General features: G+C 58.9%; 48 protein-coding genes, 1 tRNA gene and 1 riboswitch (1 of these 50 running past the window's edge). Of the genes, 24 read left to right on the top strand and 25 right to left on the bottom strand.

Annotation, left to right across the window (positions count from 1 at the left end):
- From flgK to mgtE, 3 genes are all read left to right on the top strand, one after another.
- Nucleotides 1-1,181 carry the 3' portion of a flagellar hook-associated protein FlgK gene (gene flgK, locus AB5Y67_RS01125; RefSeq protein WP_047437647.1) on the top strand. The gene continues 823 nt to the left of window position 1, outside the view, so the window shows 1,181 of its 2,004 coding nt (coding positions 824-2,004); its start codon lies beyond the left edge, outside the window; it ends in the stop codon at nt 1,179-1,181.
- 4 nt (nt 1,182-1,185) lie between these two features.
- Nucleotides 1,186-2,394, top strand: coding sequence for a flagellar hook-associated protein FlgL (flgL, locus tag AB5Y67_RS01120; RefSeq protein WP_199428055.1), 1,209 nt, complete (start codon nt 1,186-1,188; stop codon nt 2,392-2,394).
- A 182-nt stretch (nt 2,395-2,576) separates the two neighbouring features.
- Nucleotides 2,577-2,746: riboswitch (M-box (ykoK) riboswitch) on the top strand.
- A 122-nt stretch (nt 2,747-2,868) separates the two neighbouring features.
- Complete coding sequence (gene mgtE / locus AB5Y67_RS01115) at nt 2,869-4,212, top strand: magnesium transporter (protein WP_043823337.1); 1,344 nt, start codon at nt 2,869-2,871, stop codon at nt 4,210-4,212.
- 276 nt (nt 4,213-4,488) lie between these two features.
- On the opposite strand, the gene ppx is transcribed toward mgtE, so the two are convergent.
- From ppx to AB5Y67_RS01100, 3 genes are all read right to left on the bottom strand, one after another.
- Nucleotides 4,489-5,979 (bottom strand): exopolyphosphatase, encoded by a 1,491-nt coding sequence (gene ppx, locus AB5Y67_RS01110; protein WP_150388824.1) that lies wholly within the window; start codon nt 5,977-5,979, stop codon nt 4,489-4,491.
- Nucleotides 5,969-8,038 carry a polyphosphate kinase 1 gene (ppk1, locus tag AB5Y67_RS01105; protein ID WP_005350671.1) on the bottom strand — a complete coding sequence of 690 codons (2,070 nt, stop codon included), beginning with the start codon at nt 8,036-8,038 and terminating at the stop codon, nt 5,969-5,971. The genes ppx and ppk1 overlap by 11 nt, the downstream gene beginning before the upstream one ends.
- 74 nt (nt 8,039-8,112) lie before the next feature.
- The gene (locus AB5Y67_RS01100) at nt 8,113-8,628 is read right to left on the bottom strand and encodes a glycine cleavage system protein R (RefSeq protein WP_139494531.1); all 516 of its coding nucleotides are present in this window, start codon (nt 8,626-8,628) and stop codon (nt 8,113-8,115) included.
- A gap of 196 nt (nt 8,629-8,824) precedes the next feature.
- On the opposite strand from AB5Y67_RS01100, the gene AB5Y67_RS01095 reads away from it, so the two are divergent.
- From AB5Y67_RS01095 to AB5Y67_RS01075, 5 genes are all read left to right on the top strand, one after another.
- A complete protein-coding gene (locus AB5Y67_RS01095; protein ID WP_139494532.1) occupies nt 8,825-9,703 on the top strand; it encodes a DUF2726 domain-containing protein in 879 nt (292 codons plus the stop codon).
- Nucleotides 9,704-9,971: 268 nt separating this feature from the next.
- Nucleotides 9,972-11,393, top strand: a complete 1,422-nt coding sequence (locus AB5Y67_RS01090; protein WP_005350678.1) for a sigma-54 dependent transcriptional regulator — start codon at nt 9,972-9,974, stop codon at nt 11,391-11,393.
- A gap of 106 nt (nt 11,394-11,499) precedes the next feature.
- Nucleotides 11,500-12,534, top strand: a complete 1,035-nt coding sequence (locus tag AB5Y67_RS01085; RefSeq protein ID WP_005334126.1) for a PAS domain-containing sensor histidine kinase — start codon at nt 11,500-11,502, stop codon at nt 12,532-12,534.
- Nucleotides 12,531-13,874 (top strand): sigma-54 dependent transcriptional regulator, encoded by a 1,344-nt coding sequence (locus tag AB5Y67_RS01080; protein WP_021231049.1) that lies wholly within the window; start codon nt 12,531-12,533, stop codon nt 13,872-13,874. The genes AB5Y67_RS01085 and AB5Y67_RS01080 overlap by 4 nt, the downstream gene beginning before the upstream one ends.
- 141 nt (nt 13,875-14,015) lie before the next feature.
- Nucleotides 14,016-14,777, top strand: a complete 762-nt coding sequence (locus AB5Y67_RS01075) for a Nif3-like dinuclear metal center hexameric protein (protein ID WP_106843152.1) — start codon at nt 14,016-14,018, stop codon at nt 14,775-14,777.
- A 117-nt stretch (nt 14,778-14,894) separates the two neighbouring features.
- Here AB5Y67_RS01075 and purN read toward each other — a convergent pair whose 3' ends face one another.
- Together purN and purM are read right to left on the bottom strand one after the other, a co-directional pair.
- A complete protein-coding gene (purN, locus tag AB5Y67_RS01070; protein ID WP_144712512.1) occupies nt 14,895-15,533 on the bottom strand; it encodes a phosphoribosylglycinamide formyltransferase in 639 nt (212 codons plus the stop codon).
- Nucleotides 15,530-16,567 carry a phosphoribosylformylglycinamidine cyclo-ligase gene (gene purM, locus AB5Y67_RS01065; RefSeq protein ID WP_042080181.1) on the bottom strand — a complete coding sequence of 346 codons (1,038 nt, stop codon included), beginning with the start codon at nt 16,565-16,567 and terminating at the stop codon, nt 15,530-15,532. Before purM ends, purN begins: the two co-directional genes overlap by 4 nt.
- A 176-nt stretch (nt 16,568-16,743) precedes the next feature.
- Between purM and upp the strand changes: the two genes are divergently transcribed.
- From upp to hda, 3 genes are all read left to right on the top strand, one after another.
- On the top strand, nt 16,744-17,370 hold the full coding sequence (gene upp, locus AB5Y67_RS01060) for a uracil phosphoribosyltransferase (RefSeq protein ID WP_005334115.1): 627 nt from the start codon (nt 16,744-16,746) through the stop codon (nt 17,368-17,370).
- A gap of 150 nt (nt 17,371-17,520) precedes the next feature.
- The gene (locus AB5Y67_RS01055) at nt 17,521-18,540 is read left to right on the top strand and encodes a DUF2066 domain-containing protein (protein ID WP_199428056.1); all 1,020 of its coding nucleotides are present in this window, start codon (nt 17,521-17,523) and stop codon (nt 18,538-18,540) included.
- Nucleotides 18,541-18,642: 102 nt separating this feature from the next.
- Nucleotides 18,643-19,344, top strand: a complete 702-nt coding sequence (gene hda, locus AB5Y67_RS01050) for a DnaA inactivator Hda (protein ID WP_013723920.1) — start codon at nt 18,643-18,645, stop codon at nt 19,342-19,344.
- A 107-nt stretch (nt 19,345-19,451) separates the two neighbouring features.
- Here hda and aceA read toward each other — a convergent pair whose 3' ends face one another.
- From aceA to AB5Y67_RS01030, 4 genes are all read right to left on the bottom strand, one after another.
- Nucleotides 19,452-20,765, bottom strand: coding sequence for an isocitrate lyase (gene aceA / locus AB5Y67_RS01045; protein WP_088869417.1), 1,314 nt, complete (start codon nt 20,763-20,765; stop codon nt 19,452-19,454).
- A 73-nt stretch (nt 20,766-20,838) separates the two neighbouring features.
- A complete protein-coding gene (gene aceB, locus AB5Y67_RS01040) occupies nt 20,839-22,446 on the bottom strand; it encodes a malate synthase A (RefSeq protein WP_199428057.1) in 1,608 nt (535 codons plus the stop codon).
- Between the two features lie 687 nt (nt 22,447-23,133).
- Complete coding sequence (locus AB5Y67_RS01035; RefSeq protein ID WP_005334106.1) at nt 23,134-23,274, bottom strand: hypothetical protein; 141 nt, start codon at nt 23,272-23,274, stop codon at nt 23,134-23,136.
- Between the two features lie 223 nt (nt 23,275-23,497).
- A tRNA-Pro gene (locus AB5Y67_RS01030) sits at nt 23,498-23,574 on the bottom strand.
- Between the two features lie 255 nt (nt 23,575-23,829).
- On the opposite strand from AB5Y67_RS01030, the gene tadA reads away from it, so the two are divergent.
- From tadA to AB5Y67_RS00985, 9 genes are all read left to right on the top strand, one after another.
- A complete protein-coding gene (gene tadA, locus AB5Y67_RS01025; protein ID WP_103250562.1) occupies nt 23,830-24,369 on the top strand; it encodes a tRNA adenosine(34) deaminase TadA in 540 nt (179 codons plus the stop codon).
- A 204-nt stretch (nt 24,370-24,573) separates the two neighbouring features.
- Nucleotides 24,574-26,811 carry an ABC transporter permease subunit gene (locus AB5Y67_RS01020; RefSeq protein WP_201906323.1) on the top strand — a complete coding sequence of 746 codons (2,238 nt, stop codon included), beginning with the start codon at nt 24,574-24,576 and terminating at the stop codon, nt 26,809-26,811.
- Between the two features lie 32 nt (nt 26,812-26,843).
- Entirely contained in the window at nt 26,844-28,493 is a 1,650-nt protein-coding gene (gene pstA, locus AB5Y67_RS01015; RefSeq protein ID WP_019446688.1) for a phosphate ABC transporter permease PstA, read from the top strand.
- 133 nt (nt 28,494-28,626) lie between these two features.
- Entirely contained in the window at nt 28,627-29,445 is an 819-nt protein-coding gene (pstB, locus tag AB5Y67_RS01010) for a phosphate ABC transporter ATP-binding protein PstB (protein ID WP_005334102.1), read from the top strand.
- 85 nt (nt 29,446-29,530) lie between these two features.
- The gene (gene phoU, locus AB5Y67_RS01005; protein WP_005334097.1) at nt 29,531-30,241 is read left to right on the top strand and encodes a phosphate signaling complex protein PhoU; all 711 of its coding nucleotides are present in this window, start codon (nt 29,531-29,533) and stop codon (nt 30,239-30,241) included.
- 190 nt (nt 30,242-30,431) lie between these two features.
- A complete protein-coding gene (locus AB5Y67_RS01000; protein ID WP_005334094.1) occupies nt 30,432-31,751 on the top strand; it encodes a hemolysin family protein in 1,320 nt (439 codons plus the stop codon).
- 19 nt (nt 31,752-31,770) lie between these two features.
- Nucleotides 31,771-32,316 carry a hypothetical protein gene (locus tag AB5Y67_RS00995; RefSeq protein WP_064338280.1) on the top strand — a complete coding sequence of 182 codons (546 nt, stop codon included), beginning with the start codon at nt 31,771-31,773 and terminating at the stop codon, nt 32,314-32,316.
- A gap of 293 nt (nt 32,317-32,609) precedes the next feature.
- Nucleotides 32,610-33,512: a homocysteine S-methyltransferase family protein gene (locus tag AB5Y67_RS00990; RefSeq protein ID WP_199428059.1), complete on the top strand. Its 903-nt coding sequence runs from the start codon at nt 32,610-32,612 to the stop codon at nt 33,510-33,512.
- Between the two features lie 9 nt (nt 33,513-33,521).
- Entirely contained in the window at nt 33,522-34,937 is a 1,416-nt protein-coding gene (locus AB5Y67_RS00985) for a basic amino acid/polyamine antiporter (RefSeq protein WP_199428060.1), read from the top strand.
- Between the two features lie 111 nt (nt 34,938-35,048).
- Here AB5Y67_RS00985 and AB5Y67_RS00980 read toward each other — a convergent pair whose 3' ends face one another.
- Entirely contained in the window at nt 35,049-35,888 is an 840-nt protein-coding gene (locus AB5Y67_RS00980) for a sterol desaturase family protein (RefSeq protein WP_199428061.1), read from the bottom strand.
- A 168-nt stretch (nt 35,889-36,056) separates the two neighbouring features.
- Here AB5Y67_RS00980 and AB5Y67_RS00975 point away from each other — a divergent pair, with 168 nt between their 5' ends.
- Nucleotides 36,057-36,848, top strand: a complete 792-nt coding sequence (locus AB5Y67_RS00975; RefSeq protein ID WP_199428062.1) for an ABC transporter substrate-binding protein — start codon at nt 36,057-36,059, stop codon at nt 36,846-36,848.
- 107 nt (nt 36,849-36,955) lie between these two features.
- On the opposite strand, the gene AB5Y67_RS00970 is transcribed toward AB5Y67_RS00975, so the two are convergent.
- The 4 genes from AB5Y67_RS00970 to AB5Y67_RS00955 form a co-directional block, all read right to left on the bottom strand.
- Nucleotides 36,956-37,699 carry an amino acid ABC transporter ATP-binding protein gene (locus tag AB5Y67_RS00970; RefSeq protein WP_150388834.1) on the bottom strand — a complete coding sequence of 248 codons (744 nt, stop codon included), beginning with the start codon at nt 37,697-37,699 and terminating at the stop codon, nt 36,956-36,958.
- Nucleotides 37,683-37,805 carry a hypothetical protein gene (locus tag AB5Y67_RS00965; protein WP_005350727.1) on the bottom strand — a complete coding sequence of 41 codons (123 nt, stop codon included), beginning with the start codon at nt 37,803-37,805 and terminating at the stop codon, nt 37,683-37,685. The genes AB5Y67_RS00970 and AB5Y67_RS00965 overlap by 17 nt, the downstream gene beginning before the upstream one ends.
- Nucleotides 37,789-38,748 carry an amino acid ABC transporter permease gene (locus AB5Y67_RS00960; protein WP_139432183.1) on the bottom strand — a complete coding sequence of 320 codons (960 nt, stop codon included), beginning with the start codon at nt 38,746-38,748 and terminating at the stop codon, nt 37,789-37,791. The genes AB5Y67_RS00965 and AB5Y67_RS00960 overlap by 17 nt, the downstream gene beginning before the upstream one ends.
- Nucleotides 38,749-38,847: 99 nt before the next feature.
- Nucleotides 38,848-39,648: a transporter substrate-binding domain-containing protein gene (locus AB5Y67_RS00955; protein WP_005334079.1), complete on the bottom strand. Its 801-nt coding sequence runs from the start codon at nt 39,646-39,648 to the stop codon at nt 38,848-38,850.
- Nucleotides 39,649-40,168: 520 nt separating this feature from the next.
- On the opposite strand from AB5Y67_RS00955, the gene AB5Y67_RS00950 reads away from it, so the two are divergent.
- A complete protein-coding gene (locus AB5Y67_RS00950) occupies nt 40,169-41,302 on the top strand; it encodes a GGDEF domain-containing protein (protein ID WP_150388835.1) in 1,134 nt (377 codons plus the stop codon).
- Nucleotides 41,303-41,394: 92 nt separating this feature from the next.
- Here the strand turns inward: AB5Y67_RS00950 and AB5Y67_RS00945 are convergent, their stop codons facing one another.
- The 8 genes from AB5Y67_RS00945 to AB5Y67_RS00910 all read right to left on the bottom strand — a co-directional run bounded on the left by AB5Y67_RS00945 (nt 41,395) and on the right by AB5Y67_RS00910 (nt 50,072).
- Entirely contained in the window at nt 41,395-42,729 is a 1,335-nt protein-coding gene (locus AB5Y67_RS00945; RefSeq protein ID WP_005359569.1) for an MFS transporter, read from the bottom strand.
- Between the two features lie 21 nt (nt 42,730-42,750).
- A complete protein-coding gene (gene uhpB, locus AB5Y67_RS00940) occupies nt 42,751-44,271 on the bottom strand; it encodes a signal transduction histidine-protein kinase/phosphatase UhpB (protein WP_005334072.1) in 1,521 nt (506 codons plus the stop codon).
- Nucleotides 44,268-44,858 (bottom strand): transcriptional regulator UhpA, encoded by a 591-nt coding sequence (gene uhpA, locus AB5Y67_RS00935; protein WP_005334071.1) that lies wholly within the window; start codon nt 44,856-44,858, stop codon nt 44,268-44,270. Before uhpA ends, uhpB begins: the two co-directional genes overlap by 4 nt.
- Nucleotides 44,859-45,051: 193 nt before the next feature.
- Nucleotides 45,052-45,447 (bottom strand): nucleoside diphosphate kinase regulator, encoded by a 396-nt coding sequence (gene rnk, locus AB5Y67_RS00930; RefSeq protein WP_005334070.1) that lies wholly within the window; start codon nt 45,445-45,447, stop codon nt 45,052-45,054.
- A gap of 245 nt (nt 45,448-45,692) precedes the next feature.
- Entirely contained in the window at nt 45,693-46,430 is a 738-nt protein-coding gene (locus tag AB5Y67_RS00925; protein WP_042080164.1) for an ABC transporter substrate-binding protein, read from the bottom strand.
- 82 nt (nt 46,431-46,512) lie between these two features.
- Entirely contained in the window at nt 46,513-47,199 is a 687-nt protein-coding gene (locus AB5Y67_RS00920; RefSeq protein ID WP_199416695.1) for a hypothetical protein, read from the bottom strand.
- Nucleotides 47,200-47,271: 72 nt separating this feature from the next.
- Complete coding sequence (locus AB5Y67_RS00915) at nt 47,272-48,663, bottom strand: alkaline phosphatase (RefSeq protein WP_139732383.1); 1,392 nt, start codon at nt 48,661-48,663, stop codon at nt 47,272-47,274.
- 11 nt (nt 48,664-48,674) lie between these two features.
- Complete coding sequence (locus AB5Y67_RS00910) at nt 48,675-50,072, bottom strand: alkaline phosphatase (RefSeq protein ID WP_005334065.1); 1,398 nt, start codon at nt 50,070-50,072, stop codon at nt 48,675-48,677.
- A gap of 323 nt (nt 50,073-50,395) precedes the next feature.
- Here AB5Y67_RS00910 and ylqF point away from each other — a divergent pair, with 323 nt between their 5' ends.
- Nucleotides 50,396-51,346: a ribosome biogenesis GTPase YlqF gene (ylqF, locus tag AB5Y67_RS00905; protein WP_199428690.1), complete on the top strand. Its 951-nt coding sequence runs from the start codon at nt 50,396-50,398 to the stop codon at nt 51,344-51,346.
- A 156-nt stretch (nt 51,347-51,502) separates the two neighbouring features.
- Here the strand turns inward: ylqF and AB5Y67_RS00900 are convergent, their stop codons facing one another.
- From AB5Y67_RS00900 to dinG, 3 genes are all read right to left on the bottom strand, one after another.
- Complete coding sequence (locus AB5Y67_RS00900) at nt 51,503-52,399, bottom strand: histone deacetylase (RefSeq protein ID WP_150388838.1); 897 nt, start codon at nt 52,397-52,399, stop codon at nt 51,503-51,505.
- Between the two features lie 181 nt (nt 52,400-52,580).
- Complete coding sequence (locus tag AB5Y67_RS00895; protein ID WP_058056075.1) at nt 52,581-53,240, bottom strand: DUF2057 domain-containing protein; 660 nt, start codon at nt 53,238-53,240, stop codon at nt 52,581-52,583.
- A 142-nt stretch (nt 53,241-53,382) separates the two neighbouring features.
- A complete protein-coding gene (gene dinG / locus AB5Y67_RS00890; protein WP_199428689.1) occupies nt 53,383-55,455 on the bottom strand; it encodes an ATP-dependent DNA helicase DinG in 2,073 nt (690 codons plus the stop codon).
- Nucleotides 55,456-55,850: 395 nt separating this feature from the next.
- Between dinG and AB5Y67_RS00885 the strand changes: the two genes are divergently transcribed.
- The gene (locus tag AB5Y67_RS00885) at nt 55,851-56,888 is read left to right on the top strand and encodes a porin (RefSeq protein WP_021231018.1); all 1,038 of its coding nucleotides are present in this window, start codon (nt 55,851-55,853) and stop codon (nt 56,886-56,888) included.
- Nucleotides 56,889-57,164 lie beyond the last annotated feature (276 nt).

The raw sequence follows: 57,164 nt of genomic DNA, 5'->3' as shown, positions 1-57,164 counted from the left end.
CGCGTACCGACCTTGAGCCGACCAAGCGTGAACTGGGGCAGCTGGCCGTGGCGATGGCGGATGCGATGAACCAGCAGAACCGCCTCGGGATGGATCTGGATAACGAGATTGGCGGCGATATTTTCACCCTGCCTACCAGCAAGGGCTTACCCTACGGCAATAACACCGGGACGGTCGGGGCGAATGTCAGCTTCGTGCCGGGCAAGGGGACATCAGTGACCCCGTTTGATTACGAAGTGCAATTTAGCAGTGCCACTGGTTATGAGGTGTTTTCGCTGGACAAGTCTGGCAATCGTACCTTGATCACTGCGGGGGCTACCCCACCAACAACCTTTGAGCTGACCGGGCACGGGATCTCGATCGATCTCACCGGCACGCCAGCTGCGGGTGACAGACTGTTGCTGCAACCGACCAAAAGTGCGGCAGCCGGTCTGGGTCAGCTGATCACCCGACCGGAAGATTTGGCCCTGGCCTCTCCGCTTAAAGCGGAAAAGACCACCAATAATGGCGGCGGGGCTGATATCAAACTGGGTGGAGTATTCAATACAGGTGCGGGGTCAGGTTTTGGTACCAATAGTCTGAGCCCGACAGCGCCTCAGGTGGTCAAAATCGATGCTAGTGGTAACTATCAGGTGTTTCAAGCCGATGGTACTACTCTGATAGGTACGGCCCCTGCGAGCAGCAAGGGGCAGAATTTGATGGCTGCTTTGCAACTGCCACCCCCCACTGGTGGACCAGCTTATCCAAACCCGAAACAGGCGCCCGGCTACGAGTTCAGCATCACTGGAACGGTGGATGCCGGTGACAGCTTCAAGCTCAGTTACAACAGCAATGGCTTTGCCGATAACAGCAATGGCCTGGTTCTGGCCGAGCTGCAAAACAAGGATCTGGTGCGCAAGAGCACCAATGGTGGGACGACCAACGACAAGATGACCTTCAATCAGGCCTATTCCGGGTTGGTGATGGAAGTGGGTAACAATACCAGTCAGGCAAAAACGCTGCTCAAGGCCAATGAGTCCAAGCTTATCCAGAGCACCGGCATTTTTGAAAGCGTGTCTGGGGTCAATCTGGAGGAGGAGGCGGCCAATCTGATCCGCTTCCAGCAATCCTATGCGGCATCGGCGCAAATCGTCAGCACGGCCAAAACCATTTTCGATACACTGCTCTCTTCCGTGAGGTAACGTCATGCGCATCACCACCAACATGATCTACGACCGGAATATCTATTCCCTCAACAGTGCCAACGAGCGGTTGAATACTGCCTACCAACAGCTGCAAACCGGTAATAAATTTCAGACTGCCGGCGAAGATCCTGCGGGGATGAGTCAGAAGATGGCACTGACCAAGGAGATTGACCTGTTCAAGCAGTACAGTGTCAATGGCAGCTTGCTGGAAAACAGCCTGGGGCATGAGGAGACGGTATTAACGTCGATTAACAATGCGATGCTTAGTGCCCAGACCCTGATCCAGAAGTCAAATAATGGCGCTATCAGCATGGATGATCGCAAGGCCATCGCCAGCGAGCTGGAAGGGTTGCAGCAGCAGATGTTTGACCTGATGAATAGCAAAAACTCCTCGGGTGAATTTATATTTGGCGGTAATCAGAGCAAGACCCAGCCATATATCAAAGACGCTAACGGAAAATATATTTATCAGGGTGACCCTGGTCAGCGAAATATTCAGGTCTCACCCACAGTACAAATTGCTGCCAATGATTCCGGGCAGGATCTGTTTGAAATCGTGGCGACCAGAAGAACTGCCAGTGCAACCACCGCAAATATCACGGTCGGAGTCGGCGATCAGGGCAACTTTGATAATTTCTATAAGTCCAATTATAACTCTGCACTGCCCAGCAACACCTATACCGTATCAACTACCATAGGCCCGCCTGATACCTATGATATCAAGGATGCCGGTGGTACTACCCTGCAAACAGGTAACTACACTGCTGGCACCAAGATCCCCTTCAATGGTCTGGAGTTGACCCTTGATTTGCCTGCAGGTGGTGCGCCTCAGCAGTTTGACCTTAATCCACCAAAAAATGACAACGTGCTGAACGGGATGTCGGATTTTATTACCGCTTTGCGTGATCCCGCTATTACCGCTGACAACTTTGCGCTGGAAGTAGCCGATGCTACCGTCCATATGAAGAATGCTCGCCTGAATATCGATCATGGATTGGGGGAGTTGGGTGGCAGGATGAACAGTCTCGAGGCAGTCATGGATTCTAACGAGGGGTTGAGTACCCTCAACGCCGAGGCGAGAGCCAAGGTATCGGAAGCGGACCTCTATGAAGTGATTTCCGCGCTGTCAAAAGAGGATGCGGCATTGAGTGCCTCGCAACTCTCGTTCAGCAAAATAAGCCGTCTGACACTGTTTGACTATATTCGCTAATAAATAAGGGGCCCTTTGGGGCCTTTTCTTTTGTCCAGACTATGAAAATTGGTTTCGTGTCATCTCCTGCCAATTGTAACAAGCTGTTGCCGTTGCCAATTTAATGGTGGTTGCGGGGTTGACCTCCCAGCGGGATTGGATAATCATGCCGCCCGCACAACAGAGGGTTGTGCGAATTATTTGCAGCATCTCGTTAGGCGAGGCTCCTGTATAAACACAGGCCACTGATCTCACGACGTCCAGAGACGCCCAAGATCAGGACAGTTTTCATCGGATTAAGGTGTAAACCCAAGTGGCTTCCGGCATGCCGGATACGTTATACAGTGCTAAAGCTGGTACGTGGGGATGATGACACGCCGAACGGCGTCATTTCCTGCCTATTACTCGTCAATCAAATTGCTGTTTTCTTGTCGTTGCATCCGGCTATTTCCGGAGGCATTCAGGCTCGCCTGAAATCACATGAGGATATCTGTGATGAAGAAAACACATACCATTCTTAATCGTCACCAACTGCTCGATCTGGCCGCCCTGCAGGGTTGGCTGGAACATAATCTGGATCCGGTTCAGCGCGCCGATCAACTGCTGACCCTGCGTCCGGAAGAGCTCAACTGCATCTTTGATACCCTGCCAATCCCGCAAGGGGCCGAACTGCTTGGTTCACTCTCGGCCGAGAGTGCCGGGCGCCTGTTGCAGCGGCTCCATGGCAGCATTGTCAGCGTGTTGCAGGAGGCCATTCCCCGCCGTGATATGGTCGCCATCCTGCGCAAACTGAGTCGTCAGGATCGCACCATGTTGCTGGCTCGCTTCCCGACCCAGGCGCAGGCCATGTATTACTCCCTGCTGGATTGGCCCACCGAGTCGGTGGGGGCCAACATGCGCCACGAATATCTGGCGGTGCGGGAGGAGGACACGGTCGGTCACGCCAAACAGCTGATCCACGATGCTTGGGACAATGCCCAGCTGTTTCGCCATATCTATGTGGTCAACGGGGATGGTCGTCTGCAAGGGAGCCTCTCCCTCAAGACCTTGCTGATCGCTGACCCGCTGGCCAACGTCGCGACCCTGATGGATCGGGAGACGGTGCGGATCAACGCCCGTGCGGATCAGGAGTTGGCAGCGCGCCTGCTGATCGACCGCGACCTGTCGGTATTGCCTGTCGAGGATCAGGGGCGACTGGTCGGTATTTTCCACGTCGATGATGCGGCGGATATTCTGGAGCTCGAATCTACCGAGGATGCCGAGATGCAGGGGGGCTCATCACCGCTCGATACCCCTTACTTGCAGGCGACGCCCTGGCAGCTGTGGCGCAAACGGGTGGGCTGGCTGCTTATCCTGTTTGTGGCGGAAGCCTACACCGGCACCGTGCTGCGGGCATTCGAGGAGCAGCTGGAAGCCGCCATCGCGCTGGCCTTCTTCATTCCGCTCCTGATCGGTACTGGCGGTAACAGCGGCACCCAGATCACCACCACCATAGTACGTGCCATGGCGGTCGGGGAGGTGAGCCTGCGCAATCTCGGCACAGTGCTGAAAAAGGAGCTCTCCACCGGTCTGCTCATCTCGGGTGCCATTGCCATGGCGGCCTGGGTACGGGCATGGAGTCTCGGCGTCGGTCCCCAGATTGGCATGGTGGTGACCTTTACCATCATCGCCATCGTGCTCTGGAGTGCTACGGTCGCGTCCATTATTCCCATGGTGCTGCGCCGTTTCCGCATCGATCCGGCGGTGGTCTCTGCGCCATTCATCGCGACACTGGTGGATGGCACCGGCCTTATCATCTACTTCGAGATGGCCAAGTGGTTGTTGCCCGAGTTGCAGTAACCGGGAGATTGAGATGAAAAAGGCAGCCAGTGGGCTAATGCAAGTCAGTTAAGAGAATTTGAGTCCCAACCCGCAGGGGATAAGGGCTAAAGAGTGAGGGAGGCATGATGCCTCCCTCTTTTTATTGCATGCCAGTCAGGGCAAGGGTTGGAGCCAAATTGACTCTTTAACTATGGAATAGTTTTTGACATTCAACATTTTGAATATTTAGTCATAAAAATGCTTAACTGACTGGCATTAAGCCAGTGGGCTGCCTTTTGCATTTATCTTTCCGGTTTAGCCGAGCTGGAACAACAGTGGCCAGCCCTGCTCCTGGCAATAACGATGCTCCTTCTCCAGATTCTGCATCAGGAGACGGTTCTCTTCGCACCAGTCGATCGGCAGGGTCACGACCAACTGCTCCCCTTGTACCGCGACTTTCCACTCGGGCAGCAGGTCGTCCTGGCGCTTGTGGTGAGCGGCGACTGCGAGGCGCAGGATGCGGATGCAGCGCAGCACCGTCTGCATGTCGTGGTTGGGTAGGGGCGGCAGCTCGGAGAGCTTGAGCCCCTTGCGCTGAAATCGTACTAGCGCGGCCAGCAGTGCCTGATCGTCCTGGTTGAAGCCAGGCAGGTCGGTGTGTTGCAGGATATAGGCGGAGTGGCGGTGAATGCCGCTGTAGTTGATGGCAAGGCCAATTTCGTGCAGCCGGGCCGCCCAGCCGAGGATAGCGCGATAGGGCTCTATCTCCATCTGCCAGGGCTCTTGCAAGGCATCAAACAGCGTCAGCACGCTCTGCTCCACCCGGGCGGCTTGTTTGCGGTCCATCCGGTAGTGGGTACCGAGCGCCTGTGCGGTACGCTCGCGAATATCGTGGTGCTGCAAGCGCTCCTCGAACTCATACAGCAATCCTTCGCGCAGGGCGCCATCGGAGTAGTCGAGCCGCTCGATGGGCAGCGAGGTAAACAGCCCGAGCAGGATGGCGACCGCAGCGGCAAACACCTCCTGACGCTCCTCGGTAAGCCCGACCAGTTTGAGGTTATCCACTCGCTTGCGCTCAATCATCAGCGCCTTGAGCCGCTCCAGCCCCTCCAGCGTGATGCTGCCATCGGTCAGCCCCTCACCTTGCAGCACATCGCGCACGGTGCGAATCGAACCTGAGCTGCCAAGGCAGCTCTGCCAGCCCAGCTTGCGGTACTGGTTGACGATGGGGGCGAGCTGGTGCTGCGCCTCCAGCACGGCATTGGTGAAGTGCTTGTCGCTCAGCTTGCCGCTGGCGAAGAAGCTTTGGGTAAAGCTGACGCAGCCCATCTTACGACTGGTGAGGGCCTTGTGTTCAAACCCTTCACCGATGATGAGTTCGGTGCTGCCGCCGCCGATATCGATCACCAGTACCTGACCCTCGATATGCTGGGTATGGGCAACCCCCTGATAGATGAGCCGTGCTTCTTCCTGCCCGCTTATGATCTCGATGGGGTGGTTGAGCACCTTGGCTGCTTCACTCACAAATTCGCGGGCGTTGCTGGCGCGGCGCAGGGTATAGGTACCTGCGATGCGGATCTGATCCGGCTTGATATTGGTGAGGCGCTCGGCAAACAGCGACAGGCAGGCGAGGCCGCGTTCCATCGCCTCCGGGCTCATCCGTTTCTGCTCATCCATCCCTTCCGCCAGCCGCACTCGCTCCTTGATGCGATCGACGATGCGAAAACGCCCTTCGCTCAGATGGGCGATCACCATATGAAAACTGTTGGAGCCGAGATCCACGGCGGCATAGAGACTATTGTCCATTGTTTGACTCGATACGTTTGAGATAGTCGTAAATCGCCACCTGAGAGCGGATCTTGCGGCGGTTGCCCCGCTTCACATATTCGTTCTGCTGGTCGGCATCAATGACCCGCGCCTTGCAGGTATCACTCAGTTGTAGTTCGAGAATGTCCATGATGCGCTGCTTGAGGCGCTCGTCATAAATGGGGGTGCCCACCTCGATCCGGCCGTCGATATTGCGGCTCATCCAGTCGGCGCTTGAGATATAGAGCTGGGGGTTGCCCTTGTTGTGGAACACCATCACCCGCGGATGCTCGAGGAAGCGGTCGATGATGCTGATCACCTTGATATTGTCACTGAGGCCCGGCACACCTGGACGCAGGGCGCACATGCCACGGATGATCATCTGGATCGGCACCCCGGCCTGCCCGGCGGCATAGAGCCGGTTGATGAGATCCTTGTCCACCAGATTGTTGATCTTGAGGATGATGCCGCTCGGCTGGCCCGCCTTGGCGTTGGAGAGCTCGTTGTCGATGAGACGGTAGAGCTGACGGCGGCTGTTGATGGGGGAGACCAGCAGGTGGTTGAATTTGTAACGCTTATAGGGGTACTCGATGTATTCAAACACCCCTTCCACTTCGGCGGTGATATCCGGATTGCGGGTGAGCAGCGAGAAGTCGGTGTAGATCTTGGCGGTCTTCTCGTTGAAGTTGCCGGTACCGATATGGGCGTAGCGCACCGCCTCGCCATTTTCGTGGCGGGTGATGAGGCAGAGCTTGGAGTGGATCTTGAGGCTCGGCACCCCGAACACCACCTTGACCCCGGCATCGGTGAGAATATTGGCCCAGTCGATGTTGGCCGCTTCGTCGAAACGGGCGCGCAGCTCGACCACCACGGTCACCTTCTTGCCGTTGTTGGCGGCATCAATGAGGGAGTGGATGATGCGCGATTTTTTGGCCACCCGGTAGATATTGATGCGAATGGCGCTCACCGCCGGATCGAACGCCGCCTGGCGCACCAACTCGGTGAAGTGGTGGAACTTGTGATACGGGTAGTAGAGCAGGATATCCTGCTTGGTAATCGCATCGAAGGCGTTGACGAAGCCGTCAAAATCGCGGCAATCGAGGGCCGGCAGCTTGGGGTTTTCCAGATAGTCACGACCCACGTTGGGGAAGCCGATGAAATCCTTGAAGTTATGGTAACGCCCACCCGGCATGATGGCATCGTAGGAGCTGATCTGCAGCTTGAGCTTGAGGAAGCTAATCATGGCAGCGGGCATCTCCCGCTCGTAGACGAAGCGCACCGGCATGGCGGTGAGGCGCTGCTTCAAGCCGTCACTCATCTTGTCCACCAGGCTCAAGTCCAGCTGGTCGGAGAGATCGTATTCGGCATCCCGGGTCAGCTTCACCGCATAGGCGGCAATCTCGTCGTAGTCGAAGAAGCCCTTGAAGATCTCGTCGAGGCAGAAGCGGATGACGTTATCCAGAATGATGATCTGCTTCTTGCGGCGGGTCCCTTCCGGCGGCAGCTGGAAGAAGCGGGGCAGGTCGTCGGTCGGCACTTCCACCAGGGCGTACTGGATCACCTGACCGTTCTTCTTCATCTCGATGGCCAGATAGGTATACTCATCCTTGAGGAATTTGACCGGATTGACCTCCTTGTTGAGCAGGATCGGGATGATGTGACGCAGCACCTTCTCCTTGAAGAAGACCCGCAGCCACTTCTGAATGGCATCGGAGAGCTGATTCTCGTTGACCAGAAAGATGTTGTGGCGGGCCAGCGCAATCAACAGCTCTTTATAGGTGTTGTCGAACGCTTCACCGAGCGCCATCACTTTTTGCTGGATGGCGCGCAGCAGCACTTTCGCTTCATCGTCGCCACCATGTACTTCATTGATGAGGATGCGACGCTTGACGTCCGATACCCGTACCTTGAAGAACTCATCCTGGTTGGAGGAGAAGATCCCCAGAAAACGAACCCGCTCGATGAGGGGCACCGTCTTGTCCATTGCCTCTTGCAACACCCGTTCATTGAATGAGAGCCAGCTCAGCTCTTTCTCTTCATACTGCTTGTCGGTGCTCATCTTGTGCCTCTGTTTCAGGTCGCGTCTGCGCGGCAGTTATGGCGTTAATATATGACAAATAAATGACAGTATTGTTACTGCTCGCTGAACGCTTCGTCGATGTCGACCACCAGATCGTCGGAGAGGGATTCCAGTGCGGTGATCAGCGCATCCATCGCGAGCCCGTCGGGCAGGGCAACCAGCGCATGGGCATAGAAGAGCGGGGCGCCGGAGTGGGGAGCCGGTTCACAGCCAGTGGTGAGATCGGCCACGTTGATCTCGAGCTGGCGCAGGATGCTGGCTACTTCATGGACGATGCCGGGGCGGTCGTTGCCGGTCACCGTCATCATGACTTGATGGGCTGGCTCGGCGGTCGGTGTCCCTTCGGCAAAGCTGATGGTCAGACCCGGTAGCAGGGCCAGTGCTTCGCACAGGCTGCGATAGTGCTCATCGGGGACAGAGACATGGAGGATACCGGCAAACTGGCCCGCCAGTTCGCTCATGGCGCTGCCCAGCCAGTTGCCCTGCTCGCGGCTGATGACAGCTGCCAGACTTTCGACGATCCCGGGTTTGTCTGCACCGATCACGGTGACCACCAATTGCTTTTGCATCCTGCTCTCCTTGAAATGGGATTTCTTGCTCTATCCCTATTGTGCCTGCTGGGACTGGTCATATGAACCCCCGCCTGCTGACAAATAGATAAAAAGACGGGACTTTTCACTTTCTATACACGGGTCTGCTGCCTTGCTCCGTGGCGGCTGTGGTAAAGTAATTCCCCTTTCGTGTCGTGAACTGGATCGTGCTCTCATGAATACCCTTGTCCTATCGGGATTGTTGTTGCTGGCGCTGCTTGTGCTGGCGATCTTCTGGAGTAGAGGCAGACAGCAAAAGCGCCTGCCCTATGATATGCAGGAGACCCTGTTCAGTCCCGCCGAGCGATCCTTCCTCGGGGTGCTGGATCTGGCGGTGGGTGACAAGGCCCGGGTCCTTGCCAAGGTGCGGGTGGCCGATGTGCTGACGCCGCAGGCCGGGATCGGCAAAAGCAAATGGCAGCAGTACTTCAACAAGATCAGCGCCAAGCATTTCGACTATCTGCTTTGCCACCCCGCGGATCTCTCCTTTATCTGTGCCATCGAACTCGATGACAGCTCCCATCGTCACCAGAAGCGCAAGGCGCGGGATCTCTTTCTGAAAACCGCCTGCGACAGCGCCGGTCTGCCGTTGCTGCAGATCCCGGCAAGTGCCAGCTATCTGGTGGAAGAGCTGCGCGAACAGATCCTGCCGCTGCTGGTCAAAACCAGCGAACCATTGATCGACGATCTGCCGCACGGGGCGCGCCGTGAGCCGACGTTCAACCCTCTGCTGCTGGACGGCGTGGATGTCGGTGCCGGGATGCGTGGCCGCACTGCCCATGCCGAGGCCATCTCGCCTGCGTCGCTCCACGAGCCCGCCATTCAGGCCAAGGGGATGGTGGAGGCGCCACAGAGTGAGGGGGAGCTGGTCGATGGCTTGTTCGCCGATGTAGAGGATGATGAAGAGCACGAGGTGCACCACTGCCCTCGTTGTGATGCGCCGCTGGTGGAGCGGGAGGCGAAAAAAGGCCCCCACGCCGGTCGACTCTTTCTGGCTTGCAGCCGTTTCCCCGAGTGTCGTTACGCGGCGCCGCACCACCATAATCGCCACTGAGTGCTCTTCACCGTGTCCCATGCTGCCCTCTGAAGAGGGCAGTTTTCTTTCCGCCATTGGCGGCGTTTGTTAACGGCGCCAATGCAGAAAATTCCTCGGCAAAATTTATCTAATCTCCCGTTTCTGTCGATACACTTAGCCTGAATACGACAATTTTTGACAATGTGTCGGAATTTTGGCACTTTGTGTGCCAGCAAAAAGACAGTCGGTAGCTGTTTTATCATTAAATAAAACAATAAGTTAGTTCAGGACATCGCGAGGAATGGATATGGTGGAGATGGGCGTGTTGATTGTTGATGCCGATGCGCAGCGGCGCCAACAGTTGGGAACCGTGCTCTCGTTTATGGGGATCCCGTGGCAGGAGGTGGCACAAAGCGATCTGGATGTGGCCATCGAATCCTCCGGTCCGCTGCAAGGGGTGCTGGTGGGTGAGCTGACCGACCGTCCCTTGTCAGAGCTGCTGGCTGCCTTCCCCCGTACCCCCTTCCTCTCGCTGGTTGAGGCCGATCTGCCCAACAGCAACTTTATCGGGGTCGCGCTCTCGCCTTTTACCTATGAATCCCTCACCCGTCATCTGCACTTCTGTCAGGCGTTCGTCTCCTTGCATCCCCGTCAGCAGACCCATGACAAGGGGCAGGCCCTGCTGCGCTTGCTGGTGGGTAAAGGGAAGGGGATCCAGGAGGTACGCCGCCTCATCAGCCAGGTGGCCGAGACCGATGCCAACGTGCTGATCCTTGGGGAGTCCGGCACTGGTAAAGAGGTGGTGGCTCGCGCCATCCACGAACTCTCTTCCCGCAGCAGTGGCCCCTTCGTGCCCATCAACTGCGGCGCTATTCCGGCCGAATTGCTGGAGAGCGAACTGTTTGGCCACGAGAAGGGGGCGTTTACCGGCGCCATCGCGGCTCGTCGCGGTCGCTTCGAGCTGGCGCAGGGGGGCACCCTGTTCCTCGACGAGATCGGCGATATGCCGATGCCGATGCAGGTCAAACTGCTGCGGGTGTTGCAGGAGCGGTTGTTCGACAGGGTTGGTGGCGGCAAGCCCATTCAGGCCGATGTGCGCATCATAGCGGCGACCCACCGGGATCTGGAGGCGATGATCCGCACTCAGGGTTTCCGCGAAGATCTCTACTACCGCCTCAACGTTTTCCCCATAGAGACGCCGCCGCTGCGGGATCGCATCGATGACATCCCGCTGCTGCTGCAGGAGCTGCTCAACCGCCATGCCGAGCAGCACCACGGCTTTATCCGGCTGACCCAGCGGGCGCTGGAGTCGCTGATGCAGTACCCCTGGCCCGGCAACGTGCGCGAGCTCTCTAACCTGCTGGAGCGACTGCTGATCCTCTACCCGCACCAGATCGTCGATGTGGCCGATCTGCCGAGCCGTTATCGTCTGCTGCCGAGCGAGCCGCGGGATGAGCGGCTGACCGAGATGGATGAGCGGGATGCACTGGCGGCGGTGTTTCAGGATCCGCCCGAGCTGGATCACTCCCTCGCCTCTGCCCGTACCATGCAGTTGCCGGAGGAGGGGGTCAACCTCAAAGAGATGCTGGCCGACCTCGAAGTGGAGCTGATCCGTCAGGCGCTGGAGTCTCAGGACGGGGTGGTGGCCCGCGCCGCCGATCTGCTCGGTATGCGCCGTACCACTTTGGTGGAGAAGATGAAAAAGTACGGGATGAGCAAGGACGTCTGAGGGTCAAAGCCTTGACGCTAATGCGCAATTCATTGTTTTAATTCATATAATTTAGTGGCATGGAAATTGAATAACCTGACCCAATAGCCAGTTTGAGGTCAGGTTTATGACAATCCAGCAGCAGGACATGCCACTCCAGTCCCACGAAGTGAGCCAGCTCTATGCCATCTTCAAGGCGCTCCCCACCGGGGTGTTGCTGCTTGACGGGGCAGGGGTGGTCACCCGCGCGAATCCGGCGGCCATCTCCCTGCTGGGGGAGCCGCTGGAAGGGGAGCTCTGGCGCCACATCATTGCCCGCTGCTTTGAGCCGCGGGAGGATGATGGCCACGAGATCTCCTTGCGCGACGGGCGCCGGGTCCAGCTCTCGACCCAACCGCTGCCGGATCAGCCCGGTCAGCTGGTCTTTATCAATGACCTGACCGAAACCCGTAAACTGCAAGACCGCATCAACCACATGAAGCGACTGTCGGCGCTGGGCAATATGGCGGCCTCGCTTGCCCACCAGATCCGCACGCCGCTCTCCGCTGCCATGCTCTATGCCGCCAACCTGGCCAACCGCACCCTCAAGCCGGAATCTCGCACTCAGTTTCAGCAAAAGCTGATGGCCCGTTTGCAGGATCTGGAGAAGCAGATCAACGACATCCTGCTGTTCGCCCGCAATGGCGACAATCAGGTGGTCACCCCCATCTCGGTACAAGGGCTGCTGGCCGAAGTGCAGGCCGGAGCCGAGGCTTTTTGCCAGCAGCAGGGCTGCGAGCTGCACATGGAGGCGCCGGAGCCCGATCTCTGTCTGCTGGCCAACAGCAGTGCGCTGGCGGGGGCCATCAACAACCTGATTGCCAATGCCCAGCAGGCAGGGGCCACGTCACTCTTGGTCAGCGCGGTGCGCAGCGGTGCCCGGGTGGAGATGCGGGTCATCGATAATGGCAAGGGGATCCCTTCCCATCAGCTCGGTCAGGTATTCGAACCCTTCTTTACCACTCGCTCCCAGGGCACAGGTCTCGGTCTTGCGGTGGTGCAATCTGTAGTGCGTGCCCATCAGGGGGAGGTCGGTGTGGCCTCGGTTCCCGGTGAAGGCACCTGCTTTACTCTGTCGTTCCCCCTGCACCAGCAACCGGTGCAGCTTGGAGGTGTAGCATGACACAGGCCAGGATCCTGGTAGTTGAAGATGACAATGGCCTGCGCGAAGCGCTGGTGGATACCCTGTTGCTCGGCGGTTATGAGTGCCGTGAAGCGGACAGCGGCGAGCGGGCTCTGCTGGCCCTCTCCCGTCAGCCGTTTGACATGGTGATCTCCGATATCCAGATGGGGGGGATGGACGGTCTCACCTTGCTGGCCACCATCCGCCAGCAATATCCGCAGATCCCTGTGCTGCTGATGACCGCCTACGCCAACATCGACGGCGCGGTGCGCGCCATGCGTGAAGGGGCCATCGACTATCTGGCCAAGCCATTTTCGCCGGAGGTGCTGCTCAATCAGGTCAGCCGCTATGTGCCCGCCCAAAAGGTGGAGAAGCGCGCCGTGGTCTACGGGGATCCCAAAACTGCCGAGCTGTTCCAGCTGGCGACCCGGGTGGCCAGAAGTGAAGCGACCGTGATGGTGACCGGCCCGAGCGGAACGGGTAAAGAGGTGCTGGCCCGTTACATTCACGACAATTCCAGCCGCGCCGAGCAGCCTTTCGTCGCCATCAACTGCGCCGCCATTCCGGAAAACATGTTGGAGGCGACCCTGTTTGGCTACGAGAAGGGGGCTTTCACCGGTGCGGTGCAGGGGTGCCCGGGCAAGTTCGAGCAGGCGCAGGGGGGCACCCTGCTGCTCGACGAGATCACCGAGATGGATCAGGGGCTGCAAGCCAAATTGCTGCGGGTGTTGCAGGAGAAAGAGGTGGAGCGGCTCGGCAGTCGCAAGATGATCCCGCTGGATGTGCGGGTCATCGCCACCAGCAACCGGGATTTGAAAAAAGCGGTGCAGGATGGCCTGTTTCGCGAAGATCTCTACTATCGCCTCAATGTCTTCCCGCTGCGCTGGTCTGCCCTGTGCGAGCGGCCCGGCGACATTCTGCCGCTGGCGGAACATCTGCTGGCGCTTCATGCCAGTCAGCAGGGGCTGCCGACACCACAGTTGACGGATGCCTCGCGGGAACGGCTGCTGGCTCACCCCTGGCCCGGCAACGTGCGGGAGCTGGACAACGTGGTACAGCGTGCCCTGATCCTCAGCCCCGACGGGGTCATTGATTGTGACCACCTCATTCTGGAGGAGCTGGACGAGCAGGAGATGGAGTTTGTCAGCGTGGAGCGCAGCTATGGTGGCGATCGCCTCGGCAGCGAGCTCAAGCAGCAGGAGCACCAGATCATTCTCGACACCCTGCAAGATTGTAACGGCAGCCGCAAGGCGGTGGCCGATCGGCTCGGCATCAGCCCGCGCACCCTGCGCTACAAGCTGGCCCAGATGCGGGAGGCGGGGATCGATCTGCCAGCCTGAGGCCGGGAGGGAAACCGCACTGTGTGGGGGCTGTCATGGTCTTGACGGCCCGGCTCGATTATCATGGGGTCCTTGGCGCTTTGAGCCTGGGCCCTGTTTTTATTGGTAAAGCAGGGGACCGAGCCTTAATAAGGGACCCCTATGATCTCTCATCGAAAACTCGAAACCGTACTGAACCATCTGCTCGAACCGCACGCCATCAAGGATTACTGCCCTAACGGCCTGCAAGTGGAGGGTCGCGAGCGCATTCGCAAGGTAGTGACCGGTGTCACCGCCAGTCAGGCGCTTATCGACGCCGCCGTGGCTGCCGAGGCCGATGCCATTCTGGTCCATCACGGCTACTTCTGGAGCGGTGAACCGGCCCAGATCACCGGCATGAAGCAGCGTCGGCTCAAGACCCTGCTGACCCACGATATCAACCTGTTTGCCTACCATTTGCCGCTGGATGTCCATCCTGAGGTGGGTAACAACGCCCAGCTTGCCAAGCTGCTCGACATCAAGGTGCGTCGCGGTCTGGAGCCGTGGAACAGCAAGAGCGTCGCCATGGTGGGCAAGCTGGAAGAGCCGATGAGCGGCCGCGATTTTGCCAAGCTGATTGCCGAGCGCCTTGGTCGCGAACCACTCTATTGTGGCGACAGCGGCCCCGAGCTTATCCGTTCCGTGGCCTGGTGCACCGGCGGCGGTCAGAGCTACATCAATCTGGCGGCGGAGCAGGGCATCGATGCCTTTATCTCCGGCGAAGCCTCCGAGCAGACCATTCACACCGCTCGCGAGATGGGGATGCACTTCTACGCCGCGGGCCATCACGCCACCGAGCGTTACGGCGTCAAGGCGCTGGGGGAGTGGCTGGCGACCGTGCACGGGCTGGATGTGACCTTTATTGATATCGACAATCCGGTGTAGGGTCGCTTGGCCGCGTAGCGGCGTCATCGGACCTGACCTAAGCCATCGTGTGGTAGATAGAAATGACAAGGGAGGCCTAAGCCTCCCTTGTTTTTTCTGACATGCAGTTGTCAGCGATTACTCGCAGGCGTAACCAGCGGGGCCCAGCAGGGCGCCATCCAGTTGCACGGCGCCGTCTACCATTTGCAGCCTGCCTTCGCAGAACCAGCGCACCACCAGCGGGTAGATGCTGTGCTCCTGCGCCTGTACCCGTGCCGCTACCTCGTCCGCCGTGTCCCCTTCAAAGATGGGCACGCGGGCCTGCAGGATCACCGGGCCACCGTCCAGCTCTTCGGTGACGAAGTGGACGCTGGCGCCGTGTTCACTGTCACCGGCATCTATGGCGCGCTGGTGGGTGTGCAGGCCCTGATACTTGGGCAGCAGGGAGGGGTGGATATTGATCATCCTGCCGGCGAAATGGCGCACCAGATCGCCGCTCAATATCCGCATAAACCCGGCCAGCACCACCAGATCCGGCTGATAGTCTGCCATCAGCGCCAGCAGGGCGGCGTCATACTCCTCCCGGCTGGCGAACTGCTGCTGGGCCAGAATGGAGGTCGCCACGTCTGCTTCTTTGGCGCGAACCAGACCATAGGCATCGGCCTTGTTGCTGATAACGCCGACCACTTCACCGGCAATCTTGCCGCTGGCGCAGTGGTCGAGGATCGCCTGCAGGTTGCTGCCGCTGCCAGAGATTAGGACGAGGATCCGCATCATTTGATGACGACCTGCTCCTCACCGTCTGCTGCCTTGGCGATATGACCGATGTGCCATGCGTTCTCGCCTTCCGCCTTTAGCAGGGTCAGCGCCTTCTCCAGCTGGTTGGCGGGCAGGGCGATGATCATGCCGACACCGCAGTTGAAGGTGCGATACATCTCGTGACGGGTGACGTTGCCAGCCTGCTGCAGCCAGCTGAACACCGCCGGCCACTGCCAGCTCTGCTCGTCGATCACCGCTTGAGTATTGGCAGGCAATACGCGGGGGATGTTCTCCCAGAAGCCGCCACCTGTGATGTGGGACAGGGCGTGGATCTCGCACTCCTTGATGAGCTTGAGCACAGGTTTCACATAGATGCGGGTCGGCTCCAGCAAGGCATCTGCGAGGGTGCGGTCACCCAGCGGCTGATGCACGTCGGCTTTGGAGACTTCCAGAATTTTACGGATCAGGGAGAAGCCGTTGGAGTGAGGGCCGCTGGCGGCCAGGGCGATCAGGGCATCCCCTTCACCGACCTTGCTGCCGTCGATGATTTCGCTCTTCTCCACCACACCGACGCAGAAACCGGCGATGTCGTAGTCTTCCCCTTCATACATACCCGGCATCTCGGCGGTCTCGCCGCCCACCAGGGCACAGCCTGATTGCTCGCAACCGGCACCGATCCCGGTGACTACCGCGGCCGCGGTGTCCACGTCCAGCTTGCCGGTCGCATAGTAGTCGAGGAAGAACAGCGGCTCGGCGCCCTGTACGATCAGGTCATTGACGCACATGGCCACCAAATCGATGCCCACGGTGTCGTGCTTCTTCAGGTCGATGGCCAGCCGCAGCTTGGTGCCCACACCATCGGTACCGGAGACCAGTACCGGCTCCTTGTAGCCCGCAGGGATTTGACACAAGGCCCCAAAGCCGCCAAGACCACCAAGGACTTCAGGACGACGAGTGCGCTTTGACACGCCCTTGATACGTTCAACCAGTGCATTGCCGGCATCGATATCTACGCCAGCATCCTTGTAGCTCAGTGAGGTTTTGTCAGTCACGAGTATTCCCCGTCATGTAAAGAAGTGGAGGGTAAAATTCGGGGCGTATTCTAACAGTGGCGGTGAAAAACCAGAAAGGAAATCGTTTGCGCGTTTTTGCGCGGAAATGCTCTACAAGCGGTGGCTTTTGTTGTATGATTCCGCGATTTTTTTGCGGCAGGTTAGAGGAGATAATAATGAAAGTCGTTGAAGTCAAACACCCCCTGGTCAAACACAAGATCGGTCTGATGCGTGAAGGCGATATCAGCACCAAGCGTTTCCGTGAACTGGCCAAAGAAGTGGGCAGTTTGTTGACCTATGAAGCGACCTCTGACTTCGAAACCGAGAAGGTTATCATCGATGGCTGGAATGGGCCAGTAGAAGTTGACCAGATCAAAGGCAAGAAGGTAACCGTCGTACCTATCCTGCGTGCCGGCCTTGGCATGATGGATGGTGTGCTGGAGCACATGCCGAGCGCCCGCGTCAGCGTGGTCGGTATCTACCGTGATGAAGAGACCCTGCAACCGGTTCCCTATTTCGAAAAGATCGTCAGCAACATCGAAGAGCGTCTGGCGCTGGTCATCGATCCGATGCTGGCCACCGGTGGTTCCATGATCGCCACTATCGATCTGCTGAAGAAGAAAGGCTGCCAATCCATCAAGGTGCTGGTACTGGTTGCCGCGCCGGAAGGGATCAAGGCGCTGGAAGCCGCTCACCCTGACGTAGAGCTCTATTGCGCTTCTGTCGACCAGGGGCTGAACGAGAAAGGCTACATCGTGCCGGGTCTGGGCGATGCAGGCGACAAGATCTTCGGTACCAAATAAGTTAATGCCTTGACCCGCTTCCCATGTGGAAGGGGTGATCGGAGCCGGCGCATCGCCGGCTCTGCTGTTTGTGGCCGCTTGTGCCAGCCTTGCCGCAGGATGCGCCTTGCCGCTACCATAAGCACACTCTCCCATTTCGAGACTCTGTTCATGTTCAAAAGTGTTGTGACCGCCCTCTGCTGCGGCTTGTCATTCATGGCCTCGGCCGCTCAGGTGACCGACCTCTATCAGGGCAAGGCCCCGACCAGTGGTGACATGGTGGCCGCTCAGGGGCAGGCACTGGGTCAGGTGCTGATCAAGGTGACCGGCAAGCGTGACATCCTCACCCAGCCGGTGGTGGTCAAGGCGCTGGCGGCCCCGGGCGACTATGTCAAAAGCTATGGTTATCAGGATCAGGACTCCGTCAAGTATCTGAAAGCCGAGTTCAAGAGTGACAAGGTCAACAGCCTGGTTTCCGAGAGCCAGTTTGCCCTGCTTGGCCCGGCTCGTCCCCAAATGGCCATCTGGCTGGTGGTGGATCAGGGGGAGCGTCGCCTGCTGGCGGATCAATCCAGCGATGGTTGGGCGCAAGCCTTGCGCGAGCAGGCCCAGACGCTGGGGCTACCCATCAGCATTCCGCTGATGGATCTCGATGACAACATGGCTGTCAGTGCCACCGACGTCTGGGGACGCTTTGCCGACCCGATTTTGCAGGCAAGCCAGCGCTATGGCGCCGAGATGGTGGTGCTGGGCAAACTGACTCCTGAAGGTGACAAGTGGAGCATCGATTGGGGACTCTACGGCCCCAAAGCGGCCGGTGAAGTGACCGAGCTGACCCGTGGCAATAGCACCGGCTCTCAGGCCGAAGTGGCGCAAGGGTTTGCCGATACCCTGGCGGCCTGGCTGGTGAAAAACTATGGTGCCCGCATTTCGGGTCCGGCAACCAGCCAGACCCTGGTGGTGGATGGCCTCTCCGAAGTGGACAGCATGATCGCCGTGCAGAAGATGCTGCAGGGGATGGCCAACGTCAGCAAGGTGGCGATCGGCAAGCTGGAGGGGGACCAGGTCACCTTCAACTTTACCCTGCAAGGGGATCAGGCCGAACTGGTGCGGGCACTGCAGCTTGAGAGTCGTTTGCGCAAGGTTGACGATAATGGCAGCGGTTTGCGTTACCAATGGTCGCAGCCCTGATTTTATAAGGCTTTTGTAGACCGCCCGGCTTGTCCGGGCGGTTCTCTATCTGCCTTTGCGATGATACACTTAGCCACAAATGTCACAGTCAAAGCCCAACGAGTGAAGCAACCGGCCCAACTGTCTTTAGCCGTACAACTACCGGATGATGAAACCTTCGTCAGTTTTTATCCCGGCAACAATGCTCATCTGATCACCGCCCTCAAAAACGCGGCCATCGGTCAGGGATCGCCTTTCCTCTATTTCTGGGGAGCCAAGGGATCCGGACGCTCTCATCTGCTCCACGCCACTTGTGCCGAGGTCAACGCCCGCGATGCGGCGGCGGCCTATCTCTCCCTCGATCAGTTCGAACAGCTCGATCCCAGCATGCTCGATGCCCTCGAAAGCCTGCCACTGGTCTGTCTCGACAGTCTCGAAGCCATCGCCGGCAATGCCGTGTGGGAGCGGGCCCTGTTCGACTTTTACAATCGCTGGCAGGAGAAGGGCGAGGGGACGCTGGTGGTCACTGGCTGCAGCGCGCCGCGCAAACTGGGGCTGCAACTGCCGGATCTCGCCTCGCGCCTTGACTGGGGGGTGAGTTTCCATCTCGAAGAGCTGGATGACGAAGGCAAGCTCAGTGCCCTGCAGCTGCGTGCCGAGCTGCGGGGCTTCAAACTGCCCATCGATGTGGGCCGCTTCCTGCTCAACCGACTCTCCCGCGATATGCGCACCCTGCTCACCACCCTCAATCAGCTCGACAACGCCTCATTTCGCGCCAAGCGCAAGCTGACCATTCCCTTTGTCAAAGAGATCCTCGAGCTCTGAGCCTCTCGACTGTGTGCGGTTGTGCGCCTGACTTTCGTTTGAATTACAGATAAAAAGAAACCCCGGCATCAGGCCGGGGTTTTGCTATCTCAAGGGGGCTCTGTCTATCAGTGGAACTGATCTTCTTCGGTAGAGCCGGTCAGTGCGGTCACCGAGGATTGGCCACCCTGAATCACGGTGGTCACCTTGTCAAAGTAACCGGTACCGACCTCCTGCTGGTGGGCCACGAAGGTGTAGCCACGGCTGGCGGCGGCAAATTCTGGCTCCTGCACCATCTCGACGTAGTGCTTCATCCCTTCGCCACGGGCGTACTGGTAGGCCAGCTCGTACATGTGGAACCACATGTTGTGGATACCCGCGAGGGTGATGAACTGGTACTTGTAGCCCATATCGGAGAGCGCCTGCTGGAAGCGGGCGATGGTGGCATCGTCCAGATTTTTCTTCCAGTTGAAGCTCGGGGAGCAGTTGTAGGCCAGGATGCGATCCGGGAACTTGGCCTTGATCGCTTCGGCAAATTTACGCGCTTCGTCCAGATCCGGCTTGGCGGTTTCACACCACACCATGTCGGCGTAGGGGGCGTAAGCCAGACCGCGAGCGATGGCCTGATCGATACCGGCACGCACCTTGTAGAACCCTTCAGCTGTGCGCTCGCCAGTCAGGAAGTCTGCATCGTACGGGTCGGCGTCGGTGGTCAACAGGTCAGCGGCGTTGGCGTCGGTACGGGCGATCACCAGGGTGGTGGTGCCGCACACATCGGCTGCCAGACGGGCAGCAACCAGCTTCTGCACTGCTTCCTGAGTCGGTACCAGCACCTTGCCGCCCATATGACCGCACTTCTTGACTGATGCCAGCTGATCTTCGAAGTGCACGCCGGCGGCGCCCGCTTCAATCATCCCCTTCATCAGTTCGAAGGCGTTCAGCACACCGCCGAAACCGGCTTCAGCATCGGCCACGATCGGCAGGAAGTAGTCGATAAAGCCCTCATCCTGCGGCCCAACCTTGTTGGCCCACTGGATCTGGTCGGCACGGGCGAAGGAGTTGTTGATGCGCTCCACCACGGACGGTACCGAGTTGGCCGGGTAGAGGGACTGATCCGGATACATGGTGGAGGACAAGTTGTTGTCCGCCGCCACCTGCCAGCCGGAGAGGTAGATCGCCTCGATCCCCGCCTTGGCCTGCTGTACTGCCTGACCACCGGTCAGGGCGCCGAGGCAGTTGACATAGCCTTTCTTGGCGTCGCCGTGGATCAGACCCCACAGCTTGTCGGCTCCACGCTGGGCCAGGGTGTGCACCGGCTGCAAGCTGCCGCGCAGATTCACCACATCTTCGGCGCTGTAGCCGCGCTTGATCCCTTTCCAGCGGGGGTTTTCCGCCCAGTCTTTCTCGATAGCCTGGATCTGTTGCTCACGGGTCAGTGCCATATCAGTTCCCTCTTTCATTGATTTCACGTTTCCATTGACTTGTTATTGGCGAGCCCCGCTGGGGGCCCGTGATTCAGAGCCGCTCGTAACCGGGCAGCGTCAGAAAATCGATCAGGGTATCGGCGCAGGTGATCTCTTCCATCAGTTCGCTTGCCTCGGCAAAGCGTCCTGCCTGCCAGCGTGCGGCGCCCACCTCGGCTTTGACCACCTCCAGCTCCTCGGCCAGCATCTGGCGGAACAGCTCCTTGGTCACCACCTTGCCATTCGACAGGCTCTTGCCGTGGCGGATCCACTGCCAGATGGAGGTACGGGAGATCTCGGCGGTGGCGGCATCTTCCATCAGACCGTAGATGGGCACGCAGCCGTTGCCGTTGATCCAGGCCTCCAGATATTGCAGGGCAACCCGGATATTGGTGCGCATCCCTGCTTCGGTCCGCTCGCCCTCACAGGGGGCCAGCAGGTCGGCGGCGGTGATGGGGGCATCCTGCTCGCGCAGCACGCCGATCTGGTTCTTGGCGCCAGCCGCAATGGTGGCGTTGAACACCGCCATGGCGGTATCAGCGAGGCCAGGGTGGGCGACCCAGGTACCGTCGTGGCCGTTGTTGGCTTCGCGCTCCTTGTCGGCCTTGACCTTGGCGAAGACCTGCTCGTTGACGGCCGCGTCCTTGGCCGGAATAAAGGCGGCCATGCCACCCATCGCCAGCGCACCGCGCTTGTGGCAGGTCTTGATCAGCAGCCGCGAGTAGGCGGAAAGGAACGGCTTGTCCATGGTCACCACCTGACGGTCGGGCAGGACGCGATCCGGATGGTTCTTCAAGGTTTTGATGTAGCTGAAGATGTAGTCCCAGCGGCCGCAGTTGAGGGCGACGATGTGATCCTTCATTTGATAGAGCAGCTCATCCATCTCGAATACGGCTGGCAGGGTTTCAATCAGCACGGTGGCCTTGATGGTGCCGCGGGGCAGGCCGAACTTGTCCTCGGTCCAGGCGAATACCTCGCTCCACCAGCGCCCTTCCAGATGGCTCTGCAACTTGGGCACGTAGAAGTAGGGGCCCGAGCCTTTGGCCAGCAGCGCCTGATAGTTGTGCAGGAAGTAGAGAGCAAAATCGAACAGGCCGCCGGGGATGGGCTCGCCATCGAAGGTGACATGTTTTTCCGGCAGGTGCAGACCGCGTACCCGGCAGATGAGGACGGCCGGATTGGGGGTCAGGGTATAAGCCTTTCCTTCCGGACTGGTGTAAGAAATGGTCTCGTTGACCGCATCGCGCAGGTTGATTTGACCCTCGATCACCTTATTCCAGGCGGGGGCCAGTGAATCCTCGAAATCCGCCATGAACACCTTGACGTTGGCGTTGAGGGCGTTGATCACCATCTTGCGCTCGACCGGGCCTGTGATCTCCACACGGCGGTCTTGCAGGTCGGCGGGAATGCCGCGAATGGTCCAGTCACCTTCACGGATGTGGGCGGTTTCCGGCAGGAAGTCCGGCAGCTCGCCGCCATCGATACGGGCCTGGCGTGCCACACGTTGTTTCAGCAATTCCCCTCTTTGGGGAGCAAAACGTTCCACCAGTTCGGAGACCAGAGCTACCGCGTCCGGCGTCAGAATTTGCGCGTATTCGGGTAGCATCTCGCCCTGGATGCGAAGGCGGGCGCTGCAGTGGGTCTGAGCCGGTGCCGACATAAGGTTCACTCCTTTGAGAATTACATTTTGAACTTACTAACTACGACTAAAGTCGAATCCCTGTTCCTGAAACGTTCCCGCAACAACGGGGTAACACGATTGATAAGGTGCGAAATATTGTTGAATACGTCAACAGTTTTTTTTAAACGCCTGTTTTTTCGATATGGTTAAGTTGATGTTTTTTATTGTTTTATTGGATTGGTATAAAAGCTCTACGCAGATGGTTATGCTCCTGCTTTTTCCCATCGGACAACGGCTAATTTGGGCCGTTACCCTGCCCCTTATTTTGTAACTTATTACGTAATAAAATTACAAATGCAAAAACAAATCCCGACCTAACTCCAGGCTTTGCCAAAACAGCCGTATAAAGCGCGTTTGAATGTGGCAATGAATGTTTTGCTAATGCTAGACCTGATTGGTGAACGTGCGTTTTAAACTTGGCGTGGTGATGCAGGCTCTGTTGGCACCAGCGGTTGCAGCGATGGAAAGTGAAGTGCAATAACGTAGGTTTGTATCAGTTGTCGGGGGGAATGCCGGGGAGGAAAGGGGGAGATACATCAGTCAATAATACTGCCATCCTTGATAGAACTAGCAGTTTGTCTTTTTTTGCAGATTTCTCGCCAAGGGCCTGAAACGGAGAGCGTTGAACAGGCGATGTGCTGGTGATGAGCGGCCATCTGGCCGAGCTCAATAGTCATCATCCGGTTCGGCCAGATCGATCACATCCAGCTGGATGACCTGTTCATTTTCGCTTTCGGTGTGGCAAGGGGTGTCGTGAGGAACGGAATAAAGCGTAATGGCGGGTGCGAAATCGGTGTTCTGGTTCATGCCTGGTCCTGTGTTGCACGCAAGCCGGACAGTGATCCCTTCACTCGTGTTTCCACCTCCCTGTGTTGTCTACCGGCGGAAAGTTGCGCATCTTAATGAGTTCGGCAAAAAGATTCAAGTGGTTCTGAGTGTTTTTTGTGCTTGATAGGTAGGCATCGTCAGGAGGATAAATCGGAGGCAAAAAAATAGCCCAGTCGTTTGACTGGGCTATTCTCGGGGAAAATGGTCGGTGTGAGAGGATTCGAACCTCCGACCCTCTACACCCCATGCAGATGCGCTACCTGGCTGCGCTACACACCGACGGAGTCAGACTCGGCTGACGGGGAGGAAGTCTAATAGCATGGCCAAACGGGTGCAACTCCTTTTTTATCATAGAGATGCCGATTGCTTCTTTATTGCTCAGTCGGGATGTGGCTTGGGTCTGACGTGCAGATTTGGCATAATCGCCGCCCTGTCACCGCGAGCTATCATGCCAGCTATCTATGGAATTATCTGACAGTTATGGATAGCTGGAATGCAAACTGCACAATTGAACAATATAAAGAGGGGATGGGCGTGAAACCATCAGAGGTCCCAGAGACACCGAGTCAGACCGAGCAGGACGAACAGTGGATGCGCCATGCCATGGCATTGGCTGCCCGGGCCGAAGGGATTGGCGAGATCCCGGTCGGTGCCGTACTGGTGCTGGATGGTCAGGTGGTGGGCGAGGGGTGGAACCGCTCCATCAGCGAACACGACGCTTGTGCTCATGCCGAGGTGATGGCAATCCGGGCGGCGGGCAAGCAGCTGGCGAACTACCGGCTGCTCGACACCACTCTTTATGTGACGCTGGAGCCCTGCTGTATGTGTGCCGGTGCGCTGATCCATAGCCGGGTCAAGCGGGTGGTTTACGGCGCCCGAGACCTCAAGACCGGTGCCGCGGGATCGGTGTTCGAGATCTTGCAGGACCCGCGCCACAATCACAGCGTCGAGCTGACCGGCGGTGTGCTGGCCGATGCCTGCTCGGCCCAGTTGTCGGCCTTCTTCAAGCGCCGTCGCGCCGAGAAAAAGGCGGCCAAACTGGCGCTGCAACAATCAAACGATACCCTTTCCTGAATCATTCGGGGGCAGCGCAGGCTGCCCTTGCTGATTATCAGCATAAATATCCCTTTATAAACAATATATTACGCTCGCCCGCCTTCGAAGGGATCCCCGCCCATTTTTCCGCTAACAACCTCTGTTAAAGCGTTCTCGATGTAACAAAACTGTCATGCAACCGCCATATAATGCCGCGAAGCCTAGCTTACATTGAGGTCTTGCATGTCATCGGAATCGTTAAACCTGGTCATGGCGGGCAGTAGAAAACGCCGGATCAAGGATAAATTGGCCAAATATGGCGTCACCACAGGCGGAGCCCTGGTACTGGTGGCGCTGCTGCTTATCTTCTTTTATCTGCTCTATGTGGTGAAACCCATCTTCAATGGCGCCTCCATGGAGCCGACCGCCTCGTTTACCCTGCCTGCCGCAGGGAAGACCGCCTGGCTCGGCGTGGAAGAGCAGAACGAGATCGGCTATCGCTTCAGCGATAAAGGGCAGGTCAACTTCTTTGCGGTGCAGGGAGATGACAAGATCAAGGTCGGCCAGTCACTGGGTCAGGCCCAGGTTGCTGGTGACATCACCACGGTAGCGACCCCGGCACCTGGCCAGCGGCTGATCGCCTACGGCTTTGCCGATGGCAAGGCGCAGGTCGTCCAGCCAGCGTTCAAGGTTTCCTATCCCAACGATGTGCGGGTGATTGAGCCCAGCCTGCAATATCCCTTCGGCGAAGAGCCTGTGGTGATCGACCCGCAAGGGAAGGCACTGCAACTGATGGTGTTCGAAGCCACCAAGGACAAGATGGCGACCGCCGCCGTGACCGAAGATGGTCGTGGTGTGATGACGGTGATGAGCGGTGAGGAGAATTTCATCTCCGGGGAGATTGAGTGGAGCAGTGAAAACTATACGATTCCCTCCCTGCCGCGCCATGTGGATCAGATGTTGCTGACCCCCAATCTGCGGATCCTGTTCGTGCGCGAGGGCAATCGCCTCTCCGTCTATGACATTCATAACCTGAGCGAAATATCCCTGCGCAACGTGCTGGAGATCAATGCCCCCAACGCCAATGTGACCCGGGTTCAGCTGCTCTCCGGCGCCTCTTCACTGCTGGTGGGTAATGACAACGGTGTGATTTCCCAGTGGTTCGAAGTGGCGAAGGATGGCAAACGCCAGTTCACCCAAATTCGTGACTTCAAGGGTGATGGCGCGGTAGATCTGCTGACTCCCGAGCACTTTCGCAAAGGCTTCATCAGTGCCGACAAGGACGGCATCATCAGCTTCTTCCACGCCACCGGCGAGACCAAGCTGTTGACCGAGACGGTGGAAGGGGGCGAACTCTCTGCTCTGGCCATCTCCCCCCGTCACAACCTGTTGCTGATGCAGCAAGGGAATACCTTCAAGCTCTTCTCGGTGGAGAACGAGCACCCCGAAGTGACCTGGTCTGCCCTATGGCAACAGGTGTGGTACGAAGGGTATCCGGAGCCCCAGTATGTGTGGCAATCCACCTCCGCCAGCAACGACTTTGAAGCCAAGCTGAGTTTGGTGCCGCTGGTCTTCGGTACTCTGAAAGCCTCTTTCTACGCCATGGTGTTTGCTGTGCCGCTCGGCGTGGCCGGTGCCATCTATACCGCCTACTTCATGTCGGCGGGGCTGCGCAAATACGTCAAGCCGACGGTCGAGATCATGGCGGCGCTGCCGACTGTTATCTTGGGCTTCCTGGCGGGTCTGTGGCTGGCGCCGATCATCGAGGGTGCGTTGCCCGGGGTGATCCTGCTGCTGATATTGCTGCCGATGGGGATGTTGCTGACTGCATTGCTCTGGAACTATCTGCCGGAGCGCGGCAAGTCCTTGCTGCCGGAGGGGTGGCACGCCATCCTGCTGATCCCGGTGCTGCTGCTGATTGGCTGGGGGGCCTTCGCCCTGAGCCCGCTCATCGAGAATGCTTTTATGCACGGCGATTCGCGCATCTGGCTGACTCACGAAATGGGCATCAAGTTTGACCAGCGCAACTCGCTGGTGGTCGGTATCGCCATGGGCTTTGCGGTCATCCCCACCATCTTCTCCATCGCTGAAGATGCTGTCTTCTCGGTGCCCAAGCACCTGACCCAGGGCTCGCTGGCGCTGGGGGCCACCCCGTGGCAGACCCTGAGCCGGGTGGTGATCCTCACGGCCAGCCCGGGCATCTTCTCGGCGGTGATGATGGGCCTTGGCCGCGCCGTGGGCGAGACCATGATCGTGCTGATGGCTACCGGCAACACCCCAATCATGGACTTCTCCATGTTCCAGGGGCTGCGCACCCTCGCCGCCAACATCGCGGTGGAGATGCCGGAATCGGAAGTGGGCAGCTCCCACTATCGGGTACTGTTCCTCGCGGCCTTCGTCCTGTTTGTGTTCACCTTTTTGTTCAACACCCTGGCCGAGTTTGTCCGTCAGCGGTTGCGTGAAAAATACAGCTCGATGTAAGGGGCGACTCTGTAATGGACAAGGAATCGACAATGGGTAAGTGGTTTAAATCAGGGGCCCCCTGGATCTGGATGACCGGCGGTGCCGTCAGCCTGAGTCTGGTAGCGGTACTGGGTCTGCTGCTGCTGATCGGCTGGCGTGGTCTGGTCTACTTCTGGCCCCACCCCATCTATGAGTGGCAGTTGGAAGACGCCAGTGGCAACAAGAGCGTACTGATCGGCGAAATCAACGATCGCGAGCAGGTTCCGGTGGAGCGACTGCGCGCTGCAGGTCTGCCACTGGAAGGGGAAGAGCGCGAGCTGCTGACCCGCTATCTGGTCAAGACCGGCAACCGCGAGTTCGTTGACCTCGATTTTCGCTGGGTGCTGGAGACGGACATCAAGTCCCAGAGCCAGCCAGCCGAGCTGGCCATGGTTGAGCGTGCCACCAACGGCAACTTCTATGGCTATATCGTCGGGGTGAAAGAGGATGGCCGCGAGCTCACCTCTGATCTGCATCCTGCCCTGCAGCGGGTGCTGGCGCGAGCCAATGCCCTTTCAGAACAGGCCAACGATCTGCAAAAAGGGGACATCGGCAGCATCAACTATCAACTGGAGCGGCTGCGCCTGAAAGAGCGCAAGGCCGAGCTGGATGACAAGCTGACCGATCAGCTCAAAGCCGAATTGGCCAGCGAGCGTCAGGCCCTCAACGATCGCTATCAGGTGCTGGAAAAAGAGCTCTTCTCACTGCGTAGCCAAGCGGACCGCGACGCCATCACCGTCAAGGATATGCGTGGCGAGCTGGTGACCATGCCGATGTCCAAGGTACTGGACGTGGTATGGCCCAACGACATGAGCCTGCTGGCCAAGGTGGGTCACTGGTTCCACCAGATCGGCAAGTTCGTCTCTGACGATCCCCGTGAAGCCAACACCGAGGGTGGGGTGTTCCCGGCCATCTTCGGCACCGTCTTCATGGTGTTCCTGATGGCGATCATCGTGACCCCGCTGGGGGTGGTAGCGGCAGTCTACCTGCACGAATATGCGGGCAAGAACAGCCTGACCAAGATCATCCGCATCGCGGTGATCAACCTGGCGGGCGTGCCCTCCATCGTCTACGGCGTGTTTGGTCTGGGCTTCTTCGTCTACACTCTCGGCGGTTCGCTGGATCAGCTGTTCTACCCGGAAGCGCTGCCGAGCCCGACCTTTGGCTCACCCGGCGTGATCTGGTCGGCGCTGACCCTGGCCATCCTGACCCTGCCGGTGGTGATCGTCTCCACCGAGGAGGGGCTGGCGCGGATCCCGAGCACCATCCGTCAGGGCTCGTTGGCACTGGGCGCCACCCAGGCCGAGACCCTGTGGCGCATCGTGCTGCCGATGGCGAGCCCGGCCATCATGACCGGCCTTATTCTGGCGATTGCCCGTGCAGCCGGTGAAGTGGCGCCACTGATGCTTGTGGGGGTGGTGAAACTGGCACCGACCCTGCCGATGGATGGCAACTTCCCGTATCTGCATGTGGAGCGCAAGTTCATGCACCTGGGCTTCCACATCTATGACGTCGGCTTCCAGAGCCCCAACGTCGAGGCGGCCCGCCCGCTGGTCTACGCCACCTCCTTCCTGCTGGTGACGGTGATCGTGGGTCTGAACCTGACCGCTATCGGTATTCGTAACCACTTGCGCGAGAAATTCCGGTCGCTGGAGCATTAATCCGGCGCCGCATGAGTGATACAAGAGTGAGATAACAGAGGGGCGGCCGAGCGCGAGCCGCCATCTCTCTGCACCAATACGTGAGGGGCGCCGGCAGCAGTCCGGCCACTCCAGATTGATTTTGAGGTAACAGATGATCAACGTAACGACCACGTCTACCCAGCACACCGCGCTGGACCTGCTCAACCTGACCCCGGAGCAGACCGCGCTGGAGGTGAAGGATCTCAACCTGTACTACGGCAGCAAGCAGGCGTTGTTCAACGTCAACATGAAGATCCCCAAAGGGCAGGTGACCGCCTTTATCGGCCCGTCAGGCTGTGGCAAATCGACCCTGCTGCGCTGCATCAACCGGATGAACGATCTGGTGGAGATCTGCCGCATCGAGGGGGAAATTCAACTGCACGGCCACAACATCTATGACAAGAGCGTCGATGTTTCCGCCCTGCGCCGTCAGGTGGGCATGGTGTTCCAGCGCCCGAACCCGTTCCCCAAGTCCATCTACGAAAACGTGGTCTATGGTCTGCGCCTGCAGGGGATCAACGATCGCCGCACCTTGGATGAGGCCGCCGAGCGCTCCCTGCGCGGTGCGGCCCTGTGGGACGAGGTGAAGGATCGTCTGCATGACAACGCCTTCGGTCTCTCCGGTGGTCAGCAGCAGCGTCTGGTGATTGCCCGTGCCATCGCCATCGAGCCGGAAGTGTTGCTGCTCGATGAACCGACCTCGGCACTCGATCCCATCTCTACCCTCACCATCGAGGAGCTGATCAACGAGCTCAAGAGCCAGTTCACCGTGGTGATCGTGACCCACAACATGCAACAGGCTGCGCGCGTGTCGGATCAGACCGCCTTTATGTATATGGGCGAGCTTATCGAGTACTCGGATACCAACACCATTTTCACCACCCCGGCCAAGAAAAAGACCGAAGATTACATTACCGGTCGTTACGGCTAAGGAGAGGAGAGGATGAATCTCAGCAAACAGATTGGCAGTCGGTTCAACGGCTAAGGCATAATCGGAGCAATCAAGGATTATTTGTATGGACAATATGAACCTCAATAAACACATCTCCGGTCAGTTCAATGCCGAGCTAGAGAGCGTGCGCAACCAGGTGCTGGTGATGGGCGGTCTGGTGGAGCAGCAGCTCACCGACGCCATCGCGGCGATCCACGATCAGGATCTCGATGCGGCGCGCAAGATCGTGGCCAACGACCACAAGGTCAACGCGATGGAAGTGGCGATCGACGAGGAGTGCACCCGCATCATCGCCAAGCGTCAGCCGACTGCCTCCGACCTGCGACTGGTGATGGCCATCATCAAGACAATCACCGATCTGGAGCGCATTGGCGATGTGGCCGACAAGATCGCCCGCATGCTGACCGACAACGCCAACAAGCCGCAGCCGCCGCTGGTGTCGCTGGAGAACATGGGCCGTCGCACCATCAAGATGCTGCACGATGTGCTCGACGCCTTCGCCCGCATGGATCTGGATGCGGCGCTGGCGGTCTACAAGGAAGATGACAAGGTCGACCGCGAGTACGAGTCCATCATTCGCGAGCTGATGACTTATATGATGGAAGATCCCCGCACCATCCCCCAGGTGCTCAACGTCCTGTGGGCGGCGCGTGCCATCGAGCGGGTCGGCGATCGCTGCCAGCACATCTGCGAGTACATCGTCTACTACGTGAAAGGCAAGGATGTGCGCCATACCAAGGCGGACGATCTGGGCACCTTGCTGGGCAAGGGCTAACCGGAAGTGAATAAAAAGGCGCGTGAAGCGCCTTTTTTGTTGCATAACTGGTCGGAGTAAGATAAAGCCCCCAACTGGCTGTTTTCTGATAGAATACTCCCCCTGTGTGAGTCCCGGATGGGCTCACGGTCCGGTCTCCCGGGCCCAGTTTGCCGTCTTGTGCTAAGGCGGGTGTAGCAATAGGTTAATCATGAGTTTTGCCGATAGTTTGTTCTTTTTAATGCTGCTGGTTGGCGGCAGTGTGTTCTTCTCCCTCTCCGAGATCTCTCTCGCCGCGTCTCGCAAAATCAAATTGCAGGTGATGGCGGATGAAGGTAATCGCCAGGCCGAAAAGGTGCTGGCCCTGCAGGCCCAGCCGGGCAACTTTTTCACCGTGGTGCAGATTGGCCTCAATACCGTCGCCATTCTGGGCGGTATCCTGGGTGAGTCTGCCCTCAACCCCGCCATCAAGGGGATTGTCTCCCAGTTCTACCAAGGGCCCTGGCTTGGCGAGATCAGCTCCGGTGCCTCCTTCGTGTTCGTCACCGGCATGTTTATCCTGATCGCCGATCTGATGCCCAAGCGTCTGGCTATGACCATGCCCGAGCAGATTGCCGTGGTGGTGGTGCGCCCCATGCTCTTCTTCGTCACCGTGCTGATGCCGCTGGTGTGGGTCTTCAACGGATTGGCCAACTCCCTGTTCCGTCTGATGCGTGTCTCCACCGTGCGTAACGACGAGATCACCTCCGACGATATCTATGCGGTGATGGATGCCGGTGCCGAGGCGGGGGTTATCCAGCGCGAGGAGCATCAGCTCATCGAGAACGTATTCGAGTTGCAGTCCCTTGGTGTCACCTCTGCCATGACGGCCCGCGAGAGCCTCATCTACTTCACCCTGCAAGAGAGTGAAGAGAGCATCAAGGCGAAGATCGCCGAACATCCCCACAACAAGTTTCTGGTCTGTGACCACAACCTCGACAGCATCAAGGGCTTTGTCGATGCCAAAGAGTTGCTGATCCGCGTTATCGGCGGCCAGAGCATCGACCTGATCGGTGGCAACCTGGTGCAGAACGTCATCATCATCCCCGATACCCTGAACCTCTATGAGGCGATGGAGTACTTCAAGAATCATCGTGGTGACTTTGCCGTGGTGATGAACGAGTACGCGCTGGTGGTGGGGATTGTCACCATGAACGACCTGATGAGCACCGTCATGGGTGAGTGGGCCACCCACGTGGTGGAAGAGCAGATCGTCCAGCGCGACGAAAACTCCTGGCTGGTGGACGGGGTTACCCCCATCTCCGACGTGATGCGCGCCTTCGATATCGAAGAGTTCCCCGAGAACCAGAACTACGAGACCATCGCCGGCTTTATCATGTATATGCTGCGCAAGATCCCCAAGCGCACTGACTCGGTCAAATACGCCGGTTACAAGTTCGAAGTGGTGGATATCGACAGTTACAAGATTGATCAGCTGCTGGTTACCCGGGTCGAACCGGCTGTGGCCGAGAAGCCTGCTCAGGAATCGTAAAAGGAGCGACATAAGAGTCATGAAGATGATGCAGTCTCATTCCCGTGCGCTGGCCTGTGTCGCGCTCGCCCTGGCACTTGGTGCCTGTAGTCAGAGTGCGCCGCGCAAAGCCACAGTGGCAGCCAAGCCGGTTGCCCCCAAGCCTGCTGTAGTCGTGCCGCAGCCGGATCCCGATGCGGTGGTACAAAGCGGCATGGCCGAACCGAGCCCGGTCTTTGATGAGCAGTATCATGGCCCGGATCAGGGGTCGCTGGAGTCTGTGACTGCCCTGTTTGCCCGTGGCTACATCGAGTCTGCCATGCGCGAGACCATGCTGGCAGCGGTGCACAATGACTATCCGCTGCTCGGCATGCGGGATGTGCGGTTGACCGATCCGGTCTCCAAATTCCTCACCTCCGAGCATGCGGCCACCACGGCCCATGACTACCTCTATGCGGGTGTGCAGCGTCGCCTCGGTCGTCCGCTCAGCCCTGCCCAGTGGGAGCAGATCTGGCGTGGCCTGCCGCAGCAGGGTCGGGTCTCCGACTGGGTCAAACAGATCAAGCGAGTGCTGGCCGGGCGTTAAACTGCCAGCGGATCAAGATTGTGATGAGGCCACCTTCGGGTGGCCTCTTGCATTTCTGCGTTTGCCTCGCCGTTTGCACGCTGATTTCTGCTGATACTGATTGCCGCCCGTGGCACTTTGTTTTATCTTGTTTTGGCCATCTAAACATCCATATGTTTTTATGGCTGCATAATAAAAGGGCTTCCCAGGATGAAGCAGGACGATCTGCAGCGATTCAGCGTGAAACCGCAGATCAACAAAACAAACAGATAAATACGCAAATAAACAACGCATAAAACAAAGAGACACGACAGATGGAAACCAGGGAATTGTGGGTGCTGGATGGGGGCATGGGGCGCGAGTTGGCACGGCGGGGGGCACCGTTTCGTCAACCCGAGTGGTCGGCGCTGGCCTTGATGGAGGCGCCAGAGACGGTGCGTGATGTGCATCAGGCCTATGTGGCGAGCGGAGCTCGGGTCATTACTACCAACAGCTATGCACTGGTGCCGTTTCATATCGGCGATGAGCGTTTCTTTGCCGAAGGGGAGGGGTTGGCGGCGCTGGCCGGTCAGCTGGCCCGCGAAGTGGCTGACGAGCAGAAGGGCGCCGTGCAGGTGGCGGGTTCTCTGCCACCGCTCTTTGGCTCCTACCGTGCCGATTTGTTCAAGGCGGACAGGGTGAGCGAGCTGGCGACGCCGCTTATCCGGGCGCTATCCCCTTATGTGGATATCTGGCTGGCCGAGACCATGAGCCTGATTGCCGAGCCACTGGCCTTGAAAGCGCTATTGCCTGACGATGGCAAGCCGTTCTGGGTCTCCTTCACGCTGGAAGATGAGGCGCCGGGCAACGAGCCGCGACTGCGTTCCGGCGAGCGGGTGGCTGATGCGGTGACCACGTTAGTGGCGGCCGGAGTCGATGCCATCCTGTTCAACTGCTGTCAGCCCGAGGTGATTGAGGGGGCGCTCAAGGTGGCAAGTGCCGCGTTGCAGGCAAAGGGTCGCAGCGACATCCGGCTCGGTGCCTATGCCAACGCCTTCCCGCCGCAACCCAAGGAGGCCACCGCCAACGACGGGCTGGACGAGATCCGCGCCGATCTGGGGCCGCTGGATTATCTCGGCTGGGCCGAGCGCTGGCGTGCGGCCGGGGCGAATTTGATCGGCGGTTGCTGCGGTATCGGCCCCGAGCATATTCAGGCGCTGAGCAGCCGGCTGCGCTAAGGAGTCCCCATGAAAGAGAACAAGATTGGGCTCTGGTCTCTCACCGCGCTGGTGTTCAGCTCCATGGTGGGGGCGGGGATTTTTAGCCTGCCCCAGAACATGGCCGAGGTGGCTGGCGCCCGCGCCGTGCTGATCGGCTGGGGCGTGACGGGTGTGGGCATCCTGGCGCTCGCCATGAGTTTTCTCTATCTGTCGCGACTCAGGCCGGATCTTGACGGCGGCATCTACAGCTACGCCCGCGCCGGTTTTGGCGAGCTGGTGGGCTTCTTCTCCGCCTGGGGGTACTGGCTCTGCGCCACCATCGGCGTGGTGGGCTATCTGGTGATCGCCTTTGCGGCGCTGGGCAGCTTCGTCGATACCCCGGAGCAGGTCTGGTTTGGTGAGGGAAACACGCTGGCAGCGTTTGTCGGCGAGTCTTGCATCCTCTGGGCTGTGCACCTGCTGGTGGCCCGCGGCGTGCAGCAGGCGGCGCTGTTCAATCTGGTGGCGACCCTGGCCAAGAGCCTGCCGCTGCTGCTGTTTATCCTGTTTGCCTGCTACTGGTTCGATCCGGTCACCTTCGCGGCGGATCAGCAGGGCAGTAGTCTGGCGGTGCCGGTCTCCGAGCAGGTGCGCAATACCATGCTGATCACCCTCTGGGTCTTCACCGGTATCGAGGGGGCAGCGGTGCTGTCGGCCCGCGCTCGAAACCGGCAGGATGTGGGCACTGCCACCGTGCTTGGGGTGGTGCTGGCGCTGCTGCTCTATGTGCTTATCTCGGTGCTGGCGCTGGGGATATTGAGTCGGCCCGAGCTGGCGGCGCTACCCAACCCCTCCATGGCAGGGCTGATGGCCCAGATGACCGGCTCCTGGGGCAAGCTGCTCATCAGCGTTGGCTTGATTGTCTCGGTGCTTGCCTCCTACGTGAGCTGGACCCTCTTCTCGGCGGAGGTACCGTTCAGCGCAGCCCGACACGGCGCATTTCCCGCCATCTTCCGGCGCCAGAACCGCAATGGGACGCCTATCGCCTCGCTCTGGCTCACCAGCTTGACGGTGCAGACTTGCCTGCTGCTGGTGTGGCTGCTCGGCAAGGGCTACACCAGCCTGCTGCTTATCTCCACCTCGATGATTTTGGTGCCCTACCTGCTGATTGGCCTGTTTCTGCTCAAGCTTTCGTTCAGCAGGAAGGGGGAGAGCGGGCAGGGCCGGAGGTTGATGCAGGCGGTGGCGCTGGTGTCGAGCGGTTATGGCTTCTGGCTGCTCTATGCCGCCGGGGTGGAGTATCTGCTGCTGTCGTTGTTGCTCTACGGGCCGGGCTTGCTGCTGTTTCTCTACAGCCGCCGTCAGCTGGGCGCAGATCTTTGCCTGAGTGGTCGCGAGCGGCTGTTGGCCGGAGTGACCTTGCTGAGCCTGATCCCCGCCGTCTGGTCGTTTGCCCATCTCTGATATCGAAGATGTGACTGACCATAAAAGAGAGCGCCACCGTGGCGCTCTCTTGTTATCAGGGACTGGTTATCAGGGGCTTGCTATCCGGGAGTTGCTATTCGGGGCGAAGGTTCAGCGACTGGCGGGGCCGGCCGGTTTGCCAAATAGCACTGCGAGTTTTTGTCGCCAGGGTAGGCCACAGGCGTCGCGCAGCATGTCGCGCCACTCGTGGAAGGTGAGGGTGAGGGGATTGAAGCTGTGGATCGGCTTGGTGATGCCAAAGCGACATGGCTCGGCCGGGTCTTCTTCCACAAAGGTTCCGAACAGCCGATCCCAGATGATCAGCACCCCGGCAAAGTTGCGGTCTATGTACTTGGCGTTGCTGGCGTGGTGCACCCTGTGGTGGGAGGGGGTGTTGAAGATCCACTCAAGCCAGCCGAGTTTGCCCACTACCTGAGTGTGGACGAAGAACTGGAAGCCCAGACTCAGCAGCACAGTGGCGACCACCGCCTCGGGCGGGAAGCCGATGACAATCATCGGGATCCAGAACAGCCACATGCCGGAGATCGGGTACATCAGGCTCTGGCGAAAGGCGGTGGAGAGATTGAGCCGTTCCGAGCTGTGATGCACCACATGGGAGGCCCACAGCCAGCGCACATGGTGGCTGGTGAAGTGGAACAGCCAGTAACAGAGATCCTGCAACAGGAACAGCAGTAGCACACTCCAGAGATTCAGCTCGATATCGAACAGTCGCCAGCCCCAGAGGGTGTCATACAGATAAGCAATGGCGATTGCCGCCAGCGCATCGCCCCCCTGGTGCATCAGGGCCAGGGCGGCGTTGGCGAACAGATCCCGCCACTGGTAGGTGGCGGTGGGAAAGGCCGCGCCATGTTTGCGCAGGTAGAGCATCTCCCAGCCGATAAAGGCCAGAAAAATCGGGGAGAGGTAGAGCAAAAGCAGTTGCACATCCATATGCGGCCATCCATTCAGAGCAATTGCTCTCCAGCATAAAGGATGGTTTTAATATTTCATTAACATTTTTCAGTCAACGAAGAGATGGCATGAAATATGGCGCGGCAGCAGAGGAAGGCGCGCTGGATGGCTATGCTTGATGGAGGCTTTTTCAGGAGGTGCTGGCTTATGCGCGTCTGGTGTTGCTTGTTGCTGGGGTTGTGCATGATGGCGCACGCCAAGACCCGGGTCGAGATCCTGGCGGATGCCGCCTATCCCCCCTACTCCTGGCAGGAGGGGGAGGAGGTCAGGGGGATCTATGCCGACATCATCCGCGAGGTGACCTCTGCCATGCCTGACTATGAGGTGGTACTCAAGCCTATGCCGTGGCGGCGCGGTCTGAGCATGGTGGAACAGGGGACCGCCTTCGCCATTTTTCCACCCTACTATATGCCCGATACCCGCCCTTATATGTGGCCCTACTCCCAGCCGATGCTGGATGAAGAGCTGGTGGTGATGTGCGGCGCCAGTGTGGCGGCCAATACCCCGCAGGCCAGGTTTCCGCCCGACTATCACGGTTTGCGCTTTGGCATGAACGCCGGTTTTGCCGTCGGCGGCGATGCCTTCTGGCAGGCGGTAAAAGAGAAGCAGATCGACGTGGAGGAGGTGAAAAGCAATCGGGAGAACCTGCTCAAGATTGTCCGCGGCCGGGTCGATTGCACCATCAATGATCGCCTCTCCCTGCTCTATGAGTTGCTCAACATGATAAAGGCCGATCAGCTGGCGGTGGCCGATATGTCCCTGCTCAAACAGGGTCCGGTGCTCAGCAAGGAGCAGGGGTTTCTCGGCTATAGCCGCAAGGGGGAGTACCCCTACAAACAGGCCTTTATCGACCAGTTTGACAAGGAGCTCTATCAGCTCAAAAAACGTGACGGGGTGAAAGTGATCGTGGAGCGCTATCTGGGAAAGTCCCCGCGCTGAGCCGATGAAATGGGCACTCGGGTTCAGCTGGGTTAAGCCTGCTCAGCGTGACACACAAGCAGAGGGACCTTGCGGTCCCTCTTCGTTTATCCAGCAGAGCATGTTGGCTACAGCACCTGACTCAGGAACTGGCGCAGGCGTGGGGAGGGTGGATTGTCGAAGAAATCGGCCGGTTTGTCATCCACCAGCAGTTCGCCACTCTCCATAAAGAGCACCCGATCCGCTACCTCGCGGGCAAAGCCCATCTCGTGGGTCACCACCACCATGGTCATCCCTTCGCGGGCCAGCCCCTTCATCACATCCAGCACTTCCCCCACCATTTCGGGGTCGAGCGCACTGGTGGGCTCGTCAAACAGCATGATGCGTGGCTGCATGGCGAGTGCCCGGGCAATGGCCACCCGCTGTTGCTGACCGCCGGAGAGCTGGGAGGGATAGCTGGCCGCTTTCACCGACAGCCCCACTTTCAGCAGCAGCGCCTTGGCTCTGTCTTCGGCCTCACGGCGCGACAGGCCGCGCACCTTCTGCGGGGCGAGGCAGATATTATCCAGCACCGTCAGGTGGGGAAAGAGATTGAAGGACTGGAACACCATGCCCACCTCTTCCCGCAGCTTGTTGACATCGCCCGGCTGGGTGAGGCAGATGCCATCCACCACGATATCGCCGTCGTTGATGGTCTCCAGCTGGTTGAGGGTGCGCAGGAAGGTGGACTTGCCGGAGCCGCTGGGGCCGACGATCACCACCACTTCCCCTTCGGCCACCTCGGTGCTGACATTTTTCAGGGCGTGCACTTCGCTGCCGTAGAACTTCTCTACGCCGGTCGCTTTGATGATGGGATCAGTTGCTGCGCGCATATTTCACCTCCAGAAAACGAACCGGGAAGGCGAAGAGGGTGTCGGTGATGGCTGCACTTCTCGATGCCTGTTGCACCTTGATGATGGGATCAGTTGCTGCGTGCATATTTCACCTCGAGACGGCGTACCAGGAAGGATAGGGTGCCGGTAAGTACCAGATAGAGCAGGGCCACGGTGAACCATACCTCGAACGGGCTGAAGGTGGAGCTCACCACCTCGCGCCCCGCCTTGGTCAGATCGGTGATGGAGATGACCGAGACCAGCGAGGAGTCCTTGATCAGGTTGATGAACTGGCCCGCCAGCGGTGGCAGTACCCGCTTGAACGCTTGCGGCAGGATGACATAGCGCATGGTCTGGGCCGAGGTCATTCCCAGGCTGCGGCCCGCCTCCATCTGCCCCTTGTGGATGGAGCTGATACCGGCGCGGACGATCTCCGCCACATAGGCGCCGGTAAAGACCGCCAGCGCGGCGACCCCGGCGGTGAAGCGATCGAGGTTCAGCACGGTGCCGATAAAGAAGTAGACGATGAAGATCTGCACCAGCAGCGGTGTACCGCGGATCAGCTCCACATAGGTGATGGCCAGATTGCGCAGGGCCGGATTAGGGGAGAGGCGCGCCAGCCCGGCCAGGGTGCCGAGCAGGATGGCGAAGATGCCTGCTACCAGCGAGAGCTTGACGGTGACCCAGACGCCCCAGGCGATGGGGCCTGCGGTCCAGCTCAGTTGGGTGTCGAGGGTATCACCGCGAAAAACGGTATCCCCTTCGGCGACTTGTACGCCAGTGCTGGCGATGGCTTGCCGCACATTGGGGTCGAGATCGTCTTGCAGGAACAGCTTGCCCTTCTCGGCCTCGCTGGTGCCCGCCATCACGGTGCCGTCAAATTCGGCGACATTCTTCTGCTCCGCCTGATAGGCGATGTATTGGGGAATGCGTTCCCAGCGCCAGGTGTAATCCACTGACTGGACAGCCTTGTAGATGCCGAATACGGCAACCAGCAGCATCAGCAGGAAAACCCCATGCCAGAGTAGCTGATTGGGTTGTTTTTCCATCTGTCTTGTCGGTTTGGGTGTGTGCACAGTCACAACCTCTTCTCGTTTTTGTGTGGGGATCTGCGTGGTGCAGGGGCGGCATGTGCCGCCCCCCGGAGGTTATTTGAGCTGGTTCAGCCAGGCGTTGGATTCGAACCACTTCTTGTAGAGACGGTCGTAGCTGCCATCGCCCTTGATCTGGCGCAGGTAGTTGTTGAACCAGTTGAGGGTGTCCTGGTCCCCTTTGCGGATGGCCCAGGCCAGCGGCTCGAAGGTGAACGGCTTGTCGAGGTGCACCACGGCGCCCTGATTCTGGGAGGCGAAAATAGCGTTGTAGGGCAGGTCATAGACGAACGCATCGACCTTGCCGTTGATCACTTCCAGCTTGGCGTCATCCTGGGTTTCAAACTGCAGCAGGGTGGCTTTGGGGATCAGGCGCTTGACTGCCTGCTCGCCGGTTGTGCCGAGCTTGACCGCGATCTTGTATTTCGGGTCGTTGAGGTCGGTGAAGGATTTGATTTCACCCGCCTTCTCTTTGCGCAGGACTATGGTCTGGCCGACCACGATGTAGGGATCGGCGAAGTTGACTCGCAGGTTGCGCTGGGGAGTGACGGTCATGCCGCCCATGATGACGTCGAACTTGTTGGTCAGCAGCGCCGGAATGATGCCATCCCAGGCGGTGTTGACGAACTCGACCTTCACGCCCATCTCTTTGGCGACCATCTTGGCGAGATCCACATCAAAGCCGATGTACTGGCCCTGCTTGTTGGTCATCTCGAAGGGTTGATAGCCGGCGTCGAAGCCGACTCGCAGCACGCCGCGTTCGAGCACGGCATCCAGGGTGGAGGTAGGGGCAGGGGTCGGGGCCGCCGTGGCGATCCCGCAAAACAGCAGGGTAGAAAGAATCAGTTTTTTGATCATAAGTGACGTCTCTGTCGGTGGTGTGTTCGGCCTTGAACCTGATCCCGTGCGACTCCGTGGCACAAGAGACTGCTGCATCCGGCAACAGGCAAGACAGGATGAATGTCTTGAGCGGGACAAAAGCCCCATATGAGATGCTATGAATAGTGGTTGAGTGAAAAATGTACCAAAAACAGATTGTGTCAGAAGACTCAACAGGTTAGAGACATTTATTGCTCATGGCTTCATTCATAAAATCACACGAAAACAACATATCTATCTAATTGAGTGGGTTCAAGCCCAAATTATCCCCAAGACATTTTGTTACAAAGTCAGGGCGCCGCTTGCGGCTATTATTGTGCTATTGGGCTCCGTAAGAGGCTTCTTGTGGGGCTTATACGAATACGCATTGGTGGGATATCACACGCATTGCTCTGTTTGTCAGCAAACGAACGGGCTTTATTGTGAAAACCATCAAGTCGTACTGGGTCTTGGCAAACGCTTCTCATATACTCAGTTACCCTCTCTGCATGGCTTTGGTATGGACGCCTCACTACTGCTTAAGCTGGATATTTTTACCTTGATGATCATGGCCTTGTGTGGCTATTGTCTCGGTTTCCTCACTCTTACCATCATTCGTGTTACCCACAACGATATTCCCGGCGTCGGGGTCTGGTGGTGGTCCAGTCTGTTTGCCATGCTGGGTCAGGCGGGATTTGCCAGTCTGCTGTTGACACCCACCCCCTATGGCTCCTGGGTGGGCAATGTCTTCCTGATTTTTCATGTGTCGTTATTGCTGGTCGCCCAACGCTGTTTCTTCCGTCAATCGCCGGGCTGGCCTGTCTGCTGGGGATTCATCCTGCTGTTTGCCGCCGTCATGACCTGGTCGGTCGCCATCGATGGCCGGATTGCGGTACGGGTGATGATCAGCAGTGCCACCTTCCTCATGCTCAGTACGCTCATCATCTGGCAGCTCTGGCGTCACGGCCGCCCTGATTATCAGGTGGCGGTCTGGGTGCTGATTGGCCTCAATCTGGTGCTGATCGCCATGACCCTGATGCGGATGTTTACCGTGTGGGGCGAGGTGATCGAAAGCCCGTTCCAGCGTCAGCTGTTCAACGTGTTGCCCTATGTCTCCATGCTGGTGGGTAGCTCCATGCTCACCTTCGGGGTGCTACTGCTCTGCAACCAGCACCGGGCGTTGGAGCTGCGCTATCAGGCCAGTCATGACCCGCTGACCGGGTTACTCAATCGCCGTGGTTTTATGGAGCGTCTGGCCCGGGGACGCCCTGCACAGCAGGGGGCGTTGGTGGTGCTCGATCTGGATGACTTCAAGCAGATCAACGATCGGCATGGCCATGAGGTGGGCGATCGGGTGCTGGAGCGGGTCGGGTTGGCACTGCGCGAGCTGGAGGGCGTATTGACCAGTCGCTTTGGGGGCGAGGAGTTTGTGCTGCTGTTTCGCCATGCCACCGCAGAGGAGGCGATCGCCCGTTGTCAGTCACTGCGGGTTCAGCTTGCGGCCTGCGAGGTAGATGGGATCCATATCACCGTCAGCATGGGTATTGCTCACTGGCAGGGGGAGTGGCACTTTGACAGCCTGTTCAGCCGTGCGGATGACGCTCTCTATCGGGCCAAGCGGGAAGGAAAAAATCGGGTCTGTCAGGCTGCCTGATGCAGGAATCGGTTCAGGAATAAAATCAGGGCGTGGTGATCCGCGCCCTGTCTGTTTCTGCTTGCCGGATATAGCTCGTCAGCTGCCGTCCATTACTCTGACGCCGCTTGAGCTGTTCTCGGTGCCTGCGCCTTGAGGAAGGGGAGCAGCAGCAGGGCCGAGACGCCCGCCGCCACCGAGATCACTACGAAAAAGCCGTTCCAGTGCCAGATCTCCATCACCTTGGCCAGCGGATAGCCCGACAGCGCCGCCCCCATGTAGGCAAACAGGCCGACAAAGCCGGTGGCCGCCCCCGCCGAGTTCTTGTGGGAGCACTCCGCCGCCGCCATGCCGATCAGCATCTGCGGGCCAAACACGAAGAAGCCGATGGTAAAGAAGCAGGCCGCCTGCATCACATAGCTGAAGAAGGGCATCAGCCAGAGCGATCCCACCGCCAGCAGGATCCCCACCGCAAAGATGAGGTTCATCGGGCCACGGTTGCCGTTGAACAGCTTGTCCGATCCCCAACCCGCCACCAGAGCACCGATAAAGCCCCCCACCTCGAACATGGAGATGGCCGAGTTGGCGCTCATCAGATTGAAGCCGCGCTGCTCGGTCATGTAGAGGTTGCCCCAGTCATTGATGGCGGTGCGCACCACATAGACCAACACGTAGCAGCAGGCGAGCAGCCAGATATAGGGGTTGCCCAGCACATATTTGCGCAGGATCTGGCGATGGGAGAGGCCCGCATCCTGAGTCTGCTGGGCCAGCTCCATGGCATCCTTGCGCCACTCGCCTACTGTCGGCAGTCCCATGGCACTCGGGGTATCGCGCAGCCGCCAGCAGAGGAACAATCCCGCGATGATGGCGATAAGGCCGGGCACTATCATGCCGTAGCGCCAGCCATGTTGCAGAGCGATGGTGCTGACGATAAGGGGAATGAGCGCGCCGCCGACGTTGTGGGCGGTGTTCCAGGCCGACCACCAGACCCCGCGCTCGGTGCGCGAATACCAGCTTGTGAGCAGCTTGGAGCAGGGGGGCCAGCCCCAGCCCTGGAAGAAGGCGTTGGCGACCCAGAGGGCGGCAAACATCCAGAGTGCCGACGAGAGGCCGAATAGTATGTTGATAACGCCGGTGGCCATCAGTCCGACACCCATAAAGTAGCGCGGGTTGGCGCGGTCACTGATGATGCCGGAGAAGAACTTGGAGCAGCCGTAGGTGATGTAGAACAGGGTCCAAAGCATGCCGATATCGGACTTGTCCAGCATGCCGCTCGCCAGCATGTCCGGCATGGCGAAGTTGAAGCTCTTGCGGGTGAAGTAGAAGACCGCGTAGCCCAGATACATGGTCAGAAGCAGGTGCAGCCGCCAGTGGCGATAGGTGGCATCGATCTCGGCCTGATCCCGGATAAGGGGCCGGGGCGGCGCGCTTCTCATAAAACTCAGCACAGGCAGGCCCTCTGGTGGTGATTAGCCATGGCTCTCCTCCCGTCTGCGACTGGGCAGGTTGACCGTCAGCTGGGTGCCGTGGATGCAGGAGAGTTGCAGACTGCCCCCGAGGGCCTGTACCCGTTCGCGAATGCCGAGCAGGCCATAGCCCTGTTGCGGGCGGCTTTCCGGCAGACCGCGGCCATCATCTTCCAGCACCAGTTGCAACTGCTCGCCGCTGGTCCGGGCGCGAATGGTGACCGAGTGGGCGTTGGCATGTTTGACCACGTTGTTGAGCCCCTCCTGACAGACCCGAAACAGGGTGACCCGCTGGGCATCCGAGAGATCCCCATCCGCCAGCTGCCACTCCAGCCGGGTGACGATGCCGTGACGCTCCAGCTCCAGTTCCCGCAGCAGTGCCCGTACCGCCTGTTCCAGAGTCATGTCGTCGAGCTGGCGCGGGCGCAGCCGCCCGAGCAGGCCGCGCACCGCGTCGTAGATCCCGAGCGACAGTGTGTCGATCAGGGCGCTGCTCTGGCCCACCCCGGCGTTGTCGGGGGCGAGGCGGCGCACGATCCCGGCCTGGGTACGAATGGCTGTGATGGTTTGGCCGATGTCGTCGTGCAGCTCGCGCGCCACCTCCTTACGGATGCTCTCCTCGGTCTCCAGCAGCCGCTCGGTGAGCTGGCGATTGTGGGCGAGCTGGCGGGTCAGCGCCTGATTGAGTTCGCGCTGGCGCTGGATCCCGGCGCCGAGCAGCAGGCCGGTGAGGCTCTGGGCCAGCAATGAGAGCAGCAGGTCGAGGGGGTGATCATGCCAGGCCTGACTGGCCAGCAGGGCGATGGTGTTCATCAGGGTGGCGAGCAGCGCCCCTTGCCAGCCGTAGCGCCACGCCATGGCGATGATGGGGATGGCGAGACAAAACGGGGTGAAGCGTACCAGCGAGTTGGGCAATCCCAGTTGCAGCCAGAGGCTCAATACGAACAGCAACAGATACCAGACCAGATGGCGAAAGCGCCACTCCACCGGTTGATCCACCAGCGCAGGCCCCAGCGGCACCCAGGTGGCGCGGGTGAGGTAGTGCCAGATCAGCATGCAGGTGGAGGTCAGCGTCAGCCCGCCGGTGAGGCTGAGCAGCAGGGCCGAAAGGCCATCTTCCCCCGCCAGATGCCAGAGCAGGGCTTGCAGCAGCGCCGCCGCCGTGACGGTGGCGAGCAGCAGCAACAGTTGCTGCCAGTCGTTGCGCACCTGTTGGCGACGGGCAATCAGCAGCGGTAGCAGGGTCAGCAGACTGCCCGCGACCAGCCAAGGCCAGTGGGGCAGCCCCACCTCCAGATTGAGCCAGTAGAGCAGCAGTCCTTCGCACAGCAACAGCGGCGGCCAGTAGTGTCCGGGACTTTGCAGCAGCAATCCGAGGCGCAGGCCGAAGGGGAACAGCAGCACCGCCAGCGCAGGGCCGCCCGCCAGATGCAGGCTGATGCTCCAGAGGCAAAACCAGCCGGCGGCAAAGATGAAACAGGCCGCCAGGGCGATGGCGACATAGCTGGCAAAACGGGAGATCACCAGCTATCCAGCATGCGGTGGGCCAGCTCGACGTTGTTGCTGACCTTGAGCTTGTCCATCAGGTTGGCGCGATGGACGTGAACCGTCTTGGGGGAGAGGCCAAGTTGCTCGGCGATGGCCTTCACCTCCAGCCCCTGTGCCAGCAACTGGGCAATCTCCCGCTCCCGATTGGTGAGGGGATCCCGGCTGCTGCTGGCCAGCTTCTGGGCGATGTCCGGCGTAAGATAACACCCCCCCTGTGCGGCGGTGCGTACGGCGGCGATCAGCTCGTCCGGACTGCAGCGCTTGGAGAGAAATCCCTTGGCGCCGGTCTGCAGCGCCTGCTCGATGAGAGCCGGGCTGTCGTGCACCGAGAGCATCACCACCGCAAGGCCGGAGGGGAGCTGCTTGAGCAGATCCAGCCCCGATTGGTCGGGCATCGAGATGTCGCAGACGCAGACGCGCGCCCCGCTGCCGGGCAGGCCGGCAAGGGCATCGCTGGCGGAGCCGAATTCGGCGACCACCTGCAGGTCGGGCTCCAGATTGAGCAGTTGGGCAAAACCGGATCGGACGATCTGGTGATCGTCGATGAGGGCAATTTTTATCATGATGTCAGCCTGAAATTCGGTGCGTCATGACCATGACGCGGCCAACAAGATACCTGCCCCCCGAGTCAGGCTCAAGCAGCAGCAGGAAAAGGGGCTAAAAACCGGGGGGCAAGGTGCGCAAAGCTTGATCGGGATCAGCTGGCAAGGGCGAGCAAGCGGGCTGATCAACAGGGGGATGACCAGCCCGTGGGACTCAGCGGTGCAGCTCGCCGGCGCGCTCCGGCTGATAGACCACTTCCAGAATTTCGACCTCGATGGTGCGACCGGCCGGGCCCGGCCAGGCGATGCTGTCGCCCACTTTCAGACCGAGCAGGGCGCTGCCCACCGGCGCCAGTACCGAGATGTTGCTCTCGTCGCCCTTGGCATCGCGCGGGTAGACCAGGGTGAGGCAGAACTCGTTGCCGCTGCTCTGCATCTTGAAGCGTACCTTGCTGTTCATAGTGACCACGTCCGGCGGCATGTCGGCCGGTTCGCGGATCTCGGCGCGGTCCAGCTCCTCTTGCAGGGCCAGATGCTGCGGGTGGTTGCCAAGCAGTTGTTCGATACGGTCCAGATCAAGGCTGGAGATAACCAGATGAGGTTGTTTCATAAGATATTCCTTATCAATAGCGGATAGGCCCATACCGGCGGGTGCAGGTTGGCCATCACACTGGGTGTTACAAAAATGGATTCAACAGGTTTAAGCGATTGAAAATGCCATGCCCCCAAGCGACTCGCGGCCGAAGGAGCGAGGCGGGGGCTCAGCAGGGTGTGAGCAAATGCGAGGAAATAGCGAGTATTTTCATAGGCCTACCATAACCATTCTGGCTGGCCTTGGCAACCGCGATTGAGTGACTACTCAGGAGCCTGATAGTTGTACTGACGGATGATCCGCGCCAGTGTGCCATCATGGCGCATCTCGTCTATCACGGCTTGCCAGCGACGTCCCTCGGTGAAGGGGAACTCCTTGCTGGCGGCGACATAAAACTGGGTACGCATCAGAGTCTCCCCGCGTACCAGCCGATCGGTTGGCAAATCACCAAGGCGCTGGTTGTAGAGGATGGCGTTCCAGGCGGCCACCCAGGCATCGATACGGCCCCGATGCAATTTCTGGGCATTGAGTTTCTCGGTGGCCACGGTATCACTTTCAAGCTTAAGTCGTTGTCTGAGCAGATGCTGACCGAAGGAGTAGCGCAAGGTGCCGATCTGCAGCGGTGGGAGATCTGTCACTTTGAGGGGAGCAGGATGAAAGCGGCGATCGCTGACGATGACAAAATCGTCATCGAGTATCGGTGTTACCCAGTAGTAGAGGTGTTCCCGTTGAGTGCTGCGTACCGGCGGGATCAGCAGCACATCCTTGCGGTGGATAGCCTGAGTCAGGGCTCTGGCCAGTGGCATCAGCTCGATGGTGAGCGGTTCTTTGAGGCGTCGCGCGGCCTCTTCCATTATCTCGATGGCGACACCGCTTGGTTTGCCGTGAGAGGAGCGAATGACATAGGGGGGCAACTCGGCCGCCACCAGCACAATAGCCTGGGCACCGGTGTTCACCAGCAATAACAGCAGGGCAAAAAAGGGCAGGCAGAGAGCGCGCATCAAGGTCGTGAGCCAGAGTCGAATATGCAGAGTGTAACATTCCTGCCTGCGTTGTCGTTGTGCCTGCTGAGGGGTTGGGATCTCAGTCGAAGAAATCCCGCAGATCGCGCACTTCGTAATCAGCGAGTTGCTGCCAGGGGAGCTGAGCAGGCAGCTTGCGCAGGTTCACCTCCATCCGGTAGCTGCGATAGCCGTCGAGACTGGCCGATTCGACCACCAGCGGGATCTGCCACTGACTCGACCAGAGAATGCGGGTTCGTTGCTGCCCTTCGCGCTTTTCATACCAGCGGGCCTGCTCGGGGGCGGCCTCATCCAGTGGAGTCATCCCCTCGATCAGCACCGGGTTGACGAGATGGCGGATCCGCAGCCAGTCGGGCTTGAAGGCCACCTGGCCATACTCTTCCACCGGCACCTCAACCAGCTGGTTGTGCCAGCTGTCGGCATAGCGCAGTTGAAGTTCACCCTCATCACTGCGACTGACCCAGCGGGCCGCCATCTGGTGGGTAAAGTGCTTGTGGCCGGGTGTGGCGTCGTGAGTGGCGTGATAGGCACGGGCAAGGGGGAGGGGAATGAGCCGCTGGCTCCACACCTGATTGCCCACGCGCAGCCACTTCTCTTGCCAGACACTCTCTCTGGCGATGCCATCGCTGCCGGTGTTCCGGTCGTGATAGCTGATCCGCGCGGCGAGATCCGGGGGCGTGTCGTCAGCATGCAGGGGGAAGGCGAGGGTGCTGCCAAGCAGCCATAACGAAAGCAAAAGTCGCATCATCATCTGTCGCTCGAAAGAGCCGGGGCCCGGGCCGCTGAGTCAATTGCTCAGATGCACCCGGGCCCCTGCTGCTTACAGGCCGAGCGCCTCCCGCAGTTTGCCAAACACCTTGGTGTTATCCAGCGTGCCTTTGAAGCGGTTGCTGCCGGCGCCATCGGCAAACAGCATCACATCGCCGCCGCCGTGGGTTTCCGATGTCAGCTTGACGCCGGTCTCCTGCAGGTAGTCATTGGCCATCACCTGATCGCTGGTGAGGACGGGGCGCACATCGGGGCGGTTGGGGCCGTTACCGAACACCAGGGTGGTGAAGGGCTTGCCATCCACGTCGTTCTGGGTCGAGCCATCGCCATTTTTAACCAGATCCAGCACCGGATTGCCCTTGGCGGAGTAGCCGTTAATGGTCATGGTGTGGTCATGGTCGGCGGTGACCACGATCAGGGTATTGCTCAGATCCACTTTACCCAGCGCCGTCTTGACCGCCTCATCCAGTGCCACCGCGTCGGTGAGCGAGCGCTTGGCATTGGTGCCGTGCAGGGCGTGATCGATACGGCCACCCTCTACCATCAGGAAGTAACCCTGACTGTTCTTGCTCAGCAGGTCGATCGCTTTGGCGGTCATTTCGGAGAGGGACGGCTGGGTATTGGCAGCCCCCTTGGCGACCCGATCCAGCTCGTAGTCGAGGTGGGATTTGCTGCTGAACAGACCGAGCACCTTACCGCTGGTGACCTTGGCCAGTTCACTTTGGGTGGTGACATAGCTGTATCCCTGCGCCTTCATCTCGGCGGTCAGGTCGCGGTTGTCATTGCGACCGCCCTTGTTGCTGGCGCTGTAGGGGGTCCAGTGGTTGGCACCACCGCCCATCAGCACATCGACCCCATCCCCCAGCGCCTGGTTGAAACCAGTTCCTCCCGGAACAGCTTGTGCGGCGATGTCATAGGCAGCATCCCGATGGCAGATGTGGGCGTAGGTAGCCGCCGGGGTGGCGTGGGTCAGCTCGGTGGTGGTGACGGCTCCGACCGATTTGCCTGCAGCCTTGGCCAGCTCCAGGATGGTGGGCACCGGTTTGCCATTATCGCTGCTGCAATTGTTGACGGTTTTGTTGCCATTGACGTCTTTGCCGGGGGCGACGGCTTTGGTGTCGCTGCTCATGGCGATCACCTCGTTGTTCATCTTGACCCCGGTGGTGTAGGCCGCCATGGAGGGGGCCGAGTCGGTGGTCTGGGCATCGTTGGAGAAGGTCTTGATGCGGGCACTGCGCGGCAGTTTCATCATCTCCAGATTGCCCTCTTCCCCCACCTTGAACAGGCGGGTGGCGGTGAGCACGGTGGGGCCCATGCCATCACCGATAAAGAGAATGACGTTTTTGGCATCACCGGCCTGTGCCTGGGAGGTTGCGCCCAGCGCACTGAACAGGGCGGCGCAGACCAGCGTGTGCTTGATGGATGTGTTCATCTGTTTGCTCATGAAAGTGCTCCTTACAGCTTGGCCGCAGCCTTGATCTTGCCGAACACGGCAGTGTTATCGAGTGAGCCATGGAAGCTGTCAGCCCCCTTGCCGATGGCGCCGAGGAAGACATCGGTGCCGCCGTGGGTCTCGTTGCCGATCTCGCCCACCTTGACCACCACTTCCTGGTGGTAGTCATTGGCGGAGACGGTGGCATCGTCGAGCGGGGCAACGCTGCTGCGCGGGCCATCCACCCGGTTGTAGCCGTTGCCAAAACCTATGATGGTGTAGGGCATGCCCTCGCTATCCTTGCTTGGCTCGCCAGTCTCGTAGTTCTTCACCAGCCCGAGTACGCCGGGGTTGTCGGCGGTGGTCTTGCCGGTGCGCTTGGCATAGCCGTTGAGTACTAGCGTGTGGTCGTGGTCGGCGGTGACCACGATCAGGGTGTTTTTCAGCTCGGGGTCGCTCTTTTTCACCTCGTCGATAGCAGCCTTGATGGCGTTGTCGAAGGCGATGGTGTCCTGCAGCGCCCGCTTGGCGTTGGTGTCGTGCAGGGCGTGGTCGATACGGCCCCCTTCCACCATCAGGAAGTAACCCTTCTCTTTGCCCTTGAGCTGCTTGATGGCGGCCAGGGTCATCTGGGCCAGTGACGGCTCGCTGGCGGGACGGTCCAGGTCATATTTCATGTGGCTGGAACCAAACAGGCCCAGCAGCGGCTTGCCCGCATCGGCCTTGTTCAGCTCATCCAGATTGCTGGCAAACTGGTAGCCCTTGGCCTGCATTTCGCTGATGAGGTTGCGGCCATCCTCCCGCTTGCCCTTGTCGGCTTTGGGCAAGAAGAAACTGCTGCCGCCACCGAGCACCACATCCAGCCCCTCCTTGAGGGCGCTGTTGTAGCCTTTGCCGCCCGGTACCAGCTGGACGGCGATATCCGCTTCCAGATCCCGGTTGCAGATATGGGCATAGGTAGCCGCCGGGGTGGCGTGGGTTACCCGGGTGCTGGTTACCACACCGGTACCGCGGCCATCGGCTTTGGCGAGCTCCAGCAGGGTGGTCACCGGCTTGCCGGCGCTCTTGCTGCAGTCGCTCTCATAGGTGGCGTCGCCGTCCATGCTGATGACGCCGTTGTTGCTCTTGACCCCGGTCATGTAGGCCGCCATGGAGGGGGCCGAGTCAGTGACCTGGGCATCGTGGGAGAAGGTCTTGATAAAGGCCGTCTCTGGCAGGGTATCGATGGTGAGATCACCCTCTTCGCCGACACCGTAGATGCGGGCCGCCGTCAGGGTGTTGAGGCCCATGCCGTCACCGAGGAAGAAGATGACGTTGGTGGGTTGGGCTGCGGGCTTGGTCGCCACCGTGTCATTGTCTGATTTGCAGCCGGCAGCCAGGGCGGCGCCGATCATCACTGCAAGTCCTGCCATTTTTCTCATTGGGGTTCGCTCCTTGTAAAACCTGAGCGCAGCCTAGAGGGGGCAGATGACACTTTTACTGACTATCGGTGACGGTTGTGTGAAAAAGTGATGAAAATGTTACACTATATCAATGTGTTATCTATCAATTGAGCCAGTTGGTCCGGTCGCTTCCGGCAAGGTTGCTCCGCCTCGGCGGTTTGCTGATTTGATGAGGTGATGGTTAGAATGACCTGTCAAAAGAGGCCCGCAGCAGGTAAAATGCGCCCCCTTCGTTCGATGCCCGCGGCAGAGCGCCTGTTGTTCCATGCGCGCGCCCGCAGCCCCCACAGAGAGTAACGGATATGTCCATCAACTGGTTCCCCGGTCACATGCACAAGGCCCGCAAAGAGATTGCCGAGGTCATGCCCCAGGTCGATGTGATCATCGAGATGCTCGATGCCCGCATCCCCTTCTCCAGCGAAAACCCGCTGGTGCCCGAGCTGCGTGGTGATACCCCGGTGATCAAGGTGCTGAACAAGGCGGACCTGGCCGATCCGGCGATCACCGATCTGTGGGTGGCGCACATGGAAAAAGAGAAGGGGATCAAGGCGCTGCCCCTGACCCAGCAGGAGCCCGAGAAGATCAAGCAACTGCTGACCCTCTGCCACGAGATGCTGCCGGAGCGCAATCTGGAGCTGCGCGGCGTGCGCGCCATGATCATGGGGATCCCCAACGTGGGCAAGTCCACTCTGATCAATACTCTGGCGGGGCGCATCATCGCCCGTACCGGCAACGAGGCGGGGGTGACCAAGTCCCAGCAGCGGATCAAGCTGGATAACAACGTCATCCTGACCGATACCCCGGGTTTTCTCTGGCCCAAGCTCAACCCGCCCTCCTGCGGTTATCGTCTGGCCATCACTGCGGCCATCAAGGACACGGTGTTCGACTATGCCGATATCGCCATGTTTGCCGCTGACTACTTCATCAAGGCCTATCCGGAGCGGATCAAGGCGCGCTACCAGATTGACGAGCTGCCCGAGACCGAGATCGAGCTGCTGGAGATGATCGCCCGCCAGCGGGCGTTTATGCGCAAAGGGGGGCTGGCCGACCTGCACAAGGCGTCCGAGATCCTGATCAACGAGTTCCGCTCCGGCTTGCTTGGCCGCATCTCGCTGGAGACGCCGGAGATGGTGAGCGTCGAGATTGTCGAAGCCGCCGCAGAAGCCGAGCAAAAAGCCAAAGAGAAGGCCGAGCGGGAAGAGGAGCGTCAGGCACGTGCCCGCCGCAAGTACGCCCGCAAGCGTCAGAAATAGTTATCCTCAGGCGTCCCGAGCTTGCCTGACAACGAGCGAGCTTGTGTGACCGAGATGACGAAACACGAAGAGGCGATCCAAGGGTCGCCTCTTCTGTCTTATCTGGTGAAATGCCGCCCACTTCTCATGGCTTGTCCGCGCTATCAAGCCATGCCATCAGCCAAAACGTTGGCGCGCCGTTTCAAACAGCGACATATGAAGCGGGATCAGCTGTTGCCAGTCGCGGCGATAGCCGCCACCGGGCAGAGCTGCGACAGGCAACCCATGTTTGATTGCGCAGTCAAAAACCATGGCATCGCGCAGGCGCACCCCTTCATCGCTCAGGGAGAGATAACCAAGCTCGTCGGCATGATGCACATCGACGCCTGCCTGATAGAGGATGAGATCCGGCGAATAGAGCCGCAGTGCCAGTGAGAGCGCCTGTTGCAGTGTGGTGAGATAGGCATCGTCCGTCATGCCGCTTGGCAGCGGAAAGTCGAGGTGAGAGGCGGCTTTGTGATGGGGAAAGTTGTGCTCCCCATGGAGGGAGAGGGTTATGATATCGCGCCTTCCGGCGCACAGGGCCGCACTGCCATCTCCCTGATGCACATCGAGATCGACGATCAGCACCTGTTCACAGCGCCCCTCGTCGAGGCAAGTCTGGGCGGCAATCACCAGATCGTTGAACAGACAAAAACCGCTGCCGTGATCCCGATGGGCGTGGTGGTAGCCACCGGAGATCTGTAAGCCGCAGCCCTGCTCAAGTGCATAGCGGCTGGCGGCAACGGTGGCACCCACCGAGCGCAAGGTGCGCTCTATCAGCATGGGTGACCAGGGAAAACCGATCTTGCGGATGGCGCGATCTTCCAGCTGGCCGCTCAGGGCCGCCGCGACATAATCGGCATCGTGTATGCGACAGATTTGCTCCCGGGTAGCGGCGGGCGCTTCGCCAAGGGGGTAACCCTGCACCTGCAGGCGTTCAAACAGCCCTTGATACTTGGCCAGCGGGAAGCGATGGCGCTCGGGTAGCGTCAGGGAGGAGTAGAGGGGGTGATAGAAAATGCGCAACGACATGGTGCCATTCTCCCTGGCGAGGTGGCGCTTTCTATATATGAAATCAGCAGATGAATCCATATATGTACTCCCTATATAAAGGGGAAGTGGCAGCGCATAAATCAAGACGCGTCGTGAGTGAGACCGCAGAATATGGAAAAGGGGAGCTTGGCTCCCCTTTCAGTCAATCACTCAGCCCGGCTTATTGCTGCTGGATAACCCAGATCTGGAAGGCTTTGCGGGTTTCCGCATCGGCCTTGTTGTACCAGTTTTGCAACTGGGTCAGCGCTTCCGGATTGCTTTGAGCCTTGCTGGGGGCAACCTGAACCGGTGCGCTGGCGGCAGCCATCACGGCAGCAGAGGAGACGGCAACCGCTTTGGGCTGGTTGAAGGCTTTCCCCATGTTGATCAGCTCTTGCTGATAGTCACGGGTCAGCTGGAAGCCCTCTACTTTCGGCATCACGAACTGTTCGCTACTCACTTGCTGACCACTGACCTTGTCTTTCAGCGCCACTTTCTGCTCTTTGACAAACTGCTTGGCTTCGGCTTCGTTGCGGGGCTTTTTATAGTCCAGCACTAGCTGCTGATTGTCGGCGGCGGTGAAGTTCAGCACCAGCGGCTCTGCGGTGACCAGCTTGATTTCGTTACGGCTGGAGTAGTTGCCTTCAAAGGCGACGACCAACTGGTGTTTGCCAGCAGAGAGGGGGAAGGTGCTGGTTTTGTCGAGCAGCTTGGGGTTGATGGATTGACCATCGATCAGCTGGACGACATACGGGGTGGTCACTTCCAATTGGGCATCAGCAAGGGCGCTACCGGCCCACAACAGACCAGCCAGCGCCGGTACCAGAACAGTCAGTTTCATTTCATCTCCTTGAACAGTCAGGCGATTGCCCACTGAAAACAGGGGCTCATTTTTACAGGTTTGGCCTACTGCGGCAATGGCTCTTTCTGGTGGTCAACGTTCGCGCTGCTGTCAGCTTGTTTATCAATAGCGGCCGGCTGATTTACTCGATCCGACGTGTGAACGGGGGGAGGGCATCAAGCAACCCCTTGCCATAACGCTTGGTCAGCAGACGCCGGTCCAGAATGGTGACCCGCCCCCGATCTGCCTCTTTGCGGATGAGGCGGCCACAGGCCTGGATCAGTTTGCGCGATGCTTCTGGTACCGTCAGTTGCAGAAACGGGTTCCCCCCTCGCTGCTCCACCCATTCGGCGGTAGCCTCCTCGACCGGTGAGTTGGGCACCGCAAAGGGGAGCTTGGTGATTACCAGATTGGTAAGGTAGTGACCCGGCAGATCCAGCCCCTCCGAGAAGCTGCCGGTACCAAACAGGATGCTGGCCTGACCGCCATCGCACTTTTGTTTGTGTAGGGTGAGCAGGGCATTGCGGGAGGCTTCCCCCTGCACCAGCAATGACAGTCCCTTGGCTCGCAAGCCAACAGCCACCTCATTCATCTGGCGGTAGGAGGAGAAGAGCACCAGACTCGCCTCTTTGCCGGCCAGAATACGTGGCAGTACGCTGATGAGCTCGTTGGTAAAGGCCGGCGAGTTGGGTTCGTGCTCCATCTTGGGCAGATAGAGCTCGGCTTTCTGATAGTCAAAGGGGGAGCGCAGGCGCAGATAGCGGGTACCGTCGTGCTCCTTGAGCCCCACCTGATGGCGAAAATAACTAAAGGAAGAGAGGGCGGTGAGGGTCGCGGAGACCAGTACGGCTCCCAGACATTTCGACCAGAGCCACTCCTCCAGCAGATAGCCTACCTCAATCGGTGAGGCGTGCAGCCAGATATCGCCGTCATCGCTCTTGGCCATCCAGCGGGCGAGCGGGGTTTTGCCGGTCGGCACATGGCGCCCCAGCATCTCCCAGAGGGCGCAGAAACTCTCCAGCCGTTGCAGATGAAAACCGCTCTCTGCCAGCAGAGGTTCGGCCTCCTTGCGGCGGATCTCGCCATCTTTCAGCGCTTCACCTATGGCCCCTTGCATCCGATCCAGCGCCCGCAGTGCCTTCTTGCTCGACTCCTTGAGATTCTCTGCCAGCATGGGCAGGGGATCCGGCAATACCCCTTCGGCGAAGCGGTAGTGGGGTTCCGTGCCAAACAGCCGATCGTTGGCGCTGAGCCACTGCTCGACCGCCTTCAGATCGGGCTGGATGGAAGCCAGTGCATCCTGCAGTTTGAGTTGGGGGTCGAGCAGGCTCTCCTTATTAAGAGTCCGCGCCAGCTTGCCTGCACTTTGTACCAGCTTCTCCAGCCAACGACGCGAGCCTTTGACGCTGGCCGACGCCGCGCCGTGATCCCGGGCGATGGTGGGCAGGTGATGGGCCTCATCCAGCACATAGATGCACTCATCAGGGGGCGGCAGAATGATGCCTCCGCCCATGGTCAGATCGGAGAGTAGCAGCGCATGGTTGACGACCAGCACATCGGCGCTCTCCATGTCGTTGCGGGCGCGATGAAAGGGGCAGTGCTGGTGATGGCTCAGCGCCTTGTTGCAGGTGTGGCGGTCGGCGGCGATGCGATCCCAGCAAGTGTCGGGAATGGGCTCCGGCCAGTTGTCCCGATCACCGTCCCACTTGCCATTGGTGTAGGCCTGCCACAAAGCCTGGTAGCGATCTTTGTCGCTGTCAGATGGTTTGGATTTGCTCAGACTGCCAAAGTCGAGCTCGAAGTTGGCCATCTCGGCGCCACTGGCTGCCTGCTCCAGCAGATGCTCGCAGCAGTAGCGCTGACGCCCCTTGACCAGCATAAAGCGAAACGGCAGCTCGCTGTGGCGATGGTAAAAAGGAAGGTCTTTGTGGATCAACTGCTCTTGCAGGGCCACGGTGGCGGTGGAGATCACCAGCTTCTTCTGGGTGAGCCGCGCCACCGGGATGGCACCCTGCGCATAAGAAAGAGATTTGCCGATACCGGTTCCTGCTTCGGCAACCAGAATACGGCGCTGTTTGTCGTACTCGCCGGTCAGGGTTTTGGCTATCTCTGCCACCAGAAAGTTCTGCTCTTTGCGCGGCACAAAACCGGGTAATCCATCCGAAATCTGGCGATAGGTTTGACGAATGGTGGTTTTAAGGCGAGTAGAGAGCATGAAGAGAGGGCCAGTTAGGGGTTAATCGAAGGACAAGGATACCCGCAACCCCTTGGTGAGGTCGAGGCAACAGCCATTATCACGGCAGTTTTACGCTGATCAGACCACTTTGGTTGTTTATCAGGTAGCTAGCGTCATTTGCATGCAAAATAGACTATTTGAGTCCAAATAATCAGCAGAATTCATTGTAAACGTTTTCCTTTTGTCTTGCCGTCAGGTGAGACTTGGCTCACATTTTTGCCCCCGTGACTATGGTTTGCGTAAAAAGTTCCAAGTTTTTTCATTGCGGTTCAAAAAATCCGGTGCTAGTCTCGGCGGCATAGTGATGCAAAGAACATCGCTAACACAGGGAATAACAACAACTTAGTGTTTAATTACAGTAGGCATTGGAAACTATGAAAAAGACAATTCTGGCTATTGCTATTCCGGCTCTGTTTGCATCCGCCGCTAACGCCGCAGTGATCTATGACAAAGACGGTACCACTTTCGACGTATACGGCCGTGTACAGGCTAACTACTACGGCGAAGCTAACGACAAATCAGCAGAACTGGTTGGTGCAACCCGTCTGGGCTGGTCTGGTAAAGTAGCTCTGAACAACACTTGGTCTGCCATTGCTAAAACCGAGTGGCAAGTAGCTGCTGAAAACTCTGGTAGCAACACCAGCGACATCGATCCGCGTCACATCTATGCCGGTTTTGATGGTTCCCAGTACGGTAAAATCATCTTCGGTCAGACCGATACCGCTTTCTACGACGTACTCGAGCCGACCGATATTTTCAACGAGTGGGGCGATGCCGGTAACTTCTATGACGGTCGTCAAGAAGGTCAAATCATCTACTCCAACACCTTCGGTGGTTTCAAAGGTAAAGTTTCCTACCAAACCAACGATGACGTAGCGGTCAAAATCACTGACGTTGGTCAGAAGATCAAAGAAGACGCTATTTGGGGTAAAGACGTTAAGCGTAAGAAAGCTTACGGCGTAGCTGCTGGTTATGACTTTGACTTCGGTCTGGGCTTCAATGCCGGTTATGCCTACTCTGACCTGCAAAACAAAGTTAATGGCCACACTGGTAAGAAAGACGAGTGGGCTGTGGGCGCGCACTACGCTATCAATGGTTTCTACTTCGCTGGTGTTTACACTGAAGGCGAAGTGAAGAACAAGAGCCTGGGCATGAAAGATGACGGCCGTGGTTACGAGCTGGCTGCTTCTTACAACGTAGACGCTTGGACCTTCTTGGCTGGCTACAACTTCAAAGAAGGCAAGGCCAACGCTCAAGCTGCTGGTTCTACTTACAAGGATCTGGTTGACGAGACCCTGCTGGGTGTTCAGTATGCCTTCACTCCGAAGCTGAAAGCTTACACCGAGTACAAGATCCAGGGCATCGACAAGCAAGATGACGAGTGGACTGTTGCTCTGCAGTACAACTTCTAATAAGTTGCACATGAGTAATATCCAGGCTTGAGTCTTTGACCAAGCTACGAATGGCCGAGATGATATCTCGGCCATTTTCTTTTTGGCTGCATTGCTATTGCGTAACGGAGTTCTGGTGAATCGCCGGATTGTAATTTCTAGTGATAGTTGGCAAATTGCCGGTCTCGGTTAATTTGTACAGTGTACAGATCTAGTTATCACCTGACACCGGCCTCAAACCGGTGTCTTGTTTACGCTACTTTAGTGCGCACTTCCTTCGGTATCAATTTCAGACCC

This window comes from Aeromonas sp. s12 (assembly GCF_040907925.1).
Lineage (GTDB): Bacteria > Pseudomonadota > Gammaproteobacteria > Enterobacterales > Aeromonadaceae > Aeromonas > Aeromonas veronii.
This window is presented reverse-complemented; position numbering and strand designations above follow the sequence as displayed.

What these genes read in the sequence shown, in the direction of transcription:
- AB5Y67_RS01055 (WP_199428056.1), top strand. Translation starts at nt 17,521, where the DNA reads ATGTTCAAAAGTGTTGTGACCGCCCTCTGCTGCGGCTTGTCATTCATG.
- AB5Y67_RS00915 (WP_139732383.1), bottom strand. Translation starts at nt 48,663, where the DNA reads ATGAGCAAACAGATGAACACATCCATCAAGCACACGCTGGTCTGCGCC.
- AB5Y67_RS00990 (WP_199428059.1), top strand. Translation starts at nt 32,610, where the DNA reads ATGGAAACCAGGGAATTGTGGGTGCTGGATGGGGGCATGGGGCGCGAG.
- AB5Y67_RS01085 (WP_005334126.1), top strand. Translation starts at nt 11,500, where the DNA reads ATGACAATCCAGCAGCAGGACATGCCACTCCAGTCCCACGAAGTGAGC.
- ppk1 (WP_005350671.1), bottom strand. Translation starts at nt 8,038, where the DNA reads ATGAGCACCGACAAGCAGTATGAAGAGAAAGAGCTGAGCTGGCTCTCA.
- pstA (WP_019446688.1), top strand. Translation starts at nt 26,844, where the DNA reads ATGGGTAAGTGGTTTAAATCAGGGGCCCCCTGGATCTGGATGACCGGC.
- AB5Y67_RS00985 (WP_199428060.1), top strand. Translation starts at nt 33,522, where the DNA reads ATGAAAGAGAACAAGATTGGGCTCTGGTCTCTCACCGCGCTGGTGTTC.
- AB5Y67_RS00970 (WP_150388834.1), bottom strand. Translation starts at nt 37,699, where the DNA reads ATGCGCGCAGCAACTGATCCCATCATCAAAGCGACCGGCGTAGAGAAG.
- AB5Y67_RS00900 (WP_150388838.1), bottom strand. Translation starts at nt 52,399, where the DNA reads ATGTCGTTGCGCATTTTCTATCACCCCCTCTACTCCTCCCTGACGCTA.
- AB5Y67_RS00950 (WP_150388835.1), top strand. Translation starts at nt 40,169, where the DNA reads ATGGACGCCTCACTACTGCTTAAGCTGGATATTTTTACCTTGATGATC.
- AB5Y67_RS01095 (WP_139494532.1), top strand. Translation starts at nt 8,825, where the DNA reads ATGAATACCCTTGTCCTATCGGGATTGTTGTTGCTGGCGCTGCTTGTG.
- AB5Y67_RS00975 (WP_199428062.1), top strand. Translation starts at nt 36,057, where the DNA reads ATGCGCGTCTGGTGTTGCTTGTTGCTGGGGTTGTGCATGATGGCGCAC.
- phoU (WP_005334097.1), top strand. Translation starts at nt 29,531, where the DNA reads ATGGACAATATGAACCTCAATAAACACATCTCCGGTCAGTTCAATGCC.
- AB5Y67_RS00960 (WP_139432183.1), bottom strand. Translation starts at nt 38,748, where the DNA reads ATGGAAAAACAACCCAATCAGCTACTCTGGCATGGGGTTTTCCTGCTG.
- AB5Y67_RS00925 (WP_042080164.1), bottom strand. Translation starts at nt 46,430, where the DNA reads ATGCGCGCTCTCTGCCTGCCCTTTTTTGCCCTGCTGTTATTGCTGGTG.
- upp (WP_005334115.1), top strand. Translation starts at nt 16,744, where the DNA reads ATGAAAGTCGTTGAAGTCAAACACCCCCTGGTCAAACACAAGATCGGT.
- AB5Y67_RS00910 (WP_005334065.1), bottom strand. Translation starts at nt 50,072, where the DNA reads ATGAGAAAAATGGCAGGACTTGCAGTGATGATCGGCGCCGCCCTGGCT.
- ylqF (WP_199428690.1), top strand. Translation starts at nt 50,396, where the DNA reads ATGTCCATCAACTGGTTCCCCGGTCACATGCACAAGGCCCGCAAAGAG.
- AB5Y67_RS00920 (WP_199416695.1), bottom strand. Translation starts at nt 47,199, where the DNA reads ATGATGCGACTTTTGCTTTCGTTATGGCTGCTTGGCAGCACCCTCGCC.
- ppx (WP_150388824.1), bottom strand. Translation starts at nt 5,979, where the DNA reads ATGGACAATAGTCTCTATGCCGCCGTGGATCTCGGCTCCAACAGTTTT.
- AB5Y67_RS01000 (WP_005334094.1), top strand. Translation starts at nt 30,432, where the DNA reads ATGAGTTTTGCCGATAGTTTGTTCTTTTTAATGCTGCTGGTTGGCGGC.
- dinG (WP_199428689.1), bottom strand. Translation starts at nt 55,455, where the DNA reads ATGCTCTCTACTCGCCTTAAAACCACCATTCGTCAAACCTATCGCCAG.
- purN (WP_144712512.1), bottom strand. Translation starts at nt 15,533, where the DNA reads ATGATGCGGATCCTCGTCCTAATCTCTGGCAGCGGCAGCAACCTGCAG.
- AB5Y67_RS01090 (WP_005350678.1), top strand. Translation starts at nt 9,972, where the DNA reads ATGGTGGAGATGGGCGTGTTGATTGTTGATGCCGATGCGCAGCGGCGC.
- flgL (WP_199428055.1), top strand. Translation starts at nt 1,186, where the DNA reads ATGCGCATCACCACCAACATGATCTACGACCGGAATATCTATTCCCTC.
- rnk (WP_005334070.1), bottom strand. Translation starts at nt 45,447, where the DNA reads ATGAAACAACCTCATCTGGTTATCTCCAGCCTTGATCTGGACCGTATC.
- AB5Y67_RS00995 (WP_064338280.1), top strand. Translation starts at nt 31,771, where the DNA reads ATGAAGATGATGCAGTCTCATTCCCGTGCGCTGGCCTGTGTCGCGCTC.
- AB5Y67_RS01075 (WP_106843152.1), top strand. Translation starts at nt 14,016, where the DNA reads ATGATCTCTCATCGAAAACTCGAAACCGTACTGAACCATCTGCTCGAA.
- AB5Y67_RS01080 (WP_021231049.1), top strand. Translation starts at nt 12,531, where the DNA reads ATGACACAGGCCAGGATCCTGGTAGTTGAAGATGACAATGGCCTGCGC.
- AB5Y67_RS01020 (WP_201906323.1), top strand. Translation starts at nt 24,574, where the DNA reads ATGTCATCGGAATCGTTAAACCTGGTCATGGCGGGCAGTAGAAAACGC.
- AB5Y67_RS01035 (WP_005334106.1), bottom strand. Translation starts at nt 23,274, where the DNA reads ATGAACCAGAACACCGATTTCGCACCCGCCATTACGCTTTATTCCGTT.
- aceA (WP_088869417.1), bottom strand. Translation starts at nt 20,765, where the DNA reads ATGGCACTGACCCGTGAGCAACAGATCCAGGCTATCGAGAAAGACTGG.
- AB5Y67_RS00885 (WP_021231018.1), top strand. Translation starts at nt 55,851, where the DNA reads ATGAAAAAGACAATTCTGGCTATTGCTATTCCGGCTCTGTTTGCATCC.
- aceB (WP_199428057.1), bottom strand. Translation starts at nt 22,446, where the DNA reads ATGTCGGCACCGGCTCAGACCCACTGCAGCGCCCGCCTTCGCATCCAG.
- AB5Y67_RS00955 (WP_005334079.1), bottom strand. Translation starts at nt 39,648, where the DNA reads ATGATCAAAAAACTGATTCTTTCTACCCTGCTGTTTTGCGGGATCGCC.
- AB5Y67_RS00895 (WP_058056075.1), bottom strand. Translation starts at nt 53,240, where the DNA reads ATGAAACTGACTGTTCTGGTACCGGCGCTGGCTGGTCTGTTGTGGGCC.
- AB5Y67_RS00980 (WP_199428061.1), bottom strand. Translation starts at nt 35,888, where the DNA reads ATGGATGTGCAACTGCTTTTGCTCTACCTCTCCCCGATTTTTCTGGCC.
- AB5Y67_RS01100 (WP_139494531.1), bottom strand. Translation starts at nt 8,628, where the DNA reads ATGCAAAAGCAATTGGTGGTCACCGTGATCGGTGCAGACAAACCCGGG.
- pstB (WP_005334102.1), top strand. Translation starts at nt 28,627, where the DNA reads ATGATCAACGTAACGACCACGTCTACCCAGCACACCGCGCTGGACCTG.
- mgtE (WP_043823337.1), top strand. Translation starts at nt 2,869, where the DNA reads ATGAAGAAAACACATACCATTCTTAATCGTCACCAACTGCTCGATCTG.
- uhpA (WP_005334071.1), bottom strand. Translation starts at nt 44,858, where the DNA reads ATGATAAAAATTGCCCTCATCGACGATCACCAGATCGTCCGATCCGGT.
- AB5Y67_RS00965 (WP_005350727.1), bottom strand. Translation starts at nt 37,805, where the DNA reads ATGCACGCAGCAACTGATCCCATCATCAAGGTGCAACAGGCATCGAGA.